Raw genomic sequence first — 48,221 nt, 5'->3', positions numbered from 1 at the left:
CTAATGAGGTGCGTATTATAGACACTTAAATTAGTAAGTCAAGAAGTAAATTATTTTATTTTAAACTAGGTTAATCTAAAATGAATTCGCTGGGCTGGATGATTAAGTAGTAGTTTGGTTAAAACCCGCTATTAATAATAAGTGGTAAACCACTTCTCCAATCCGCCCTCCCTTTCGACTGGGTGGCATTATACGCGGTTTTAGTAGGGGGTCAAGGGGGTTTAAGAATTTAAATTGATATATCTTCTAACCCCTTGATTGCTTAGGATTTAAATCTGAGATTTTGGCTTTAGTCTTACATTTTACTCTTTAAGGTGGTTACGATACCTGATAATGCATAGATGATACCGATGGCTAAGATGCCCACAGGGATATCATATAAGATGATACTCATCACCAGTACGCCAATGATAAGCACCACAAATGGCACTTTCTTTTTATCGAACTCTTTAAAGCTATAGTATTTGACGTTACTGACCATCAATAAGCCGCAGATAACCACCCACGCGGCAAATAACAACATGATGCCAGTATCGTATTGCCCGACCCATTCGTTATGATCGACCGCCACCATGACAGCGGCGGTAACTAAGATAGCCGCGAGCGGACTTGCCAAACCGACGAAGTATTTTTTATCGACAATGCCGACCTGAACGTTAAAACGTGCCAGACGAAATGCGGCGCAAGCGGTAAAGACAAACGCGCAGCCAAGACCGATACGACCTAACGGCTCTAAAGCAAAGCTATAAATTAAAATCGCTGGTGCCACGCCAAAAGCCAGCATATCGGCAAGCGAATCATACTGCTCGCCAAAAGGGCTTTGCGCATTAAGCATACGCGCGACGCGCCCATCGGCGCCATCAAGAATGGCGGATAAGAAAATCGCCAGTGAGGCTTTATAAAACTCGCCTTGAGTACTGGCTAAAATAGAATAAAAACCCGATAGTAAGGATAAAGTGGTAATCAGATTAGGCGCTAAATACACACCGCGACTGACCACGCGTTTGCCTTCGGCGACCTCTGCTTCAATCACCTCAAAGGTTAAGCCATCATAATTGTCATTATCCGCTAGGCGAATATTGAACTCATGCTCATCGACAAAAGGCGGCTGAGTGGCAGCACTATCTTGTAAGAGTGGCTCTTTTACCAAGCCGTCATTCATAACCTTGTCGGTTGCCAGACTGTCTTTTGCAAGGCTATCTTTGCCCATGCTACTTGATGATTGATCCGTCGTCATAACGATATCCTTATTCGCCGACCAGCCAGCGCACATTGGTGGCACTATCAGGAGACATGTCTGGAGCATCTGCAACTTTTAATATTGGCTGCAAGAAACGTAAAATCTCACGCGCGTGATTGTCAAATTGCCAAGGCGGATTGATAACGAGTAACCCTGTACCGTTGAGGCCGACAGCGATATCGTTAGGATAGATATTGAGCTCACAGACCAATTGACGTCTCATCTCTGTACGTTTTAGCTTTTTGTAGAATAGCTCAACCGCTTCCATGTTTTTAATTGGATACCATAACGCGTAAGTACCTTGCGGCCACTTATTATAAGAATGCACCAATAGGTCAATCAGGCGGGTAAAGTCTTTATGCTCTTGCTCGTAAGGCGGGTCAAGGAAAATCAGACCACGCTTCTCTTTTGGTGGAATCACGGCAGCGATACCTTCAAAAGAATTGCGATGATGAATACCAATCGGCAATTTATGCAGCTGATAATTCAGTGCATCATATTCACTGGCTTTGGCCTCAAACGCTTCACCGCGCACGCCGGCATCGGGATTTTTTTCAACATGATGGGCAATCCACCACGGTGACCCGGGATAGACTTTTTTATCATACGTGAAACGCGCTTGCTTAATGCCTTCCATATAGTCTTTGACGGCCGCCGGTGCTTTTTCGACGTCAGCTTTTACCAAAGCTTGGATACCGCCTTTGGCTTCGCCCGTTTTGCGCGCCTCTTCACTGCCGAGCGAATACAGTCCACGACCGCCGTAAGCATCCAGCACATAAAAAGGTTTGTTTTTTTGCCCCAATTGATTCAGCAGTTGTACCAATAAAATGTGTTTAACGACATCGGCAAAGTTACCAGCATGATAGGCGTGTTTATAATTCATAAGATCAAAAGTTTAAATAAGAAAAATTGCATCTATGGTAGCATAGACAGGGTAAAAGATAACGATGGTTTTGGTAAAAAGGCATGGATTGGCTGTGTATTGACAGTCATTGGCATGTTTATCGATAACGGCGAGGCAAAATGACGCAGATTATTAGCAATCTTGAAGTGACGCAATTAGTCGTCGATCATCCAATTGGAGCGGATAACCCGCCACTACTATACCCACCTAGCGATGACGAAAGTCAAACGCCGCTCACTCAGCATGAATTACAATTCTCCGACTTCGATATTGGTTGGCAAAAGAAGCTGACCGATCAACAACTAGATACGTTTGTAGATGATGGCTGGATGATTATTGATGAAGTGTTTGAGAATAAAGCACTATTAGCCCTGCAATCTGAGAGCGGTTTTATTGACTATCGTGACGCCGAGCTGACGGCCGGTATTCGGGTCAGTGATATTCGCGGCGACCGTATTCGCTGGATTACCGAAAATTTCTTTGCCGGGTTTTATTATTTGCAAAGCATCAATGCGCTTGCTGCTTTATTCAATCAAAGCTTGTTTGCCGGCATTCGCCATAGTGAAGCACATTATGCCTGCTATCCAGTGGGCTTTGGCTATCAATGGCATAGCGATAATCCAGCTGGGCGTAATGAGCGCGTTATCTCAGCAGTGTTTTATCTTAATGATGATTGGAGCGATAGTGACGGCGGCGCTTTAGAAATTGTCGATAAATATGGCGTCCACCATGATGTTATGCCTGTTGCCAATCGACTGGTCATATTTGATAGTGACCTACAACATCAGGTGCAAATTGCTCATCGTCAGCGTTATTCTATCGCGACTTGGATGCGCCGTGATGGTCTGGTGCCTTTTGTTGAAGACAATATTTAACATTCATCAGCTATTACTTTAAATAAGCCTTGTTAATTAAGGATAATGACAATGCATAAAACCTCATTTAAAAGCTTACTCTTAATTGTTATGCTCCCTCTAATTGTAAGCTGCGAGACACTTAATCATCAAACGTCTACTCAACAACACAATGAGTTATTTTTTAGCTATTATTTGCCAAAATCCACTCCTGAAGAACCTCTAATAATTAATCCGACCGCTATTACTACTGAATTCAAATATGAGAATGGGTGTCTACTTGCATTTGATGGAAGCAGATGGATGACACCTGTATTTCCCGAAGGACACGCAACTTTTGATAGCCATAATAAGACTTTAAAACTATTAGAAACAAGTTATAAAATGGGTGAAGTCATTTCTGCAGCTGGCTATGTGCATCCTTACAACAGTGACAAAGTTAAAAATTATAGTAATACCCCAGCCAAAAATTGCATTACAGAGTATCTAGCAATATATTACGGCGATTATGAAAAAATTGACTTGGATAAAAACTAAATTTTTTCAGACCTCAAATTATAAACATCAAAACAACATATCTAGGACTGTCATGAGTTCAGAAAATAATAGTAAAACCCATCAACAGCAAACGCTAGAGCTAAGCATCGCCCTACTTGAACGCCCATCCGTCACCCCCGATGATGATGGCTGCCAAGATATATTATCAGAGCGTCTGACGCAGGCTGGATTTAATTGCGAATTTATGTATTACGGTGATAGACAGGTAAAAGGCGAACAAGCGGAAGTCAAAAACCTTTGGGCGCGCCGTGGCACCACTGAGCCGGTTATTTGTTTTGCTGGTCATACCGACGTCGTGCCTACGGGTGATAAAAACAATTGGACATATCCACCATTTACCCCAACCATCGCTGATGGTTATTTATGGGCACGCGGTGCCGCTGATATGAAAACTGGCATTGCTGCTTTTACCGTTGCCGCCGAGCGTTTTGTCGCCAATCATCCTAAGCACAATGGCTCTATTGCTTTTTTAATCACCTCAGATGAAGAAGGTCCGTCCATCAATGGCACGGTTAAAGTCATTGAAACGCTTGAAGCACGCAATGAGAAAATTACCTATTGCCTCGTTGGTGAGCCATCAAGTACCGACACCCTTGGCGATATCATTAAAAATGGTCGCCGCGGCTCATTGGGCGCAGAGCTTACCGTCACTGGCAAACAAGGTCATGTTGCCTACCCGCATCTGGCTTGCAATCCGATTCATGCGGCAATGGCGGCGTTAGCAGAATTAACCAATGCCACTTGGGATAACGGCAATGACTACTTCCCTGCAACTTCCCTGCAAATCTCTAATATCAATGGCGGTACGGGCGCGACCAACGTCATCCCTGAAAAGCTAACCGTTATCTTTAATTTCCGCTTTTCTACAGAAACGACGCAAGAAGAATTAAAAGCAAAAACTCATGCTATCTTTGATAAATATTTTGAAAACAATAAAGCCAGTTATGATATTAACTGGAAATTATCCGGTCAGCCATTTTTAACCCCTGAAGGCAAATTGGTCTCAGCCTGCCAGCAAGCGATTAAATCTGTGACCGATGTTGATACCACATTATCTACATCAGGGGGTACTTCAGACGGACGCTTTATCGCGCCAACGGGTGCGCAAGTGGTTGAGCTTGGCGTACGTAATGCCACCATTCATCAGGTTGATGAAAAGGTGGAAATAGATGACTTGGGGAAATTGGTGCAGATATATGAAGGGATTTTAGAAAACTTATTGCTGGATTAGTTATAAATGATAAAAAAGCGCCATGTATACAGATTTGGCGCTTTTTTATCATTATTTTTTATCGATAATGACTTGAACAACCCAAGTCAATTAAGCTATTTGCTAGCTTCACTCAATCCCAATATAAACATCAACTTGCCCATACTCTAAATTACCATCAATATAGTGCTCAAAATCGACATTATAACTACGAGTATGCTCACAGCTTGGGTCGTTAAAGTACTCCCACGCCTTCTCCCACGCATTCATGACTGTATTAGGCATATTGCCTGTTTCAGAAAAGACTAAGTATTTTCCTGCAGGAATGGTTATCGTTACATGGTTGCTCTTATCGGCGACCGCCCCATTATCCGGCTGCGCCTGCCCATTGTCCACTTCCCAACCAGCGACAACATCAAACGCCCCTACTAAATCAGCACTTTCATAATTGTGGTAGATACCATAAATATCCTGATCTTCAGGCAAATCACCCATGTAGTTTTGATAAAACTTTTGCCATAACCGGCCTAATTTTGCCGTTTCGTGGCTGATTTCAGCTTGATTAGTAGTGCGTACGCTAATACCCTTGCAAGCTATCGCTTCGGGTAGCTCTTTAATTTGTGATGTCATGATGCTGCCTGCCCTGTTGTGCTATGTGATTTTTATTTTATGTGCGATTAAATGAGCAAAACTGCCTTAATCCGCTTCATCAATCCAATTCATTTGAATGGCTTCTAAGATACCCTCGTTTGATTTTTGCGGATCATCATCAAAACCTTCTAATTCCGTTACCCAGCGATGCAAATCAGTAAAGCGAATGTACTGTGGATCGGTCTCGGGGAATTTTTCATAAAGCTCAATAGCGATATCTAAGCTGTCTGTCCATTTTAGTTTTTGCGGGGTCATGGTAGCTCCTTAACTGTTATTTATTTTATAGCTTGTATCGAACTGCTGGTCAGTTTGACTGGTTACGCGTCTAACGATTTACTTGGTAACTTACTAACCCCTATCCTATCAAACTTCGCTAACCGTTTATAGACAAGTTCGTTATGCGGCCTTTGTTGCGTTAGCTTTTTGTCTTGTTTCTGCAGACTTAATCGCTACTTGATGCTGATTCCAAGAATCAATAACCTCATTTGTTTGCTCACCTGTCATATCCAATATCTCTGGTGCACATTTGCCTTTTTTATCGGTTAAGACAAACTTGGTCATACCAACACCCATTAACTGATTTTTTACAAAAAAGCGGCTTTCAAAATAGACGTATTTTTTATCCCAGCCGACAAGCGTACTATTTACCGTCATTTTATTCAGGAATTTAATTTCTTTGAGATAGACCATTTCTTGCATGGCAATAATCCAGCCGAGATTTTTAATCCCCTTTTGATGACAGCAGGCCATCAGCCATTTAGTGATGTTTAACTCAATAAAAGACAAGTAGCGATAGTTGGGCAAATGGTCGCGAAAACCCATGTCGTGTGGCAATACGCGATAGTGGCGCACAATTGGTTTGGTTAATGTCTCGACACTTAGGTGTTCATTAGCCGTTTGCTGTTTCAGCTGCTGCTTTAATAAGCTGACCATAATAAAAAAACGTATCAACATGTTCATAAAGGAAGTCTCTGCACGGTTATTCTGTATTAATGATGAGTAAATATAGCTTCGATAAAGGCTGCCTACCTTAACGCAAAAAAAGCCACCTCAGTGACTTTTTCGTGAAAATATTATTAGTAGATGATTAGCAATTAATGACCGCCGCCATTGATACTACGTACCATCTCTTCAACCATTTTCTTGGCATCACCAAAGATCATCATGGTTTTGTCCATGTAGAACAAGCTGTTATCTAGACCTGCATAGCCCGTGCTCATTGAACGCTTGATAACCATGACCGTCTGCGCTTTGCTGACTTCTAAGATTGGCATACCAAAGATTGGGGATGATGGATCATCTTTTGCCGATGGGTTGACAACGTCATTGGCACCAATGACTAAGACCACATCGGTACTGGCAAAGTCGGAGTTAATCTCATCCATCTCAAGAATGTCATCGTAAGGCACGTCAGCTTCCGCCAATAGTACGTTCATATGGCCTGGCATACGACCAGCAACCGGATGAATCGCAAAGCGAACATTGACGCCTTCCTCTTTTAATAGCTCATACAATTCTTTGACCGCGTTTTGAGCACGGCCCTGCGCCATACCGTAGCCCGGTACAATCACCACACTGCTGGCATTAGACATGAGGAAACCTGCGTCTTCTGCCGAACCGGCTTTGTAGTTTTTAGGTGCGCCATCATCTGCGCCTGTAGTGGCAGCTGTCGTACCCATACCACCAAACAAAACGTTTAGTAGAGAGCGGTTCATGGCTTTACACATGATGTAAGATAAAATCGCGCCTGACGAACCAACGAGCGAACCTGCGATAATCAGCATCGAGTTGCCAAGGGTAAAACCGATACCCGCTGCTGCCCAACCTGAAAATGAGTTCAATAGCGACACAACCACTGGCATATCACCGCCACCGATTGGCGCAATCCACATCCAACCAAATATTACGGCCAATACGGCCATCGCATAAAAAGCTGGTAATGAATCGGTCATAAAGTAGACGATACCAAAACCAATCATCGCGATAAATAAGATTGCTTGTACTGGCTTTACCCAGCTGCCTACTAGGGTTTTTGCCCAACTTTTTGCGGCCAATTTACCAAAGGCGAAAACAGACGCTGAGAAGGTGATCGCACCAATAAAGCAACCGATAAACAGTTCAGCACGGGCGACAGCGCCATGCTGTTGTTCAGTATGCAGTACGGTCGCTAAGGCAATCGCCACCGCCGCCAAACCAACAAAGGAGTGCATCAAAGCGACAGTTTCTGGCATTTGGGTCATGGCGACCGTTTTTGCTTTCCACATACCAACGAGTGCACCCAATACCATGGCGCCAATGATTAACCACAGCACAGGGCCTTCGGCTAAGAAAAAGGTCGTTGCGACCGCAATAGCCATTGCTACCATACCAAAACGGTTACCACGAATGGCGGTTTTTGGACTAGAAAGACCACGCAAGGTTAAGACAAAAAGGATAGCACCGATTAAATAAAACCAATCTGCATTTGCTGCAATCATATTTGTTAAATCGCTCATGCATCGCCTCCACTTTCAGTCGTCGCAGTTTCAAGTACTGGCGCTTTTTTTACTTTTGGTTTAAACATCGCCAGCATACGCTCCGTCACCGCAAAACCACCAAAAATATTGATACTGGCTAAAAATACTGCAAAGGCACCGAGCAAGCTGGTCGGGGTAAACATCGCGCCGTCAATGGTGACGGTTTGTAGCATCGCGCCGACGATAACGATACTTGATAAGGCATTGGTTACTGCCATCAATGGCGTGTGCAGTGCTGGCGTGACGCCCCAAACGACGTAATATCCGACGAAAATAGCGAGCACGAATACCGTGAAAATCGCTACAAACGGTGTGCTACTCATGGCCGCACCCGCTGGCGCTGCCGCTAAAATAGTGGCAATCATCTAATCCTCCTAAAAATTTGTTCGTGTCTGGCAAATGTAAGGTAATGAAATTCGAGACTGGATGTTTAAGGCTTAGCGTTTAGCAAGACGTACTTGGTTGTCATGCGTCACCGCTAACGCGCCTTGAATCTCATCATTCATGTCTAAATTCAGTGCCAGTGTTTTCGCTGAAGCGTCGTCTTTAGCTGCAGGAGCCATTAAAGTAGTGATAAAATTAACAAGGTTATTGGCATATAAATCTGAAGACTGCGCCGCCAGTTGTGATGGGATATTGGCTGCCCCGACGATACGCACACCGTTTGGCGTGGTAATGGTTTCATCAGGCACACTGCCTTCGACGTTGCCACCAGTGCCAGCGGCCATATCAATCAGTACTGAACCAGCTTTCATTTTGGCAAGCGTTGCCCCGTGCACTAAGCGCGGCGCGTTACGTCCAGGAATCTGCGCGGTGGTAATGACGATATCGGCGTTGCTCAAGGCTTTATCCACCACAGCAGCCTGATCTTTGATATATTGCTCAGAGGGCGTCCATGCATAACCGCCCGTGGCTTTGGCTTTTTGCGCTTCGTCTTCGCTCATTGGCACGTCAAGCCACTTACCACCAAGTGATTCTACCTGTTCTTTGGCGGCAGGGCGCAAATCACTGGCTTCAACGACGGCGCCTAAACGCTTCGCCGTCGCAATCGCCTGCAAACCTGCAACGCCAACGCCTAAGATGACGACTTTGGCAGGTTTCACCGTACCCGCTGAGGTCATAAACATCGGGAATGGACGCGAGTATTCATTAGCAGCAAGCAATACCGCTTTATAACCGGCAAGGTTGGCTTGTGACGATAAGACGTCCATATTTTGCGCACGTGACAAAGTACGTGGCAATAACTCCATAGCAAAGACGGTTGCACCTTTGGCCGCATAAGTATCTAGCTGGCTATTGCGATATGGGTCAAGCATACCAATGACCACTTGACCGGCTGTTAAATGCTCAGTCACCGCTGCTGGCAAATCATTGACGGTAGTAATAATTTGCGCTTGGTTGACGACCTCGGTACTACTATTGGCAATATCAGCACCCGCTGCCTGATACAACTCATCAGCGTAATATGCCGCTTGACCTGCACCTGACTGAATGACGACTTCAAACCCTAGTTTACGTAATTTTTTTACCGCGTCTGGGGTTAGCGCTACCCGTTTTTCACTCGCGCTATCTGCACTAATAACACCAATCTTCATACCGTCTCCTTACTTACGTCAAATGACTATACTCACGTTTAATGACTATCTTTTAACACCCGCAACGCATCTTTAAAAAGCACAGGGGACAAAAAAATCTTTGGTCACGGTTGGTTAAGAACTTAAGACCAAAGATTATCAATTTAATAAATGATAGCTTCTTTGCCATCATGCCTTTTTATTATAGAGATAACATCTGCAAACTTTCATTGTCTAATGATGACCCACAAGTAAAATAAAAAGTTAGGCATTTACACCATCATCATAACTTTTATTGTTATATTAAAAACTTTTATTTTTTCCAAAAGCGCGCAAAGCCTGTAAGCTATTAGCTCACGATAAATATAAAAATTGGCTTAAGGTTTGACATATGTCTACGATGACGCTTAAAAATACAAAACCGCTAAGACTAAGTCAAGATAAAATACTGCCTAACGTATAATAAGAAAACTTGACCGCTCAATAGAACACCCATTGACCTACTATAAATAAGGAATAACCATGTATTTTTTACTCTCCCCTGCCAAATCGCTTAATGAAAAAGACACTGTGCCAGTCAATCTCGGCAATTACTATAGTCAGCCCGAGCTGATTGAGCATGCGCAGGTGCTCATGAAAAACTTAAAAGCCAAAGAGCCGATTGATTTACAAGAGCTGATGAGCATCTCTGACGATTTGGCGCAACTCAATGCTAAGCGTAATAAAGACTGGGCTTGGAGTACAAATACTCCCTTTACGGACGACAACGCCAAACCGGCAGGCTATTTATTTGACGGGGATGTTTATAGCGGGCTTGATATGTATCATATGGACAAAGAAACCGCCATCTATATCAATGAACATTTGGGTATTTTGTCAGGGCTTTATGGTGTGCTGAAACCACTCGATTTGACTCAGCCATATCGCTTAGAGATGGGCACCAAGCTAAAAAATGAGCGCGGGGATAATCTTTACGAGTTTTGGGGCGAAGAAGTGACTAAAACAATCAATGCGCGCATGGCGGATAGTGAAGACAAAGTGTTGGTTAACCTTGCTTCTAATGAGTATTTTAAGGTAATAAAAAAGAAAGCGCTCAATGCTGAAATTATCACACCACGATTTGAAGACGAGAAAAATGGTCAATATAAAGTGATTAGTTTTTATGCCAAAAAAGCACGCGGATTGATGGTGAAATATGCTGCTGATAATAAACTAACCAATGCTGAGCAGTTAAAGCAGTTTGATTTGGCAGGCTATTATTATGTCGATGAGCTGTCTGATGATAAAACGTGGACTTTTCGTCGGGATGAAGCAAGTCAGTAGCCTTTAAACAAACATCTAGTACGCATAAAAAACCCCGATAAGCTTAGCCTACCGGGGTTTTGTTTTACCAATTACTATAAAGTGAAAATTATAGTATTAAGCATTACAGGTTAAGAGGCTGATTACATCATACCGCCCATGCCACCCATACCGCCCATTCCACCAGCAGCGCCCATGCCAGCCATACCATCATCACCTTGCGGTAAATCAGTAATCATGACTTCAGTTGTAAGCATGAGGCCTGCTACAGAAGCGGCGTTTTCTAGTGCTGAACGTGATACTTTTGCTGGATCAAGGATACCCATCTCTAGCATATCGCCGTATTCGCCAGAAGCTGCGTTGTAACCGTAGTTACCGCTGCCGCTTTTCACTTCGTTAACCACCACTGACGCTTCTTCACCTGAGTTGGTCACGATTTGACGTAATGGCGCTTCCATCGCACGGCGAAGGATTCTAATACCCGCGTTTTGGTCATCGTTATCGCCACGTAGCTCAGACAATGCATTCATTGCACGAACTAGGGCAACGCCGCCACCAGGGACAACGCCTTCTTCAACCGCTGCACGAGTCGCATGTAGCGCATCATCAACACGGTCTTTTTTCTCTTTCATTTCAGTTTCAGTCGCAGCACCAACTTTGATAACGGCAACGCCGCCAGCAAGTTTTGCCATACGCTCTTGCAGCTTCTCTTTATCGTAGTCAGACGTTGATTCTTCAACTTGACGTTTGATAGATTCAACACGGTTTTCGATGTCCGCTTTGTTACCAGCGCCATCAACAATCACAGTATTTTCTTTACCGACAGTGACTTTCTTGGCTGTACCAAGTTGCTCTAGAGTAGCAGTCTCTAAACTTAGACCAATCTCTTCAGAGATAACCGTACCGCCAGTTAGCGTTGCGATATCTTCTAGCATGGCTTTACGGCGATCGCCGAAACCTGGTGCTTTAACGGCACAAGTTTTTAAGCCGCCACGCATGTTGTTTACAACTAAAGTAGCCAATGCTTCGTTTTCAACGTCTTCAGCAATGATTAACAACGGTTTGCTTTGCTGCATGACTTGCTCAAGTAATGGCACGATTTCACGGATATTGCTGATTTTTTTATCAACAAGCAAGATATATGGGTTTTCAAATTCTGCGGTTAAGCTGTCTTGCTTATTGGCAAAGTATGGGCTGATATAACCACGGTCAAACTGCATACCTTCAACCACTTCCAAGGTATCTTCAAAGCTTGAACCTTCTTCAACGGTGATAACGCCTTGCTTACCGACTCTTTCCATCGCTTGGGCAATCAGCTCACCGATTTTAGTGTCTGAGTTAGCAGAGATAGAACCTACTTGCGCAATCGCTTTTGAATCGTCAGCAGGGGTTGATAACTCATGGATTTGCTCAACCGCTGCACGTACCGCTTTATCGATACCGCGCTTAAGATCCATTGGGTTCATGCCCGCAGCAACTGACTTCATGCCCTCAACCAAGATTGATTGCGCCAATACGGTTGCAGTCGTTGTACCATCACCGGCAACATCGTTGGTACGGCTCGCCACTTCACGCACCAATTGTGCGCCCATGTTTTCAAATTTGTTTTCAAGTTCGATTTCTTTGGCAACCGAAACCCCATCTTTAGTGATGGTCGGGGCGCCAAATGATTTATCGATAACCACGTTACGACCTTTCGGGCCAAGCGTGACTTTTACCGCATTTGCTAGAACGTTTACGCCGTCCATCATTTGTTTACGGGCATCAATGCCGAATTTTACGTCTTTTGCCATGTTAAATTACTCCACTATTATAAGTATGAGAATGCAATTAAATGTTTCAATGATATTTTTTTATAAATGCTCTTGGGTATAACAGGTATTGGCTAAAAGTTGTTAGCCAAAAAAATGTTAGCCAACATTGCCTTATCAGCAATTAGCCTTCTAGCACACCCAAGACGTCAGATTCTTTCATAATCAATAGCTCTTCGCCGTCAACTTTTACCGTTTGACCCGCATATTGACCGAACAAGACTTTATCGCCAACTTTTACATCTAACGCACGAGTTTCACCGTTGTCACGAATCTGACCGTTACCGGTTGCTAGCACTTCACCTTGAGACGGTTTTTCTTGAGCTGAACCAGGAAGCAAGATACCACCAGCCGTTTTTGTTTCTTCTTCGATACGGCGGACGACAATACGGTCATGTAAAGGACGAATATTCATCGATACGACTCCAAAATTTGGTTAGTTAACATAAAGGTTTATTTGAATAAATGATCTCAATACCAAGATCTAGCAGAATGTCTGCTTAAAAACAGCATTCTTTAGATAAGCTTTGAGCTTGTATCAGAAAGTGGGGGCAAGGCAAGTTTGCTTCAAGTGTAAAGTCCAAAAATTTACAAGAATTTTGCACATCATTGCCTATGCAAGCAGTAGTGAGAGTGATAAATAGTCCATTGATTAAATTGCACGCTATTAAAGGCTTAGGCATTGTTATAAAACAATAAGCCTTCCATCAAATAATAAGGCAGAAAATGAGCGATTATAAATGAAGCTTTTAGCGGTATCAGCCAATTAACCTCCCTATTTCTTACCAAGTTTACAGCAAGTTACGGCCTGTGCCTGCTTTAGCAAAGCCAGCAACATTAACTACAATAGCCAAACGCTTCACTTTGCCCCCGCCCTTGAAAATGTAACAGAGTATGACAATATATAAGGGTGAGCACATAATAAACCCTATAAATAAAAGCCAACAGTCAAACAAAAGACAATATTTATAAGTAAAAGCTGATAACACAGCCTGAAACCAGATTAAGGAATATCCATGAGTTTTTTATCACAAAATAAACAATCCCTATCAATCAATTCTAATAACCCGAAACGCAGCCCCTCTAAGTTTTTAAGTGCCTTAACCACTGGGGCAAGCATTGCTGCGATTGGAGCTTTAAGTATGACCGCACCTACCCTTGCCAGCGCCAAGAGTGTTGAACCTTCAAGCGCGAACTATAGTTTCACCATTGAAGATAAATATAAAGGCACAGCGACTCGTACGTTGAATAAAGCTGGTAATACCTGGAAATACAATGTCAATGCTCGCGTTGCTGGTGTCGCCACCGCCGCGCAAAATAGTACCTTTACTATTAACGGTAATAATGTAGTACCGACCCAAGCCAGCACCACTTATAAACTATTGGGCGTTGGTCGTACCCATAAGTTGGATTTTAATCCAAGCAGTAAAAAGGTGGTGAGTAACTATCGCGGCAAATCGACGACCTTAAATATGGCGCAGCAAGCCTTTGATGATTTGAGCCTTGAGGTGCAAATTCGCCAAGATTTATTAAATGGTAAATTCTCTGGCAACTATTACATGGCGAAAAAAGACAAAATTGAGAAAACGCCCTTTAAAAAATCAGGCAATACTAAAATCACCGTGCCAGCTGGAACATTTGATACCGTGCGTGTCGACCGCGTGCACGATGATAATAGCCGTTCGACCAGTTTTTGGTTGGCGCCAAGCTTAGATTATCTACCAGTTAAGGTTAGTCAGATTAACGATGGTAAAAAGATGGACTTAGAATTAACCAAAGTAAATTAAGCCATTATCTTTGTATAAATGGTTAACGTAAAAAAGCGGCGCTCCAATTAGAGCGCCGCTTTTTTGCTATCAATATAGGTTGCAACAATACAAGATGCCAAGACTCATCTAGCGAGAACGTGGCTGCTTAACGACATTATTCATTGACGGTAGACGTTTTAGCAAGATAAATAACCAGACGTTGATGGTAAGTAATAACACAAAATCAAGCAGATATACCATTATCTCAGCCCAACTGCTGCCATAAACACGGGTCAACAACACCACCCCACTCGCGCCAAGATAAACCAAGGTAAACATACTGTCTATCAATAGCGCATAAGGCGAACGCCCGCGTAATATCGATGGCGTTAAAACCAGCGCCGGTAGCAACCATAATGCTTGCCAAGCAATACCGCCGATAACATCTGGATTACTTGGATTAAAGACGCTGATTAAAATCGGCAACGCCAATAATCTAAACGCCAGCCAAATCAACCACGTCACCATCAAACGCTGACGTATGGGCGCTATCGGCTTTTGCGCATTAACCGTCTCAGTCGTTTTTGCTGCGGGCGTGTCGATATTACGGTCCTGATTGGAGTGATTAATAGCCATGAGAGATATGTATTTCCTAATTGATAACAGCAAGCGGCAACCTATAAAGGTTAATTAACGCTTCCAATTGGCTTGCGCTAAGGCAGACGCAGTTATTGCCAAACGCCGACCTTGGGCAATCGCCAGCTCGCGCTCATCTGCCGATACCGGTTGGTCGTGTAACGCGCCACTGACATGACTTGCGCCATAAGGCGAGCCGCCACGCTGCGTTCTATTTAACGCAGGCTCAGCATAAGGGACGCCCACAATCATCATGCCGTGGTGCAATAGCGGCATCATCATGGTCAACAAGGTCGTTTCTTGCCCGCCGTGCATCGAACCGGTAGCCGTAAATACCGCAGCTGGCTTGTTTTGCAGATTGCCAGCCAGCCATAGGGTGACGGTATTGTCCCAAAAATACTTCATCGGTGCGGCCATATTGCCAAAGTGCGTCGGACTACCAAGCGCAAGCCCGCTACAGTCTTTTAAATCGTCCATGGTGCAATAAAGGTCGCCCTCATCAGGAATGGCAGGCTTAGTTGCAGTGGTTTCAGGCGCGACGGTCGGTACCGTACGAATACGCGCCGTCATGCCAGCGTCTTCAATACCTTGAGCAATGGCATATGCTAATGTCTTAGTCGTACCATAATTTGAATAATAAAGCACCAAAACATAAGGGGCGGTCTGACTCATTAGCAAAACATCCTTACAAAATTGTTAAAATAAAATGTCAAAGGCGCGTCAACCACACTATGAATGACCCGCATGAATAATAGATGTGCACATTATGCCCGAGTCATGCACTGACAGCAAACAAAGCCCATTTAGCAATAGCGTTTTGTAGATGCTATAGACAACCATGTAAACCAACACTGACTCAGTGCATTTTGACACAATTCAATGGCAGATTCTGCACGCTTACTTTTGTTACACTATTCGCACTCTTATTGCCGTTAAATGGTCGTCATGGAAAATTTATTAAAAAAAATCCCTTTTTTACACCAACGTTGGTTTCAGTTTCTACGTTTTTTGACGCGGCACTTTTTTGAAGACAACTGCCAACAAAAAGCCGCCTCGCTAACTTATACGACGCTATTATCGATTGTACCGATCCTAACGGTACTCTTGATGATTTTGTCGTCAGTGCCAGCGCTTGCGTCGGTTAGAGCGCAGATTTATGAAGTGATATATAGCAACTTGTTGCCGCAATCTAGCTTGCAGGTCAGCAAATATATCAATAACTTCGCTGAAAAGTCATCTAATCTGACCATCATCGGTTCGATGGTGTTGTTTTTTACCACCATCATGACTTTGACCACCATTGAGCGCGCTTTTAACCAAATCTGGCGGGTAGAAAACCGTTCTGGCGGTATGAAAAGTATTCTGCGCTATTGGACGATTGTGACATTAGGTCCGCTGATTTTAGGCACGGCATTTATTGTCTCAAGTACGGTGCAAAGCTTAAGTTTCTTAAACCGACAAATCGCCGGCTACGGTATCGACTGGTCGTTTTGGATTCAAGTCGTCTCTATTGCGGTCACGGTGGCTGGTTTTATCAGTATGTACTGGTTTATACCTAAAGCGCGTGTCCCTGCAAAAAATGCGGCGATAGCGGGTGTCTTTGTGGCGATTATTTTTGAGTTAATGAAGAACCTTTTTGGTACGGTCATGGCGAATTTTACCAGCTACGAGGCCATTTATGGGGCGTTTGCCGCGCTGCCAATCTTTTTATTATGGATCTATCTGTCGTGGAATTTGATTTTGCTCGGCGTTGAGATTAGTTATACCTTGACCATTTTTGAGACCGAAGAGGTTTATCCGCGCCACCCGCTCCTAAGTTTGCTTGATATGTTAAATCTCGTTTATACCCATCATTTAAAAGGCGAAGCAGTGAGCGAGCAAGCGCTGCGTAATGTCCTAGGGCGCAAAGAGCTGCCGAAATGGTATACCTATATTAACTATCTACAAGACAGCAATCTTATCACCATGACCGAAGAAGAAGATTATGTGCTGAAAAAAGATTTGAGCAAAATGACCTTGTGGGATTTTTATCGCACCCTGCCTTATCCTCTGCCTATCAAAGATGAGCTTGATGAGATGAGCATTGAGGACCAAAAACCTTGGCTGAGCTTATTGGTTGATCGTTTTGAGAACACTGAAGCCTATGCCAAACAGCAATTGAACATGCCATTAAATGCTATTTTCGCTCATAGTGAACCCCGTAAAAAGTCAGCGGAAAATGCAGAGGGTTCAACTAAAAAAAATCGCTCTAAACTCTTTAGAAAATCGAGCGCTGCAACTTCTAGTCCCTTATCTGAGGAAGATAAAGAAAGTAACGTCACGCCAGCCTTTGATCCTATCGCTTATGATAAAGACAGCGACGTGGAGTGTGATGAGAATAACAATGAAATCATCATTCCTAAAGATATTGATGAGAATAAACCTTCTACGCTTGACCACAGAATTGGGAGGAGAGACGATATTATTACGGAGGCGGATAAGCCTATAGTGAGATAAGGTTACTATAATTTTTTTATTCACTGTAACCTCTAAATAAGCTCCTATCATAGGGGCTTATTTTTACTAAATTTTTAAACGATCCTATTTATATGGTAAGGTAATTCTCTTCAAGTCTCTTTAAGTCTCTTTAAGTCTCTTTAAGTCTCTTTATTCAGTGGTGCAACAGCACAGCTTCTATCAATAGCACTTGCTTGGTTTTTAGGTCATTTTTGGAGCGCATTATATTGGATAAACACCCTAAAAGTGGCTGGCTTAAGTCGCTATTACTCTCCCTGATGCACAGGTTAAAGCAATTTGCCCAGCTCTGGTCGCTACAGACGCTATTGGATTTACCCGATCGCCTAAAAAATCTGTGGCAGCAGCTGATTGGTTCTTATTGGTTTATTCCTAGCGCTTGTGTGTTAGCGGGTATTCTACTCGCGCCCATATTGGTCACGATTGATGAACATTTTGACCGCGAGACGGTTAGAGAGCTAAGTTTTGCTTTTACCGGCGATGATGAAGCTGCCCGCGCTATCATGACCACCATTGCCGGTGCCGTACTCGGTGTCGCGGGGACTACTTTTTCGATTACCATTGCCGTGTTATCAATGGCGTCTTCGCAATTTGGTCCTCGACTGCTGCGTAATTTTTTAACCGATACGCCCAATCAGTTTGTTTTAGGCGCGTTTATTGGCACCTTTAGCTATAGTTTATTGGTGTTAAAAGCGATTCATAAATACGATGTTGCCTTTGGTGTACCGCAATTGGCGGTGACCTTTGGCATTATCATGGCGATTATTTGCGCGTTATTATTGGTGTATTTTGTGCAGCATATGGTGCATGCGATTCAGGCATCGCATGTGATCGAAGGCGCCAGTAATGAGGCGATTAAAAATATTCACTACTGGTATAAAGACCGCTGTGATATCAAGCATCAACGTGACGTTGTGCATCAGGATGTCGAACAGTTTCACACTTGGTCTGCAACGCCAATTTATGCGCCAAGCTCAGGCTATTTGCAGCAAATCTACCTTAAATCATTGGTGACCTTGAGCCAAGATTATGCAGGCGTGGTGCAAATCAATGCCAATCTTGGTGATTTTGTCACTGATAGAAATATTATTGGCTATTTTTATCAGCGTCCAGCCAATCATTCAGACAATCGCCAGCAGACCAACACGCCAAAACTTGCTATCGTGCCGCGCAGGCCGGATAGCTTGTTTTGGCAACGCTTTGCTGGCTGTATCCGTATTGAGCAGCGCTTAAGCCATTCTAACGATATCGCTTATAGTTTGGGACAAATGACCGAAATTGCGGTACGCGCCCTCTCGCCGGGTATTAACGACCCAAAAACAGCGGTGAACTGCGTACAGTCTTTGACCAGCTGTCTTAGCATTATGATGCGTCGTCAGCCGCCAAGTCCCTATCATTTCCATATACCCAGTCCAGATAAGTCGACTTTCAATCAATCAACCTCAAAGCAACCTGCGCCAGATAAAGCGAACTCAGACAGCTACACTGTTGAAAATGTAAAAAATAAACCACGCGACGCCATATTAGCCGTCGTGACTCATACCCCTAAAATATCCGACTTTATCGATATATCGCTTGGCGAGATACGGCGTTACGCGACCGCAGACTTGATGGTGTTAAAGGCGCTTTGTCAGGCAATGGTAGACCTTAATTATGCCAAAGTTAATAATGCTCAGCAGCAAACGTTATTACATGAGCTGACATTGGTTGAACGTGCGGGACAAGACAATCTCAGCTATCAAGCCTTGGTCGATGACTTAAGCGCCATGTGTGAGCAAGCCAAGCAGTTTATTCTCAGCGACAATGCCCAGCATCAATACTTTGCTTATGTCTCTAAGTTTGATGCTCATATTCATCGAGCCCTACAAACGCAATCAAGATAATATCTAAAGTAGCTTTATTGCTAAAAATAAGTTTGTTATTCATAACTGGTAAGCCAGCACAAAAATAACTAAAATAAAACCCCATTACCCCTCCTAAGCCCTAAAATTGGGACGACTTTTTATCATTATTTGAGACCTTTTTATGGCTCCTACCAGCAGCTTGACCGTACTAGAAATCAGCGCTATTTTTTTATCGATTACTGCCTTACTGACTTATGTCAATCATCGATTTATTGGCCTGCCAACGACTATTGGCGTGATGGTCATCTCCATTTTATTATCTATCGGCGCGATATTTTTGGGCTTTTTAGGGTTTGATGAGCTGATTGATTATGAAGTGAGCTTATTGGAGCAACTTGATTTTACCGAGGTCTTATTGGACGGCATGCTGTCTATGTTGCTCTTTGCGGGCGCGCTCCACGTCAATATTGGCGATTTAAAACGTTATAAATTGCCGATTGGTATCCTTGCTTGTGTTGGTACTCTTGTATCGGCGCTACTGATTGCCGCTGCCCTTTATTTTATGCTGCCACTATTTGGTTTTGGGCTGCCTTTTTTATGGTGTTTATTATTTGGCGCTTTGATATCACCGACCGATCCAATCGCCGTGATGGGTATTTTGGCCTCGGCTGGCGCGCCAAAAAGTATTGAAACCGTCATTGCAGGTGAGTCATTATTTAATGATGGTATCGGCGTGGTTATTTTTGTCCTGCTGCTCGGCATTTTATCGAGCGGCGACATCCCAACGGCCAACTATGTTGCTCATACCTTAGCCGTTGAAGCTGGTGGCGGGATTATCTTTGGCTTAGTGCTCGGCGCAATTTTGTATTATATGCTCAAAAGCATCGACAGCTACCAAGAAGAGGTGTTATTAACGCTGGCGGGCGTCATAGGCGGCTATGCACTCGCCAGCCATTGGCATTTATCAGGGCCACTTGCGATGGTGATGATGGGCTTAATGGTAGGTAATCGTGGACGGGCACTGGCGATGAGTGATAAAACGCGCCATTATATTGATTTATTTTGGGAATTGATTGATGAGATTCTCAACGCCATTTTATTTGTCTTGATTGGTTTAGAGGTGGTGATGATTGCTTATTCGGGCAATTTATTTATCGCCGCTGGTTTGACCATTGTTATTGCCCTAGTTGCACGCTTTATCGTGGTTGGCATGACCACCAAAACCTTTCATCGTCAGCTTGATTTGCCAAAAGGGGCGTGGAAAGTACTGACATGGGGCGGATTACGTGGCGGGATTTCGGTTGCTCTGGTCTTGCAGCTGCCAGCAGGCAGCGAGCGCGATATTTTATTGGCGCTGACTTATGCGGTGGTGATATTCTCTATCTTGGTGCAAGGTTTGAGCGTCGGTAAAGTCGCCAAAAGTATTCGTACTGATGAAAAAGTCTCAGAAATATAGGCTTTAAAGAGTATTGATTTAGTCGTTTTAATAAAATAAAAGCCAGTATAAGTATCATCGCTTATACTGGCTTTTTTAGGTCTATTGAATCCGTTTATTGGTTTGTATAACAGCCTAGCTATATCAAACCTTTGCGCTTCATATTGCGATAAACCACGATCACAATAATAATGTTTGATAGCAAGATGGCAAGTTTAAACCAGTCAAATGGGCTAGCAAACAAATAATAAAGCTCAATAGGAATAAATATCCCATAGCCCAATACTCCAAACCAATATGCCCAAGTTTTATCTTGCCACAAACCATAAGCTTCAAGAAAGCGCAAACTGGCATAAGCAAAAATGAGCAATAAAAATACTGGCCAATTTTTGCTTGCCTGCTGCGCTATGCGTACCGCACTATCAACTTGTGGTGCTAGTAGTTGCCCAAAGACTTGCTGCCAAGACGCAGTCGCTGTCGTTAGCCAATGCTCAAGGTCACTATGCCAGGACCATAAAGCCCCCGCCCCTAATAGCGCACCAACGCCTTTGACCACCTCATAGATTGCCACCGCTTTGATCGATTCGCTAGAGGTACTAGCGCCACTGCGCGGTGTATGCGGCTGACTGGTTAAATCTTGGTTATTATCCTTCGAGGATGGTAGCAGACTGTCATCCTGTCTGGGCAAATTAGGCAAAGAAAGTCTCCACCACACGGCCTTGCAACTGCTCATTAAAGAATGGTGTGTTTTTCCCATTTGATAGCATGGATTCTGTGGTTACTTGCCATTCTAGATTAGGATCGACCAATACCGCGCCGCCGATACTTTCATACTGCTCACTAATACCCGCAATTTTTGCTGGGTTCAGACAGATTTTATCGACCAACTGTTCTAAAGTTAATACTTCATCACGTACCAACTGACACGCCAGCGCCATAAAGGTATCAAAGTTTGAGATACCGGGCGTACTCTCAGCAAATGGTGCTTTTTTAGCGGTACTATTTAATGGCTCATGATGGCTGCAAATCGCATCAATGGTGCCATCTTTTAGCCCGCGGCGAATGGCTTGCTGATCGGTATTACTACGCAGCGGTGGTAGCACATAAGCTTGGGCATTAAAGCCTTTTAGATTATCATCGGTTAAGTACAGCTGATGCATCGCTACATCACAAGTCACCGGCAGACCTTTGTCTTTCGCCCAGCGCATCAGCTCAATCGAAGACTTACAAGATAACTGGCTAAAATGTGCTGCAATACCCGTTTCTTCCACCATCAATAACTGTGTTGATAAGGCGACGGTTTCAGCAATCCAAGGAATCCCTTGCAGACCATGATATGAGGCAATATAACCTTCATGTGCCACGCCATCACCAGACAAACTTGGCTCATCAGGATAAAAGAATACTTTCATGCCAAAAGTCGCCGCATACTCCAAAGTACGTAGTAACACCAAGTCATTACGAAAAGGTCGACGCGCATTAGAGACTGCGATACAGCCGCCTTTTTTCAGACCGGCAATATTTGATGGTCGCTCGCCTTCTAAGCCTGCGGTCAACGCCCCTAAAACATGCAAATAAATACCACCATCACTCAGCGCCCGCTCACGCAAACCTTTTAATAGCGAGCCATTTTCTAAAATGGGGTTGGTATCGGGTGGAATCACCACATGCAAAAAGCCATTGCCACGGGCCGCACGCCCTTCTGACTCTAACGTACCGTGTTGTTGTTGCCCCGGTTCGCGTAAGCGGGCGCATAAATCAACCAAGGGCGGCAGTAGCCACATTTCGCGCTCTGACTCAAGAGAAGCCAGCTTATCGGTTACTGTGTTTGGTAGCCCGTCTTTAAATGCTTTTGGAAGTAAGTCGTGCATATGAATATCTGAATTCGTAATGTGAACCATGAGCGTTATTACCGTATCAATAAAATGGGATAAATAAATATAAAACAGTGCAGCAGAGGATTATTGACTCGCCGCTTGATGCGCGCGCTGACCTTCCATTGCCAGTGACAATACTGCCATGCGAATCGCAATGCCATTATTTACCTGCTTTAAAATAACAGACTGGTCACCATCGGCAACGCTTGAGGCAATCTCAACCCCGCGATTCATCGGCCCAGGATGCATCACCAACGCATCGGGTTTAGCCAGTGCTAGGCGTTCAGGCGTAATACCATAGTGTTTATAATACTCACTCGACGACGCCAGCAGCGGCGAGCCGATACGCTCATTTTGTATTCTTAATCCTATAATGACATCACAGCCGGTGACGCATTCGTTCATATCTTCATAAACTTGCACGCCAAAACGCTCAATACCTTTGGGTAACAAAGTGCGCGGCGCACAGACACGAATATCTTTAACACCCAAGGTTTGCAGCGCACTGATATCAGAGCGTGCGACCCGCGAATGCTTAATATCACCGACGATAGCTACAGACAACTCTTCAAACGGCCTCGGTGCTTCACGGTGAATGGTCAGCATATCTAGCATGCCTTGCGTCGGATGAGCATGCCAGCCATCACCGCCGTTGATAATAGCAATATCAGGCGTCACTTCGGTTGCCATAAAATGCGCCGCGCCTGACGCTGAATGCCGTACCACAAAAATATCCGCTGTCATCGCTTGTAGATTCCACAGGGTATCGCGTAAGCTCTCGCCTTTTTTGGTACTAGAGCGCTCAATATCGATATTGAGCACATTGGCACCGAGACGCTTTTCAGCGACTTCAAAAGTGGTGCGCGTGCGCGTTGACGGTTCAAAAAACAAATTCATCACCGTATAGCCTTCAAGCTCAGGGCGATTAATCAGTTGCCCATTATCATCAAAAAATGTCTCGGCTTTGGCAATAATCGCCTGCAATTGCACTTTACTTAAACCCTCTACCCCTAAAAAATGGCGAATACTGCCATCGTTATTAAGCTGCGGACGACTGAGCGAGGCGTTGAGCTTTTGATGGATGGTCTCAGGATCAAACTTGGCATAATCAGTCGGCGAAACGGTTGGTGTTGAGCGACTATCGATAGAATTTGACATAATGGCACATCTTTATTGTTAGGTTATATGAGGTGATTATCATTATTTAGGCGTTTTACGCTCGTTAAGCACACAGACAAGGACATTTTGGCGCTTATTTGCTACAATTTAGCGCAATGACAAACAACCTTAAAAGATAGCTTTTGGCGTCTTAGTGAGCAATGGCTCTAGACATATAGCAAACCTTATCAAAAGCCACTTATTAACACCATAAATAAATAATCATAGCGCTAGTGTAGCTGATTTTGTGGTCAGGACAAAGACGCCTTGCTGGGTATTTAAAAATTTGCCAAATTTAGGCAAATTAAAGGTGACCTAACCGTCTCTCAAACCTCTATTTAATTTTTATTCTCATTGGTCTTATTTTTAAAAGTATTTATTTTAATACTATCTATTTTAACCGCCTTTATCAGGAAACCTTATGACAACCTTAGCAAATTATCTAAACGCTCACGCCAGTAACCCGGCACTTAATGACGTAATTACCACTGTGACTGATGTTGGTAAAACCATCTCGCAGTTATTAAGAAAAGGGGCGTTAGCAGATATCTTAGGCGAAGCAGGTAATCAAAATGTCCAAGGTGAAGAGCAGAAAAAACTCGACGTCTTAGCTAACGATTTATTATTAGAGGCGTTGGCAAACAACGCGCATTGTGCAGGTGTTGCCTCAGAAGAGCTCGACGATGCTACCCCTGCCAACGCTGATGGTAGTTTATTGGTATTGTTCGATCCGCTTGATGGCTCATCAAATATCGATATTAATATGGCCGTCGGTACCATCTTCTCTATCCTACCGTACCAACGCCAAGGTCAAATCAGTGCAAATAGCGATTTTTTACAAGCGGGTAATCAACAGCTAGCCGCCGGTTATTTGCTATATGGCACCTCTACGGTACTGGCATTAACCATCGCTGATAATGTCGTGATGTTTAGCCTAGACCCTGATAGCAATGACTATGTACTGATAGAAGAGGATGTTCAGATTGATGCGGATACTAGTGAATACGCTATCAACGCTTCAAACTATCGCTACTGGCAAGCGCCTATGCAGCATTATATCGACGAGCTCATCGCTGGCAAGACTGGCGTACGCGGCCGTGACTTTAACACGCGTTGGGTGGCGGCGATGGTCGGCGATGTGCATCGAATTTTATGTCGTGGCGGTTTATTCACCTATCCATTTGACACTAAAGATGCCAATAAAGCCGGCAAGTTACGCTTGATGTATGAAGCCAATCCGATGAGCTTATTGATTGAGCGCGCAGGCGGTGCTGCTACTGACGCGGTGCAGCGTATCTTGGATATAGAACCAACGGATATTCATCAACGTGTTCCTGTGGTACTTGGTAGTAAAAACGAAGTCGCTTACGTTAAAAATTTACATTTAAAACATGCTGATAAATAAATCATTTGTACCCAATTTGATAATCATCAGCGTACAGCGATATGAAAAATCGACTTTACGCTGATGATTCAAACTCTTTATATTTTAAGCGATCCATTATGGTAGCAAATCCCACCGAGCTGATTACCTCAGATAAAAATACGACTGTTAAACTTATCAAAGGGCTATTGACGCAAGCGCGCCAGCGTAAGAAACAAGGGCAAACCGTCATTGAAGGCGTGCACCTTATCGATGCCGCTCTGCGTAGCGATTACCCATTTGTGCAGATATTACTGTCTGAATCGGCGCACCAGCATCCTGAAGTTCAGCAGCTTTTGACGCGCCTGTCGACTTATACGCCTATTTTGACTTTAGCAGATAGCCTGTACGAAGGTATTCGTAGCTTAGGGACTGGCATTGATATCATGGCGCTGATTAACATTCCAGCGCCTAGCCTTAAACCCATCAATGATGACTGCTTGATTCTTAATGACGTCCAAGACAGCGGCAATGTCGGTACGCTACTGCGCACGGCGGCGGCGGTTGGCATTAAAAATATACTTTGTACCAGTGCAACAGCGCAAGCATGGTCACCCAAGACGCTTAGAGCAGGTATGGGCGCGCAGTTTGCCCTCAGCATTTATGAAGGGTTAAGTGTGCAAGATATTTTGGATTTTGTACAAACGCCGCTATTTGCCACCAGCTCACATACCGATACGGTCATTTATCAACATGATTTAAGAAAGCCAATCGCTTGGATTATGGGGCATGAAGGCCAAGGTGTGTGCGACGAGCTAATGCAATGCGCTACCCCTATCGCCCTGCCGCAACCTAACGGACAAGAAAGTCTGAATGTCGCCATTGCAGGCTCATTGTGCTTGTATGAGACGTTGCGTCAGAGAAGTTATGTTTAGAATCTAAAGTTTTAAAAGGATTGAGTGGAAAAATAACTGAATATAAATGAAACCTACTCAGTTATTTTTCATTTTAAAACTTCTAGAGATAGTTATCGTAGAGTTCATTTAAAACTGATATATAGCGACTGGGATGGATTTTTCGCAGCCTCTATGTTAGCAGCAAGCAAGGAAAATTATACCAGTCGCACGTCATCCTGAAGATATCGATTTCATTTTGAACTGACGATATAATATCTGTAGGATTATATATAATAACGTTCGATATCTCTTCAGTATATAAATCTATTTTTAGAAAAACTTTTTAAATTTTCATTGTTATCTTATCGCAGCTAACTAACATAAGCGTTAGTCCTCAACCATTTAGTTGCCAAATACTTAGTTCCTTTAATAACAGGCATACCAGCATGTAGACTCAAAGGTTCTACACTTCCATCAAACTTAGTATTACTAAAGTAGAGTGCTGTGCCTTTTTTAGGACGCACTTCCAGATTAATTTTAGGGAAACATGTACCACCCCCTGACTCGACATCTGATAGGTACATTAATAAAGTACCCACACGTTGACCGCCTTTTCCCGTAATTTCCTTATGATTAGGATGATTAGGATCGAAAAAATCAAAGTGCGGACGATACTCTGCCCCTTTCTCATAATGTAGCACCTGTAGACCTTCACCACGAATTACTGGCCAATGTAACAAGGCTTCTATTCTTTTCTCAATTTTCGTTATTAAATCTGTCGCACCTCTTTGAAAACCACAACTCGTACTAGTTCGTGCATCATGGTCTGCAAAACTACCATCAATAGGGCTAACAACTCTAGAATTTTTTAGCTTCCCCTCGCTACTTTTTATTAATTGATCACATTCTTTATTACTCAAGAAGCTATCTATAACTGCTACGAAAGGTGGGTAGAAAGTTGATGTCAACTTCACAGTTCTGTCTGGTAGTTCTATTGAGTTATTACTGACATCGATATAAGGTATATTTATAACTTCAGAATGCTGAGACATAAGCTCATATGCTGCGTTATAGAAACCTCTTTCAAAAAGCGTGTTTATTATATTGTTGAAAGGTACACCACGATTAATATTCTCTACAATCCATTTTTGCCAACTCGGTTCTAGCTGTAATATCGCGTTCATACTCACTCCTTTTCATTTTGCCTATAAAGAAATCGCACACCTAATATAACAGTATCTCATAATCATCTATTTAATCAAACATTCATGAAACAACTGAATTAAAAAATTTGGTGTTGAACCGTCCCGACTATATCGGAGAGTGTTTTACTTGAATGAGGCAGCAATGCCTGACAGGATTAAATTATCATAATACCGCTTTTCAAAATCAAAAGGTGACACATAACCAATGGTGCTATGCAGTCGTGTTTTATTGAACCGATCTACCCACTCAAGGGTTGCCAGTTCAACATCTTTAATGCCATTCCAGCTCTCTTTCAAATAATGAATCACCTCAGACTTATATAGGCCATTGACCTTTTCAGCCAATGCGTTGTCATAAAAGTAGCCTGTTGTACCAACACAAGCAATCACGCCAGAGTCCTTCATCTTATCGGTATAGCGAATGGATAAGTACCGAACCCCTCGATCACTGTGATGAATCACATTTTGGGATTGTCTCTATCTGCTATTGCTTGATTCAATGCCGCCATCACTATATCAGTGTTCATACGATCGGATACTTTCCAGTCCACAATAGCGCAAGCAAACCATCAATAATAAAAGCGGTATATACCCAGCCACCCAGTGTCTTAATATAGATAAAGTCCGCCACCCAGAGCTGGTTAGGGCGATGAGCGCTAAAGTTACGATTAACCAAGTCATCAGCACGCTTTTGATCATCACGGCTGTGAGTTGTTATTTTACCTTTACCGCACCAAACGCCTTGTAGGCCATGCTGGCTCATTAAACGCTCTATGGTGCAACGAGCAACCTTTAACCCATCAGCTTTTATCTGTTGCCAGACTTTACGAACACCGTAACGGCACTTGCTGCCTTGCCAGATGCGTTTAATCTCACTGATATAATAATCGTCATGCTGACTGCGTAGTGAACGCTTGTGTGGATCGTCGCTTAAGACTTGAGCACGATAATAGGTTGACGGGGCAATCGGTAGTACTCTAAAAATTGGCTCGACCCCATCATCGTTTTTATGGTCATCAATGAAATGAACCATCACTTGGGTGGACGGTCGAGCTCCGCCTGGGCGAAAAAAGCCGCTGCCTTGCGTATAATTTCATTGGCTTGCTTGAGCTCTTTATTCTCGCGTTCAAGCGCTTTGATGCGTTCTTTGTCAATTTGCGCTTGCACTGAGACAGGAATAGGTTGATCGATGTGTTTTTTATGCCAAGATCGCAAGGTTTCAGGCGTACAGCCAATCTTAGGGACAATAGCTTGGATGTGGATGGCTGACCATGTGGAGGGATAGTCGCTCGATGCTTCAATCAGCATGCGAACGGCGCGTTATTTAATCTCAGGAGTATAGTTTCGTGTTTTCATTGTCGTATTCTCTCAGAATATTAAGTCTCCGACAATCACGGGGCGGTTCACCCTTAGTTTAAAGTCGATGTCATACTTCATAAAATAACCCCCATAAGTTGTGTCCAACTTATGGGGGTCAGTTCAAATAGCGGGTCTTTTTTGCTTCATTACTTATGCAAGAGGTAACAATTAAATCTTGCTAGTCAGCTCAGGCAATGCTTCAAATAAATCGGCTTCTAAGAAGTAATCAGCAACGCTAGCGATTGGTGATTCTGGGTCATTGTTGATAGCAACGATCACTTTAGAGTCTTTCATACCCGCTAAATGCTGAATCGCGCCTGAAATACCCGCTGCGATATAGAGGTCTGGTGCAACGATTTTACCTGTTTGACCAACTTGCATATCGTTTGGTACGTAGCCTGCGTCAACCGCAGCACGTGATGCGCCAACCGCCGCGCCAAGCTTATCAGCTAGTGGCTCGATATATTTAGTGAAGTTCTCACCATTTGCTAATGCACGACCACCAGAAACCACGATGCTTGCAGAAGTCAATTCAGGACGGTCAGATTTTGCCATCTCTTCATTGACGAAGCTTGCTTTACCAGTCTCTTGTACGTTATCGAGTGTCTCAACAGACGCTGAGCCGCCTTCGCTTGCAACAGGATCAAAAGCCGTTGTACGGACAGTCAGTACCACTTTGTCTTCTGAAGTTTTAACCGTTGCCGTGGCGTTACCTGCATAGATAGGACGCTCAAAGGTGTTTGCGTCTACGACCGCAGAGATTTCTGACAACATGCTCACGTCAAGTAAAGCGGCGACACGTGGCATAAAGTTTTTACCAGTAGTAGTAGCAGCAGCGACGATATGGCTATAATCACCAGCGATGTCAGCAACCAATAGAGCAATGTTGCCTGCCAATTGATGCTCATAAGCGGCGTTATCGGCTAGTAGTACTTTAGTGACGCCTTCAGCTTTAGCGGCTGCATCAGCGGCTGCTTGCGCACCGCTACCAGCGACCAATACATGGACGTCATCGCCTATTTGCTTAGCAGCAGCGATGGTGTTCAAAGTTGCCTTTTTTAGACTGGCATTGTCATGTTCTGCATATACCAAAATTGCCATTGTTTTTATCCTTTATTTATTCGTATCATCTATTCATGCGGTTGTTTGTGTACAAAATAATTTATCAAATCAGCTTAAATATGAAACCTTTTAGATAGCATATTTTGCACAAGATATGCCGTAGCAAAATATTGAAAGACTTACGTCTTAGATAACTTTTGCTTCATTTTTTAGCTTATCGACCAACTCGTCAACTGAACCTACCTTGATACCCGCTTTACGCTCAGAAGGTGGCACGACTTTGATAATTTCTTGCTTAGAAGTCATGTCGACACCGAAATCAGCAGGCGTCTTTTCATCAAGTGGCTTTTTCTTCGCTTTCATGATGTTAGGCAATTTCGCATAACGTGGCTCATTTAAGCGTAAGTCAGTGGTGATGACCGCTGGTAGATCAAGTGCTAGGGTTTGCAAACCACCGTCGATTTCACGCGTGACGTTTACTTTGCTCCCTTCAACTTTTACTTCTGACGCAAAAGTACCCTGACCGATACCCATCAATGCTGCTAGCATCTGACCAGTTTGGTTATTGTCGTCATCAATGGCTTGTTTGCCCAATAAGATAATATCCGTAGACTCAGATTCAGCGATACTCTTAAGTATTTTAGCAACTTGTAATGGATAAGGTTTTTCATCAGATACGACCAAAATCCCACGGTCAGCACCCAAGGCTAAAGCTGCACGAATCTGTTCTTGTGATTCTTTTGGACCAATTGAGGCGACGATGACTTCATCAATCACGCCCGCTTCTTTTAGACGAACAGCTTCTTCAACGGCGATCTCATCAAAAGGGTTGATTGACATTTTGGTGTTAGATAAATCTACGCCCGAATTATCAGCTTTTACACGAACTTTTACGTTGTAATCAATGACACGCTTGACCGCTACTAATGCTTTCATACGTTCCTCGTTTATTAATGTTATGAATTAAAAATTACCAATTAAGAACCAAAGGTTCATTTTCTTCAAACTGTAGTACAAATTGTCGTTCAAAATACTACTAAAGGTTTTTACCACATTAACATAGATTTAAAAATAAATATGTATAAGCCGCCCACCCAAGATATCGCGGCATCATATTTATTATTCGCTAGTCGTGATTTATTATTGGTATTTACTCGTCTAAGTATTTACCAATAATAAAAGTATACCAGTAAACGCTTAAATCCTGCTAAAGCTAAGCCAACCGTTATTATCAGACCCGTCTATCTTGCGTGAGCACAGGACTAAGGTCAAGACAACGCCGTGAATAATGCGTCATAAATTTGTCACCATTGTTGCAAAAACGGTCTATAAGTGCCTAAATAGAAAGTTATTTGACGTAAAAACGCTCACGCTCTCGATATTTACGACATTAACAAGCTTCTAATGAGTGATTATTTTTTATGACTTGCTCTTCTGACTTGTTATTGTCTAAGTGGGTTATCAGATTTGTTAGAATTAGTCAACAAATGGCTGTCGCGAATGTCGTCAAACAGCGACCAGTCGGGCGCGGTATTATCCTGCTTAATGACACTCATATCGCCGGTCGTTTCCATAATAACGGCGAATACTTCGCTCTTTGATTTCAATCCATTCTTACGCAATACTTCTTGCACGTCACTTTTGGTCAGGTTGGCCTCTTTTAAATTATCGCAAAAATACTCTCCATGCGCCATTAGGGTGTGTTGAACATTCATAATTTGAGCCAGATATAAGCACAAGCAAGAGCGACTGTATTTTCATAACTCTGCTTGAGCTTATCAAATCTGGTGGCAACCGCCCTATACTGTTTTAGTTTGGCGAAAGTATTTTCTACTAAGTGTCGAGCTTTATACAAGTCCCAGTCCATATGGTCGTTAGAAGACTTAGTGTTTCGTTTTCGAGGGATGTTATCCCGTGTCCCGGCTTGTTCAATATGCGCTCGTAGTGCATCAGAATCATAGCCTTTATCCGCACATAAAACCTCTGTATTGCTCAAATTAACTTTGTCTACTAAGTCAGGTGCGACTTTAACATCATGGGTCGTGCCATCTGACAAGATAAAGGTAATCGGATTGCCATGTGCATCTACTGCCAAGTGAACCTTGGTCGCGCGTCCTGCCACACTTTTACTAATAAATTGTAGGTTCTCATTGCCACCACTGCTGTGCTGATGCGCCTTGATATGAGTACCATCAATGAAGACCCACTCAAGATCTGCGTCTTTGATTAATAAAGCAAACAGCGTAATCAGCTTGTTACTCTTAAACCAGCGCTGGTAAGCTTTATAGATGGTATTAGGCTTGCCAAAATACTCGGGTAAGTCGCGCCAAGGACAGCCAACACGCATGCGATAAAGCACGCCTTCAACCGTTTGTCTAAGATTTCCTTTGTCATAGATATTAAGTTCTAGTAATATAGGTTTCAGTCTTGTCCAGTGTTCATCTTTGAGCATAGTGCGAGGCATAGCGAACGATATCTTTTTTGTGTGAGAACTTAAAGATTAAACGTTCGCTATTTTTTTTGCCATTAATTTGTCGCCAATGTTCAACACGCCCTAATATGATTGCTTAATTATCAATGATCGATTTTAGAGGCTTAAATTTACGCCTAATAAGAGATATAGACCCTTGAATAAGAAACAACACCGCAACCGCGACTAAGCCTTGCGACAAAGACGGGCTGTCAGATAAGATGGTTGACGCCAGTATGCTACCGATAGCGACGGTCATGGCAAAATCATAGCTCGAAAGCTTGGAAAAACTGCGTAGCCCCATCAACCGCGTAAACACAATGAGTCCCAAGTATAATCCAAGCGCCGATAGTGAAATACCGAGCACTTGCTGCCATTCAATCGCAAACCATTTTTCCCACTGCATACCCTTGCCTTTTTTTATTGGTTTAATGCATGAAAATCTTCTTAAAATAATAGCGCATCAAAATAACAGCATTATTATCTAATAATGCATAATAGTTGTGGGTCTAATTGTACCCACTTAAGCTATTTTCTTAGAAAAATATCATAAAAAAAGCAACCTGATGAATGGTTGCTTTTTTTTAAAGTCTAAACAGTATTTTTATTGTTTTAACAAACAAAGGAATCAATACCTATCGATCATCTTTATGGTATCAAGCTGGCTGATAAATCAGTTTACTCAATAATCACTAAGATTAGATAGCTTCGATTTGCTCAGCTTGTGGGCCTTTTTTGCCATCACCTAAGATGAAAGACACTTTTTGGCCTTCGGCTAGAGTTTTGAAACCGTTACCTTGGATAGCGCTGTAGTGAGCGAATACGTCTTGTCCGCCATTGTCTTGAGCGATAAAACCAAAACCTTTAGCTTCATTAAACCACTTTACAGTGCCTTCAACTTTCTCTGACATAAATTTTCCTAACTCTTTAACTGTTGGCGAGACGTGTGTCATCACCGATTAATTGATATATACTCAAGTATTTTTTGCTAAGCGCATCGGCTTAAACCCTTGATTTATCTAGAAGATAATCCTCAAGCTCTTGCCTAAAACCCTATGAGTACAAGCTGATTATAGCAGCTTTTCTAAACTGCAACAGGTTAAATTATTTTTTTTTGTAAAAAATCGCGGCCTTCTGTCAGCTTTATCATTAAATAAAGATTTATTATTTAAATCTTTGATTTTAATGAGGTTTTAGATAACGTAACTTAATATGACCGATTAACCCTGCTGTTAATAACAGCCTACCCAAAAACATAATCATAGCGCTAAAACATGGTTATGCAGGTAGCGGTAACCAAGGCGATAATAAAACCAGCAGACATAAGGCAAAAAATATCAAAGAAAACGACTGACTATAGGCAATATATTTAGCTGGCACCACCAAATCCTTTGGCGAATCTGGTATGCCTTTGCGTTTGAGCAGACGCGTGCCATATATCCAGCCGTAGATAGTATAGATGCTATAAGCGACTGGCACGGCAATGGCCAACGGCGCCAAATCAATGACGTACAACGCCAGAGTAGACACAAAGAACCAAGCGGTATCCAGCAAAGAGCTGATGCGAAAGAACTTGGATTGCGGCAGCTTACCTTGGTTGCGCTTGAGCATCTCGCCTTCTATCCAAATCAATACTGCTACCACAGCACTCAGAGTAATGTAGATAAATTGCGGCGTTAGCCAGTTAGGACTTGGTATTTGCACAACAGACAACCTGTAATCAAGAAAGAATAAGAATAAAAAATCAAGCGCTCAGATCATTCTTTAGCGTTTGGTTTTAGTATTTTTTAAATAAAATAAGCAAGTCTGCTTATATGAGGCAATAATAATGAGTTTTCAACCAGTAGCAAGCGATTACGGTGGCAACTTTCTCTAGATTATTGAATTGCTAGCCATTAAAAAACCCATGCTATCAAGTGATAACACGGGTTTTGATTTCTAAATGAGCGATTAATTATCTAATCGCTCACTAGCCAATTAGTTTTTGTCTTTATCGATGATTTTGTTGCCACCGATCCAAGGCATCATGCCACGCAATTTCGCACCAGTCACTTCGATTTGGTGCTCAGCGTTGTTACGACGACGGGCAGTCATTGAAGGATAGTTGGTTGCGCCTTCACTGATGAACATTTTTGCGTATTCGCCAGATTGGATGCGTTTTAGCGCATTGCGCATGGCTTCACGTGATTGCTCATTGATAACTTCAGGACCAGTCACATATTCGCCGTATTCAGCGTTGTTACTGATTGAGTAGTTCATATCAGCGATACCGCCTTCATACATGAGGTCAACGATAAGCTTTAGCTCATGTAAGCACTCAAAGTAAGCCATTTCAGGAGCGTAGCCTGCTTCTGTTAGGGTTTCAAAGCCCATTTTTACTAGCTCAACCGCGCCGCCACAAAGTACCGCTTGCTCACCAAATAAGTCAGTTTCAGTTTCATCTTTAAAGGTCGTTTCAATAATACCTGAACGACCACCACCAACACCTGCAGCATAAGACAAGGCTAACTGTTTAGCTTGACCTGATGCATCTTGATAGATAGCGATTAAATCTGGGATACCGCCGCCTTTGGTAAATTCTGAGCGTACAGTATGGCCTGGTGCTTTAGGCGCAACCATAATAACGTCAAGGTCGCTACGTGGCTCAACTTGGTTGTAATGAATGGCAAAACCATGAGCGAAAGCAAGCGTTGCACCTTCTTTGATGTTTGGCTCAATCACATCGCTATAAAGCTGTTTTTGGAACTCATCAGGGGTCAAAATCATCACGACGTCAGCCGCTTTTACCGCTTCTTCTACTTCTGCAACTTTTAAACCCGCGTTTTCCGCTTTTTTCCATGAGCTAGAGTTGGCGCGTAGACCAACGGTTACATCGACGTCTGAGTCTTGTAAATTCAACGCGTGTGCATGGCCTTGTGAACCGTAACCAATAATAGCAACTTTTTTGCCTTGGATGATTGATAGATCACAGTCTTTGTCATAATAAACGTTCATAAATAGAGTCCTTTTCCTAAAACATGGCTGGCCATGGATAATAAGCGCTCCTGCTCTAACCGAAACTCTAAAGTGTTGGCTAAAATGAGCGCGCTGTTGATAATAAATTAAGGTTTTTAATAACGATTATAAAATTATAAGCTTAGGGTTTTTTCGCCGCGTGCAATGCCAATCACACCCGAACGCACCACTTCCATAATACGCTCGCGACCAATCACATCGATAAAACCGTCAAGCTTGGCTTTATCACCAACGATTTGAATGGTGTATAGGTTAGAATTGACATCAACGATTTGAGCGCGGAAAATATCAGCACTGCGTTTAATCTCTTCACGTACGCCGCCCGACGCTCGTACTTTAATAAGCATCAGCTCGCGCTCAACGTGCACGTTGTCTGTTAGATTGAGCACTTTAACCACTTCAATCAATTTATGCAATTGCTTGGTGATTTGCTCGATTCTTTCAGGCGAAGTAATGGTGGTAACCGTCAGACGCGAGATACTTGGATCATCAGTAGGGGCGACGTTTAGCGTCTCGATGTTATAGCCGCGTTGGGAGAACAAGCCGACTAACCGCGACAACGAACCCGCTTCGTTTTCCATCAATACCGAAATCAGATGTTGTTGTTGCATTAGGTACGCTCCCCTTTTGTTAACCACATATCACGCATCGCTTGCCCAGCGACTTGCATCGGATAAACATGCTCATTACGATCGACATAAACGTCGATAAATACCAATTTATCGGTCATGGCCATGGCTTCAGCCAATTGTGCCTCCATGGTCGCAGGATCGGTAATCTTAATACCCACATGACCATAGCTTTCGGCCAATTTGACAAAGTCTGGTAGTGAGTTCATATAAGACTGCGCATGTCGACCTTCATACAGCATGTCTTGCCACTGCTTTACCATGCCCAGCTGCGCATTGTTTAGGTTCAAAATCTTGACTGGCAAATTATATTGTAAGCAGGTTGATAGCTCTTGAATATTCATCTGAATAGAGCCTTCACCGGTAATGCACACCACGTCACGCTCAGGATTGGCAAGTTTTGCCGCCATAGCATAAGGCAAGCCCACACCCATGGTGCCCAAACCGCCGGAGTTCAACCATTGACCAGGCTCATTATAAGTATAGTAAAGGGCCGCAAACATCTGATGCTGACCGACGTCACTGGTGATAATGGCGTTACTATTGGTCACTTTATCTAAAGCCTGCACCACCGCTTGGGGCTTAATGCCATTATCAGTATTGGTGTCATAACGTAGCCCATGACGCTTACGCCATTCATTAATCTGTGACCACCAATCTAACAAGGCATGCTGCTCAAGCTCTTTATCATCACCAATGATTTCTAACATATCGGTCAAGACTGCTTTAACATCGCCGACGATTGGAATATGGGCATTAATAGTTTTTGAAATGGATGCCGGATCGATATCGATATGAATAATCGTCGCATTCGGACAGAATTTTTTGACATTGTTGGTCACCCGGTCATCAAAACGTGCACCGATTGCCAAGATGACATCAGCGTGATGCATACTCATATTGGCTTCATAGGTGCCATGCATCCCAAGCATGCCTAGGAACTGACTATCAGAACCTGGGAAAGTACCCAAACCCATTAAGGTATTGGTAACTGGTAAGTTTAAGCGATGCGCAAGCTCCCTCAGCTCTTTGCTCGCTTTACTCCAAATGACCCCGCCGCCTGCATAAATAACAGGACGCTGCGCCGACAATAAAGTTTCAACGGCCTTTTTAATTTGACCGCTATGACCTTTTAGTGAGGGCTGATACGAGCGTATAAACACGTCTTTTGGATAAGCGTAAGCAAATTTTTCACTTGGCGCTGTCATATCTTTTGGTACGTCAATAACTACCGGACCCGGGCGTCCAGACTGAGCGATATGAAAGGCTTTTTTGACAATCATAGGGATTTCGCTAGCGTGGCGCACTTGGAAGCTATGCTTGACGATAGGACGTGATACACCGACCATATCGGTTTCTTGGAAGGCATCTTCACCGATTAGGCTACTAGGTACCTGACCTGAAATAACCACCATCGGCACCGAATCCATAAAGGCGGTGGCGATTGCCGTCACGGTATTGGTCGCACCTGGACCTGAGGTCGCGAGCACCACACCTGTCTGACCGGTCACGCGTGAATAAGCATCTGCCATGTGGCCGGCTGCTTGTTCATGACGCACTAAAATGTGCTCAATATTTTCTTGTTGAAACAAGGCATCATAGATATGTAGAACGGCGCCGCCTGGATAGCCAAAAATATATTTGACCCCTTCATCGGTCAATGCTTGCACCAACATCTCAGCGCCAGATAGCATCACGGGCTGCTCGCTACCCTCTGCAAGGCGTTGTTGCTTTTCTTCAAAATTTTTGGCGGCATTACCCGTTTGGGTATGTCCAGTCATATTCGGACTTTGCGTGGTTTGCGTCACTGTCATCACCTTTTTTTGTGGTAAGAATGGTCGCTCATTTATAAAAGAAAACACCGTTTTTACAAGGTTATTGGTCTTATAAAGAAGACTTGGGATTCTTATCCATATCAAGAATGTGTGCCTACTATATTCAAGTAACACTGTTATATAGAACAGCATGGCCCTCAAACACAGCAATATATGTAGGGTCAGCTTTGTGGCAGGATTTTATCGACAGACAGTGACAAGATGCGAATGCACCTATAAAAGAGGCTTATTATTTTGAGAATACCAAGTTACGACAGTGATAAATAAAGGGAGGCAGGATATAAAACGACTCTCAATAATATTGACACGCTATAGGATCGCTAAATCTTATAACTTATTTAATGAGTTGTTGTTAAAACTATCCATTGCGCCCTATTGTTTATTACAGCCAAATCTTACGAACCACAGTAATAATAAGTTTATCTTAGTCATTGTAGACAGATAAGTCCGCAGACAATAAATATAGCTTTGAATACGCATTAGGATAATGGCATTTTATTCCATATCATTGTCACAAAGAAAATAAAACTGAGCAAGCTACTGATAAGCAACCCGTAGTCCTTATTTTCAAGTGCCACGGCAATTTTATAAAAGCCGCTCACTGACCAATCAACTGCTATTATATTCGATGGTTTGGGCACCTTTGTCAAGAAAAACTTCTAAACCCTATCCCTAACTATTAGTTATTAAATAATGTACATTTATAAGTATTATTTGCTAAAATCAAACGCTAGTGTATTTATATTGTTATCAAGACGGTTAAATATTATCCTTAGCTGATAAATACGTCCGTTTCTTACCTATTAAGAGGATTGTCACTATGGCAATTGTTACCATGGCATCTGCGTCTCGTGTGAACACCGCTACCAAACTGCTTCTAAGTATCAGCACGGCGTGTATGCTCATGCTGCCAATCAATGCCAGTCATGCCATTCAGGTTTATAAATCTATCGGCGCGCATGGCGAGGTGAAGTACAGCCAACACGCCCCGCAAAATGGTAGAAATATTGAAGTGATAGAGTTTCGTAGTGATGGCAGACAAAGTAACGCCGGACAATTGGCAGGGAAAACTGAAGCCAATCAGGCGGCTCCGCAAAGCGCTGAAGAACAGCGCGTGGCTCAGCTAGAGGCGCGCATTAAAGAACAAGAAGCACAAGCCAATGCTCAGCGTTGCCAATCATTGCGTAATAATCTGACCAATCTAAATGTTGGTGGACGTATCTATGAGATGGATGCCAATGGTAAACGTCAATATTTAGATGGCCGTGAAATTGAGCTAAAACGCGAGCGTGTACAGCAAGCCATCAATCAATATTGTAATGGTACCTAAACTCGGTCTTCATATACCTTTGAATAATACCATCACTGCTCTATTCAACGTTAGTCATTGATACTGATAACTGATGATTCAGTTAGTTATCAGGTGCATAATATGGCGGATAGCAACGGGCATATCCTGTGCTTGCAAGCCTCGTTGGCCGATCAATAATGAGCAACAATTATAAGTAGGGCTAAGACTTTCTAAATTTTCTGCCTGCCCCGCTAAGCAGTCACCTGCCATTCCATGAAGCAGAACCGCTTGGTGCAAACTACGCGCTTCTTCGGTTAAATCCTTTTGCGCTAGCAGACCTGCAATGACGCCTGATAACACATCGCCCATGCCAGCGCTTGCCATCCCGGCATTACCGACGCCACAAACGTAAATCTGTCTTTCCTCAGCCTTTTGCTCTAGCACTAACGACCCTGCACCTTTTAGCACCCAATCGCCGCCATAGATTTTGGCGCACCGTTTTATCATGGCTAGCCTATCCTCTTCTACTTCATTGACCTCTTTATTCAACAATCTTGCCGCTTCACCACTATGCGGTGTTAGGCAAACTCGATGTTCGCTACTATACGCTTTTAGCTGTGTAACCAGTTTATGCTGCTCTGCCTGCAATGTTGCTAAATGATATAAACCATCCGCATCAATCACTATTGGTTTGCTATTTTCTATCGCCGTTTGGATATAATTTATAAACAACGCTTTTGCTTTGTCATCACGGCCAAGTCCCATGCCGATAGCAATAACACTGGCTTCTTGGATGAGGTTTTTTACGCCATCTGTATCGTGTAAATTGGTGGTCATCGCATCAGGCAATGAAGTTAATAGGGCGCCGTGAAATGCTTCATGACAAGCGACGGTGATTTTACCCGCACCTGTCGCCATTGTACTTGAAGCCGAGAGGATAGCGGCACCGCCCATGCCCTGCGAGCCATCAACGCGATTACCGCCAATCACCAATACATGCCCGTAACTGCCTTTATAGCTGTTTTGTCGGCGTGGATTCAGTGCATGCGCGGTTGTCAGGAGTTTGGCCTCCGGCTTAAACTCTTTACTAGCCATTTGATAAGGTATGAGCGGGATATCAATTACCTCACCGCTATAATCCATACCATCGTTGGTATGCAAACCAAATTTGCGCGCAATCAAACATAATGTCGCATCAGCGTTTACCGCTACTTGGTCGAATACTTGCCCGGTAGAGGCAACTAAGCCACTGGCCAAATCAACCGCAACCACTAAAGCGCCATCATGCTGCGCGGCATCGTTAAGGGTACAAATTGCTTGCTTATAAATACCATCAGGCGCGCGATCTAAACCTATACCAAATAACGCATCGATATACACGTCTGCTTGTAGCGGCTTACCTGCGTTTTCCTTGTCATTAGAGCTGCTCATATCTTCAAAGCGTAGATAATCACAGTTAGCAGATAGCGCTACTTGTAGGGCTTGGCTGGCATCAGATAAAGAAGCTTCTTTGTTAGATGGCTGCGTTGTCTCAACTATCGCAAAATCTTGTTTATCAAAACCAACCGTGATGATTTGTACTTGCCAGCTCATTTGCTGCAAATAATAAGCAATCAGCCAACCATCACCGCCGTTATTACCCTTCCCGACCCAAATATTCGCTCGAGGCGAACACTTAATGCGATTATGAGTGTTAGTAAGCACTGAGGAATAAGAATTAAGCATTTTTTGCTCATAAAGCACCACAATATAATGTGCCATCTGCCATGCAGCCTGCTGCATTAATCCAAAACTATCATGACCTGCGCCAAACCATGCCTGCTCCATAGCATAAATCTGCTGACTACTATACAAAGCTACTGGTATGGTCGTTTTTGTGGATACATCGTTTGCTACTGGCATGGTTCATCCTCGCTTATTTTTATTTACTGGTTTTATTATTTTAATCATAAGGTAATGTATGGGTGGTATCAGCTCTATCAAATTTTACGAGAGCTTACAGCTTGGTATAAATACAGATTTATTGGTTTTGCTACTTGCGCTCGTCGCTCACTGGCTTATCATACTGCTATTCACATTATCATTTATCGCGCATTATGAATAGCAAAGCTCAACCTAAACAATTTCAATCAACACAGCCAGACGCACAGACCTCAGATGCTCACAATTTGGCAGCGCAGGCGTCTGCGCCTATTCATGCAGGGCAAGCAAGAATTGCCGTTCATAATGCCTCAAGCTTTGCTACACCAGCAGAGGTTAAACTATGGATTAAAGCCCAAGCGCAAGCCCTAGGATTTGCTGACTGTGGCTTTTTATCGGTGCATCATCCTTTATTTATCGAGCAAACAGAACATTTAAAACAATGGCTGGCAAAAGGGTATGAGGGGCAATTGCAGTTTATGCATCATAACCATCATCTGCGGGCGCAACCTGCGCTATTGGTAGAAGGCGCAAAAACCATCATCAGCGTGCGTATGGATTATTTAACCCAAACTCCCACGCCGCGCGCAGTCACTGATAACGCTTATCCCAATCAAGGTATCATCGCCCGTTATGCTAGGGGCCGCGATTATCATAAAACGATGCGCAGTCGCTTAAAGCAATTGGCATTAAAAATCGAAAACATGCTACCTGAATGGCAGCATCTTAATATTGGCTCAGAGCAGGACTTTATTTTTCGCCCCTTTAGCGATTCTGCGCCTATCTTTGAACGTCCTATTGCCGATGCGGCGGGTCTTGGTTGGACGGGCAAACATACCCTGCTCATAAACAAGCAAGCTGGTTCATTTTTTGTCCTCGGCGAGCTATTTATGAGCCTTGAGCTACCCGATGACGAACCTGTCAAGGAGCATTGCGGCAGTTGCAGCGCTTGTATCGACGTCTGCCCTACTCAGGCGATTATCGCGCCCTATGAGCTTAACGCTTCTGCTTGTATTTCTTACCTTACCATCGAGCACGACGGCATTATAGATAGCAAATATCGCCGCGCTATTGGTAATCGCATCTTTGGTTGTGACGACTGTCAGCTCATTTGCCCGTGGAATCGCTACGCAAATATCACGCCAGTAGAAGATTTTGCCCCAAGACACAATCTTGATAACAGCAGTTTGCTTGAGCTATGGCAATGGCAAGAAGCAGAGTTTATGAAAAAGACCGAAGGCAGTCCGCTTAGACGCACCGGTTACGTGAATTTTTTACGCAATATTGCCATTGGCCTTGGTAATGCAGAGGGTAATGCACAAATAATCACCCAACTGCAAGCAAAATTGGGTGTTCATAATGCAATGCTGGACGAACATATTAATTGGGCCATCAAAGAACAACAGGAAAAACTAGAAAGCTTAAAGCCATAAATTCTATGGCAAATAATAAACCAAAAAAATGCCTCTAATGTTAGTGAGAGGCATTTTTATTAGCGTATAACTTTAAATATCTGTGTTTAAATGTTTAGCTTTAAACATTTAATAGCCTATTATGGCTTAGGAATACGTAGTACTTGACCTGGATAAATCTTATCGGGATCAGACAACATTGGCTTATTGGCTTCAAATATTTTCATATAATCACCCGTTGACCCATATACTTCTTTGGCGATTTTAGACAGACTATCGCCAGATTTTACCGTATACATGGTAGATTCAGGCGCATCTTCTTCAATGTCAATATTATCAATAACTTTGGCGACGTTTTGCACGTTACCGATAGCGATAATGGCTTTTTCGCGATCTGCTTGTGTCTTAGCTTTACCACTGATTTCGGCTGTATCTGTAGAACCATTATATTTTACTTTTAGATTACTGATATTCAGATTTTGCTGCTGAATACGGCGTAGTAGAATATTGGCAACTGACTGAGCAGAAGGCTCTGTGCTTTGAACTGGGGTATTAGCATCCGCTTTGGTTTCCGCTTTAGCGTCATGCTTGGCATCGTCACGGTTAAAAATCTTTTCACCAATGTCTTTTGCAAAACTGAACATACCCATAAAATTGCTCCTTAAAATTTTGTTATTCGTTATTTATCATTATTGTTTTAATAGGCGATATGTTTAACTGCTTTCCTCTGCCTATTAACGTGATTTGTAATTAACATGAAGGTTACTTAGTGGTTAAACAGCCATTAAAGTTTAATCGGTTTTGACAGACATTACTTTTCTACTGTTTACCTTTCTTAGTTTTCAGTTCTTACCATTTCTAGTATAGACAAAGCTGGATAATCCCTCTAGTAATAGTATGTTGAGTAATGTTGATTTGGCGTAGCTTATGTAACTTTATCATTAATAGCTATGATTTAAATAGGCCAGCGAATTTGAGTCATTGTAAAAGGTAAAACAGAGAGTTAATCATTCCATCTAAAAAACAGTGTTAAAAAAACCGCTTATCAATAAAGATAAACGGTCCTATCACACTTACTTACTAAGCAAATGATTATTTACAGTTGCGCTTGTACGTAATCAATGGCTTTTTGAACAGTCGTTAATTCTGCTGAATCTTCATCAGGAATAGTGATGCCAAAATCGCTTTCGAATGACATAACCAATTCAACTAGGTCTAATGAATCAGCGCCTAAGTCTTCCATGAATGAAGCATCATTGTTGATGTCTTCAACGTTCATACCTAATTGTTCCGCTACCGCAGATTTAACTCTTAGCTCGGTATCATTACTCATGTAGATTTCTCCTTTTTGATCTATTATTTTGACAAATTGCCATAGTCTTATAGTAAAGCGCTATGGCAGTATATATAAAATGGGCTGGTCAAATTATCACGGCTGTCTGAGGGCCAGATAACCAATTATACGTTTTGACTAATGTCTGCTAAAACCTAGCTATCATACAGGGCTTTGACAAAAAAGTATCCGTCATTATAGCACCCTTTATTATAGTTTACACTCGTTCACAGAGTTTTTTATTATAACTATGTAACGCCAAATTAGAATGAGAGTTCTAACGCTACATGTACATACCACCATTAACAGGAATAACCGCACCAGTGATATAGCTGGCTTCATCGCCTGCTAAGAATGAGACGGCAGCGGCGATATCTTCTGGCTGACCCAAACGGCTAATTGGTACGGCATCGAGCATTGAGTTAAGTAGGCGCTCATCAAGCTCATCGGTCATATCGGTTTCGATAAGGCCGGGTGCCACACAGTTAATCGTCACTTGACGTGAACCAATTTCTCGCGCCAGCGTCCGGCTAAAGCCTTCGACGCCGGCTTTAGTGGCTGCGTAGTTAGATTGACCCGCATTGCCCATTTGCGCGACCACAGAGGTGATATTGATGATACGCCCACGACGTGCTTTCATCATACCGCGTACCGCTCGCTTACTCATGCGATAAACTGAAGTCAGATTGGTATCGACAACATTGTCCCAATCTTCATCTTTCATACGCATCAATAAGCCATCTTGAGTAATACCGGCATTATTGACCAGTACTTGAACGGCACCGTAAACGCTTTCGATTTCTTCAAACAGCTTATCAATCTGCGCCGTATCGCGCACGTCTAGTACTCGTCCAATACCACCACTATCGTTTAGGTATTCTTCAATAAGTGCTGCGCCTTTCTCGGTAGTTGCGGTGCCAATGACAAAGTGTCCTTCTTTGGCAAAACGTTTGGCAACGGCTTTACCGATACCGCGGCTTGCGCCCGTCACTAATGTAATCGTACGGCTCATGATAATACCTCCATCAACTTATCTAAACGGGCAGGCTTGTCGGTAGGATAACTTACGATAGGATGCGCTTGACGCTTGGCCAAATTACTTAAGACGTTACCGCTGCCACATTCGATTAAAATATTAATTTGTTTGTCGGCCAATTCTTGCATGGTTTTCGACCATAGGACAGGCTCACTGAGCTGCTCGGTCAATGCTTGTTTGATAGCGACTGCATTGGTTTCAACGCGCGCATGACGGTTTTGAATCACTGGAATGGCCGCTTGGTCAAATTGAATGGCTGCCAACTCTTGCGCCAAAGCGCTAGTCGCAGGCTCCATGAGCGCACAATGCGACGGCACACTAACCTTTAATGGAATGGCTTTTTTACCAGTATTTTGAACTTTATCGATCACGGCGTTGACGCCAGCGGCGTTACCTGAAACCACCACTTGACCTGGACTATTAAAGTTTGCAGCGCCAACAATGGCATCATCGACGTGCTCGGTCGCTTGTTCGCATAAGTTTTCGACGCGGTGGTCTTCAAGACCCAGCACCGCTGCCATCGCTGTATCGACCCCTGACACTGCCTCTTGCATCAATTGACCGCGTTTATGTACCAACTTAACCGCATCAGCTAGAGATATCACCCCAGCGGCACACAAGGCGCTATATTCACCCAAGGAATGACCCGCTAAGTAACAAGGTTTATCCTCTATTTTTTGTTGTAAGATGCGCCAAATTGCTATGCTAGCGGCTAATAAGGCTGGCTGAGTATATTGGGTTTGATTCAGCTTATCTTCGTCCTGACAAATTGCCCATAAATCTTCATCAAGCGCCGTACTCGCTTCCGTAAAAGTATCCCGAATCTCAGGATAGGTTTCGGCAAGCTCGCTCAGCATACCAACCACTTGCGAGCCTTGTCCAGGGAATAGGACGGCTATACGGGTGGGTTGTTTTTTTACCGTATCGGGTACAGAGGCCATAACCAATATTCCTTATTTAATTGGAAATACCCCTAAATGAATGGGGTTTATAATAAAATTAGAGACTAATAAAAAGATTTGCTGTACAAAGCGCCGCTATCATTATTCCTTTAAGACAGCTGACTGCTATTAAACTATACACTGACGCAGACAATTAGCATAGCTATCAAAAACTGAAAGCTAAAAAGGCGATATTTTTATCGCCATTAGCTGCTAAAAAATACATAACAAAAAGCCAAGATATCTGACTTCATAATATATGATAGCGAGATAACTTGGCTCTTGTTTGCTTAAACTGCTTGCACCATAACAACTGTGTAAAATCATCGATAGTCATTAGAACTACCAGCATTTTGCATCAACCATCAGCGCGCAAATAAATTAAGCGTCTTGACTAACTTTGAAAAGCTGGCGACCACGATAGAAACCATCTTTAGTCATGTGATGACGACGATGTTTTTCACCAGTAGTAGCGTCGATGCTTAATTCAGCCACTTCCATACGATGATGTGAACGGCGCATGTCACGACGAGAACGACTTTTACGACTTTTTTGAACAGCCATGATATAGCTCCTATACTTAAAAGGGTTAAGCTTGAAATTCAGCTTTAATCGATACCGACAGAGGCTATATAATCACAACAACCTAAGTCTTACGCATCATTAGTTAAATAGATTGCCACACGTATTAAAGTGCTGACTACGTCTAAAATCTATAGTTCGTTTGCGAAGCCAGCTTCTCTCTGCCATTGGCAGGTTGCTAGAATGCAATAAACGGGACATTATACGCATGTTTCGCCAATTAATAAAGCCCTGCTTTTCACTCTTCTCAATAAAGCTGATAAAAGGTGAAAAGTAATGATTTATCGACGTTATGCTGCCAGTTATGCGGTTATAACTTACCTTTTAGCGACGCTAATGCCGCAAAAGGATTCTCATTTTCCTCTTCTTCTGGAATGTCACCAAACTGCTCAACGCTCATCTCACAGTCATCATGCTTTGGTGCCATAGGCGCTTTTAGCAAAATTTCATCTTCGATCAATTTTTTAAACGGCAATAAACGCTCAGGCGCAGGCTCAGTGATAATTTCATCGAGCAGCAAGTAATCCTGCTCTTCACCGACCAAACGCACTTGGCTTTCGTTATCTAACAATGCAATATCATAGTCATCAGTCAAATCAATGGCAATCGGTTGCAAACAACGCTGGCAGGTCAACCATATCTCACCTGTGAGAGTAAAAGACAAATGCAACACATTATTATGGCGATATAGGTTGGCTTTAAGCTCAAGGTTTGATTGCTCGTGCTCAGTCGATAGTATGGCATTTAGGCGCTCAAAAGAAGGCGGCGCAACTTGCCCTGACCATTCAAAGCCACTGTCCTCCCATTTACTTAAAGAAATATGTTCTGGCAGGTTGGTCGACATTGCAGCTGCTGTTTTGTCAGCCTGAAGCGCTGACGGCTTGTTTATTGGAGTGCTTGACATGCGCGGCCTCATTCATCAAAAACGGTGTATAATATTGCCTGCCATACTAACGGAAAGCGTCGATAAGCGCTAGGGCTAGTATGTTAAGATTCTTGGTATGTATTTTCCTATTAAGTTTGCATTTACCTTAGCTTGCTCGCGTTGCAAATCACGCGCTCTACCTTTTTATTTGGTTAATATATTCATATGATATCGCCTGCTGTTGATCCTGACTTCTCCATTTTGCTTTCTGGCTCTGACGCAAAACGTTTGCTACATCGTTTAAATACTTTAGAAACCAAAGAGCCACCTGAGTTTTTGAGCTCTATTTCAGAGATGCAGTTAAACGCACTGTCAAAACAATGGCAGAAAATCATCCATGCTGAAAATATCAACACGCTTGGTGAGAATGAAAAAGCAGCGACCGATTGGCTGATAAGTCTCTTTAATACGCTATTTGCCCATCAGCACGTTATCCTAGTACGGGGCGCCGGCGAACCAGAGTATTTTCCTGCCAAAGCCAATCAGCCAGCACGTATTGAATTTGCCCATGGTTTCTTTCAAAGCGGATTGCATGAGTGTAGCCATTTTTTTATTGCAGGTGAACGCCGTAGACAGCTCTCTGACTTTGGCTACTGGTATGCACCTGATGGGCGCACCGAGGCTCAACAACAAGCATTTGAGCGTGTAGAAATCAAACCACAAGCGTTAGAGTGTTTATTTACTTTAGCGTGCGGGCGTTCTTTTCAAGTCTCGCAAGACAATTTGTTTGCCACCTTTGATACCAGTACCAGCACCTTTGCGCAGGACGTTTATCGGCAGGCCAAAGCATATATAGCCGCACCTCACACCATACCACATGATGCCAAAATATTATTGCAGGCATTATTAACGATTTGTACTGCTAATTAGCGATGAAAAACTGCTCTCTAGATATGTATTTCCTATCGAAAGCGGTCCACAACTATAGCGTTAACGTTTCCCTACTCACCGTAACGCCTTGCTAATAAACTTATATTTACTTTGCGTTATACTGATTAAGTAGTAGCGTAATCTTTTGAGGCAGTCAGAGAGATACGCCAAAAAACAAAACATTCTATTTTTTAAAAAATGCGTATGAAGCACTCTATAATTATAAAATAAGGAAAAATCATGCA

47 protein-coding genes, 1 pseudogene and 1 other annotated feature (1 of these 49 running past the window's edge) are annotated in these 48,221 nt (G+C 43.1%); of the genes and pseudogenes, 14 read left to right on the top strand and 34 right to left on the bottom strand.

Annotated features, from left to right (window positions below):
• Nucleotides 1-295: 295 nt before the first annotated feature.
• Nucleotides 296-1,237, bottom strand: coding sequence for a CDP-diacylglycerol--serine O-phosphatidyltransferase (gene pssA, locus B2866_RS07725; RefSeq protein WP_296192373.1), 942 nt, complete (start codon nt 1,235-1,237; stop codon nt 296-298).
• A gap of 10 nt (nt 1,238-1,247) precedes the next feature.
• Entirely contained in the window at nt 1,248-2,123 is an 876-nt protein-coding gene (locus B2866_RS07720; RefSeq protein WP_296192369.1) for a 23S rRNA (adenine(2030)-N(6))-methyltransferase RlmJ, read from the bottom strand.
• A gap of 140 nt (nt 2,124-2,263) precedes the next feature.
• On the opposite strand from B2866_RS07720, the gene B2866_RS07715 reads away from it, so the two are divergent.
• From B2866_RS07715 to dapE, 3 genes are read left to right on the top strand one after another with little or no spacing between them, the layout of a single operon-like run.
• Nucleotides 2,264-3,019, top strand: coding sequence for a 2OG-Fe(II) oxygenase (locus B2866_RS07715; protein WP_296192367.1), 756 nt, complete (start codon nt 2,264-2,266; stop codon nt 3,017-3,019).
• A 51-nt stretch (nt 3,020-3,070) separates the two neighbouring features.
• On the top strand, nt 3,071-3,535 hold the full coding sequence (locus tag B2866_RS07710; protein WP_296192364.1) for a hypothetical protein: 465 nt from the start codon (nt 3,071-3,073) through the stop codon (nt 3,533-3,535).
• A 52-nt stretch (nt 3,536-3,587) separates the two neighbouring features.
• The gene (dapE, locus tag B2866_RS07705; protein ID WP_296192361.1) at nt 3,588-4,787 is read left to right on the top strand and encodes a succinyl-diaminopimelate desuccinylase; all 1,200 of its coding nucleotides are present in this window, start codon (nt 3,588-3,590) and stop codon (nt 4,785-4,787) included.
• A gap of 108 nt (nt 4,788-4,895) precedes the next feature.
• Here dapE and B2866_RS07700 read toward each other — a convergent pair whose 3' ends face one another.
• From B2866_RS07700 to B2866_RS07675, 6 genes are all read right to left on the bottom strand, one after another.
• A complete protein-coding gene (locus B2866_RS07700; RefSeq protein WP_296192358.1) occupies nt 4,896-5,396 on the bottom strand; it encodes a GyrI-like domain-containing protein in 501 nt (166 codons plus the stop codon).
• A 66-nt stretch (nt 5,397-5,462) separates the two neighbouring features.
• Nucleotides 5,463-5,672, bottom strand: coding sequence for a Fe-S cluster assembly protein IscX (gene iscX, locus B2866_RS07695; protein ID WP_021812734.1), 210 nt, complete (start codon nt 5,670-5,672; stop codon nt 5,463-5,465).
• Nucleotides 5,673-5,813: 141 nt separating this feature from the next.
• Entirely contained in the window at nt 5,814-6,377 is a 564-nt protein-coding gene (locus B2866_RS07690) for an acyl-CoA thioesterase (RefSeq protein ID WP_296192355.1), read from the bottom strand.
• A gap of 134 nt (nt 6,378-6,511) precedes the next feature.
• Nucleotides 6,512-7,912, bottom strand: coding sequence for an NAD(P)(+) transhydrogenase (Re/Si-specific) subunit beta (locus B2866_RS07685; protein WP_409520850.1), 1,401 nt, complete (start codon nt 7,910-7,912; stop codon nt 6,512-6,514).
• Complete coding sequence (locus B2866_RS07680) at nt 7,909-8,256, bottom strand: proton-translocating transhydrogenase family protein (RefSeq protein WP_200663874.1); 348 nt, start codon at nt 8,254-8,256, stop codon at nt 7,909-7,911. Before B2866_RS07680 ends, B2866_RS07685 begins: the two co-directional genes overlap by 4 nt.
• A gap of 114 nt (nt 8,257-8,370) precedes the next feature.
• Complete coding sequence (locus B2866_RS07675) at nt 8,371-9,528, bottom strand: Re/Si-specific NAD(P)(+) transhydrogenase subunit alpha (RefSeq protein ID WP_201541916.1); 1,158 nt, start codon at nt 9,526-9,528, stop codon at nt 8,371-8,373.
• Nucleotides 9,529-10,029: 501 nt separating this feature from the next.
• Between B2866_RS07675 and yaaA the strand changes: the two genes are divergently transcribed.
• Nucleotides 10,030-10,830: a peroxide stress protein YaaA gene (gene yaaA, locus B2866_RS07670; protein ID WP_296192352.1), complete on the top strand. Its 801-nt coding sequence runs from the start codon at nt 10,030-10,032 to the stop codon at nt 10,828-10,830.
• Between the two features lie 122 nt (nt 10,831-10,952).
• Here yaaA and groL read toward each other — a convergent pair whose 3' ends face one another.
• Both groL and B2866_RS07660 read right to left on the bottom strand, forming a co-directional pair.
• On the bottom strand, nt 10,953-12,602 hold the full coding sequence (groL, locus tag B2866_RS07665) for a chaperonin GroEL (RefSeq protein ID WP_296192349.1): 1,650 nt from the start codon (nt 12,600-12,602) through the stop codon (nt 10,953-10,955).
• 142 nt (nt 12,603-12,744) lie between these two features.
• Complete coding sequence (locus tag B2866_RS07660; protein WP_068406801.1) at nt 12,745-13,035, bottom strand: co-chaperone GroES; 291 nt, start codon at nt 13,033-13,035, stop codon at nt 12,745-12,747.
• Between the two features lie 601 nt (nt 13,036-13,636).
• Between B2866_RS07660 and B2866_RS07655 the strand changes: the two genes are divergently transcribed.
• Complete coding sequence (locus B2866_RS07655) at nt 13,637-14,407, top strand: DUF3108 domain-containing protein (RefSeq protein ID WP_296192342.1); 771 nt, start codon at nt 13,637-13,639, stop codon at nt 14,405-14,407.
• Nucleotides 14,408-14,515: 108 nt separating this feature from the next.
• Here the strand turns inward: B2866_RS07655 and B2866_RS07650 are convergent, their stop codons facing one another.
• Together B2866_RS07650 and wrbA are read right to left on the bottom strand one after the other, a co-directional pair.
• Entirely contained in the window at nt 14,516-15,004 is a 489-nt protein-coding gene (locus B2866_RS07650) for a hypothetical protein (protein ID WP_296192339.1), read from the bottom strand.
• 54 nt (nt 15,005-15,058) lie between these two features.
• Nucleotides 15,059-15,676: an NAD(P)H:quinone oxidoreductase gene (wrbA, locus tag B2866_RS07645; protein ID WP_201541921.1), complete on the bottom strand. Its 618-nt coding sequence runs from the start codon at nt 15,674-15,676 to the stop codon at nt 15,059-15,061.
• A 273-nt stretch (nt 15,677-15,949) separates the two neighbouring features.
• Here wrbA and B2866_RS07640 point away from each other — a divergent pair, with 273 nt between their 5' ends.
• From B2866_RS07640 to B2866_RS07630, 3 genes are all read left to right on the top strand, one after another.
• Nucleotides 15,950-17,500, top strand: a complete 1,551-nt coding sequence (locus tag B2866_RS07640) for a YihY family inner membrane protein (RefSeq protein ID WP_296192336.1) — start codon at nt 15,950-15,952, stop codon at nt 17,498-17,500.
• A 278-nt stretch (nt 17,501-17,778) separates the two neighbouring features.
• Nucleotides 17,779-19,401, top strand: coding sequence for a DUF2254 domain-containing protein (locus tag B2866_RS07635; RefSeq protein ID WP_409520852.1), 1,623 nt, complete (start codon nt 17,779-17,781; stop codon nt 19,399-19,401).
• Between the two features lie 142 nt (nt 19,402-19,543).
• Nucleotides 19,544-20,818, top strand: a complete 1,275-nt coding sequence (locus B2866_RS07630) for a cation:proton antiporter (protein WP_296192331.1) — start codon at nt 19,544-19,546, stop codon at nt 20,816-20,818.
• A gap of 118 nt (nt 20,819-20,936) precedes the next feature.
• On the opposite strand, the gene B2866_RS07625 is transcribed toward B2866_RS07630, so the two are convergent.
• The 3 genes from B2866_RS07625 to B2866_RS07615 all read right to left on the bottom strand — a co-directional run bounded on the left by B2866_RS07625 (nt 20,937) and on the right by B2866_RS07615 (nt 23,832).
• A complete protein-coding gene (locus B2866_RS07625) occupies nt 20,937-21,494 on the bottom strand; it encodes a DUF2127 domain-containing protein (protein WP_296192328.1) in 558 nt (185 codons plus the stop codon).
• On the bottom strand, nt 21,487-22,668 hold the full coding sequence (locus B2866_RS07620; RefSeq protein ID WP_296192325.1) for a dihydroorotase: 1,182 nt from the start codon (nt 22,666-22,668) through the stop codon (nt 21,487-21,489). Before B2866_RS07620 ends, B2866_RS07625 begins: the two co-directional genes overlap by 8 nt.
• A gap of 90 nt (nt 22,669-22,758) precedes the next feature.
• Complete coding sequence (locus tag B2866_RS07615; protein WP_296192322.1) at nt 22,759-23,832, bottom strand: aspartate carbamoyltransferase catalytic subunit; 1,074 nt, start codon at nt 23,830-23,832, stop codon at nt 22,759-22,761.
• 421 nt (nt 23,833-24,253) lie between these two features.
• Between B2866_RS07615 and B2866_RS07610 the strand changes: the two genes are divergently transcribed.
• On the top strand, nt 24,254-25,237 hold the full coding sequence (locus B2866_RS07610; RefSeq protein ID WP_296192319.1) for a class 1 fructose-bisphosphatase: 984 nt from the start codon (nt 24,254-24,256) through the stop codon (nt 25,235-25,237).
• Between the two features lie 98 nt (nt 25,238-25,335).
• Nucleotides 25,336-26,130, top strand: a complete 795-nt coding sequence (locus B2866_RS07605) for a TrmH family RNA methyltransferase (protein WP_296192316.1) — start codon at nt 25,336-25,338, stop codon at nt 26,128-26,130.
• 332 nt (nt 26,131-26,462) lie between these two features.
• On the opposite strand, the gene B2866_RS07600 is transcribed toward B2866_RS07605, so the two are convergent.
• From B2866_RS07600 to B2866_RS07545, 12 genes and pseudogenes are all read right to left on the bottom strand, one after another.
• Nucleotides 26,463-27,275, bottom strand: a complete 813-nt coding sequence (locus tag B2866_RS07600) for a 2OG-Fe(II) oxygenase (RefSeq protein WP_296192314.1) — start codon at nt 27,273-27,275, stop codon at nt 26,463-26,465.
• Nucleotides 27,276-27,419: 144 nt separating this feature from the next.
• A pseudogene (locus tag B2866_RS07595) lies at nt 27,420-28,604 on the bottom strand (IS3 family transposase).
• Nucleotides 28,255-28,371, bottom strand: a sequence feature (AL1L pseudoknot). (Overlaps the previous pseudogene by 117 nt.)
• Before the next feature lie 219 nt (nt 28,605-28,823).
• The gene (locus B2866_RS07590) at nt 28,824-29,756 is read right to left on the bottom strand and encodes an electron transfer flavoprotein subunit alpha/FixB family protein (protein WP_296192312.1); all 933 of its coding nucleotides are present in this window, start codon (nt 29,754-29,756) and stop codon (nt 28,824-28,826) included.
• A gap of 147 nt (nt 29,757-29,903) precedes the next feature.
• Nucleotides 29,904-30,653 (bottom strand): electron transfer flavoprotein subunit beta/FixA family protein, encoded by a 750-nt coding sequence (locus tag B2866_RS07585; RefSeq protein WP_296192309.1) that lies wholly within the window; start codon nt 30,651-30,653, stop codon nt 29,904-29,906.
• 506 nt (nt 30,654-31,159) lie between these two features.
• Complete coding sequence (locus B2866_RS07580; protein ID WP_296192306.1) at nt 31,160-31,432, bottom strand: YetF domain-containing protein; 273 nt, start codon at nt 31,430-31,432, stop codon at nt 31,160-31,162.
• Nucleotides 31,429-32,181, bottom strand: coding sequence for an IS5 family transposase (locus B2866_RS07575; RefSeq protein WP_296192304.1), 753 nt, complete (start codon nt 32,179-32,181; stop codon nt 31,429-31,431). Before B2866_RS07575 ends, B2866_RS07580 begins: the two co-directional genes overlap by 4 nt.
• A 103-nt stretch (nt 32,182-32,284) precedes the next feature.
• The gene (locus tag B2866_RS07570) at nt 32,285-32,593 is read right to left on the bottom strand and encodes a DUF421 domain-containing protein (protein WP_296192301.1); all 309 of its coding nucleotides are present in this window, start codon (nt 32,591-32,593) and stop codon (nt 32,285-32,287) included.
• Between the two features lie 292 nt (nt 32,594-32,885).
• Entirely contained in the window at nt 32,886-33,098 is a 213-nt protein-coding gene (locus B2866_RS07565) for a cold-shock protein (RefSeq protein WP_068408416.1), read from the bottom strand.
• A 367-nt stretch (nt 33,099-33,465) separates the two neighbouring features.
• A complete protein-coding gene (locus B2866_RS07560) occupies nt 33,466-33,891 on the bottom strand; it encodes a hypothetical protein (RefSeq protein WP_068408418.1) in 426 nt (141 codons plus the stop codon).
• Nucleotides 33,892-34,164: 273 nt separating this feature from the next.
• Entirely contained in the window at nt 34,165-35,181 is a 1,017-nt protein-coding gene (gene ilvC / locus B2866_RS07555) for a ketol-acid reductoisomerase (protein WP_068408420.1), read from the bottom strand.
• A 134-nt stretch (nt 35,182-35,315) separates the two neighbouring features.
• Nucleotides 35,316-35,813, bottom strand: coding sequence for an acetolactate synthase small subunit (ilvN, locus tag B2866_RS07550; protein WP_068408422.1), 498 nt, complete (start codon nt 35,811-35,813; stop codon nt 35,316-35,318).
• Complete coding sequence (locus tag B2866_RS07545; protein ID WP_296192380.1) at nt 35,813-37,525, bottom strand: acetolactate synthase 3 large subunit; 1,713 nt, start codon at nt 37,523-37,525, stop codon at nt 35,813-35,815. Before B2866_RS07545 ends, ilvN begins: the two co-directional genes overlap by 1 nt.
• A gap of 961 nt (nt 37,526-38,486) precedes the next feature.
• On the opposite strand from B2866_RS07545, the gene B2866_RS07540 reads away from it, so the two are divergent.
• On the top strand, nt 38,487-38,996 hold the full coding sequence (locus tag B2866_RS07540) for a DUF4124 domain-containing protein (RefSeq protein ID WP_296192293.1): 510 nt from the start codon (nt 38,487-38,489) through the stop codon (nt 38,994-38,996).
• 78 nt (nt 38,997-39,074) lie between these two features.
• On the opposite strand, the gene B2866_RS07535 is transcribed toward B2866_RS07540, so the two are convergent.
• Nucleotides 39,075-40,859, bottom strand: coding sequence for an NAD(P)H-hydrate dehydratase (locus B2866_RS07535; RefSeq protein ID WP_296192290.1), 1,785 nt, complete (start codon nt 40,857-40,859; stop codon nt 39,075-39,077).
• Between the two features lie 194 nt (nt 40,860-41,053).
• On the opposite strand from B2866_RS07535, the gene queG reads away from it, so the two are divergent.
• Nucleotides 41,054-42,310: a tRNA epoxyqueuosine(34) reductase QueG gene (gene queG, locus B2866_RS07530; RefSeq protein ID WP_296192287.1), complete on the top strand. Its 1,257-nt coding sequence runs from the start codon at nt 41,054-41,056 to the stop codon at nt 42,308-42,310.
• 119 nt (nt 42,311-42,429) lie between these two features.
• Here queG and lysM read toward each other — a convergent pair whose 3' ends face one another.
• From lysM to B2866_RS07500, 6 genes are all read right to left on the bottom strand, one after another.
• Entirely contained in the window at nt 42,430-42,939 is a 510-nt protein-coding gene (lysM, locus tag B2866_RS07525) for a peptidoglycan-binding protein LysM (RefSeq protein ID WP_144297874.1), read from the bottom strand.
• A gap of 446 nt (nt 42,940-43,385) precedes the next feature.
• On the bottom strand, nt 43,386-43,622 hold the full coding sequence (acpP, locus tag B2866_RS07520) for an acyl carrier protein (RefSeq protein WP_068034635.1): 237 nt from the start codon (nt 43,620-43,622) through the stop codon (nt 43,386-43,388).
• Nucleotides 43,623-43,905: 283 nt separating this feature from the next.
• Nucleotides 43,906-44,640, bottom strand: coding sequence for a 3-oxoacyl-ACP reductase FabG (gene fabG, locus B2866_RS07515; RefSeq protein ID WP_296192376.1), 735 nt, complete (start codon nt 44,638-44,640; stop codon nt 43,906-43,908).
• On the bottom strand, nt 44,631-45,599 hold the full coding sequence (fabD, locus tag B2866_RS07510) for an ACP S-malonyltransferase (protein WP_296192281.1): 969 nt from the start codon (nt 45,597-45,599) through the stop codon (nt 44,631-44,633). Before fabD ends, fabG begins: the two co-directional genes overlap by 10 nt.
• A gap of 381 nt (nt 45,600-45,980) precedes the next feature.
• Nucleotides 45,981-46,163: a 50S ribosomal protein L32 gene (gene rpmF, locus B2866_RS07505; RefSeq protein ID WP_068408434.1), complete on the bottom strand. Its 183-nt coding sequence runs from the start codon at nt 46,161-46,163 to the stop codon at nt 45,981-45,983.
• Between the two features lie 328 nt (nt 46,164-46,491).
• On the bottom strand, nt 46,492-47,085 hold the full coding sequence (locus tag B2866_RS07500; RefSeq protein WP_296192277.1) for a YceD family protein: 594 nt from the start codon (nt 47,083-47,085) through the stop codon (nt 46,492-46,494).
• Nucleotides 47,086-47,271: 186 nt separating this feature from the next.
• On the opposite strand from B2866_RS07500, the gene B2866_RS07495 reads away from it, so the two are divergent.
• Together B2866_RS07495 and B2866_RS07490 are read left to right on the top strand one after the other, a co-directional pair.
• A complete protein-coding gene (locus B2866_RS07495) occupies nt 47,272-47,976 on the top strand; it encodes an elongation factor P hydroxylase (RefSeq protein ID WP_296192275.1) in 705 nt (234 codons plus the stop codon).
• Between the two features lie 240 nt (nt 47,977-48,216).
• Nucleotides 48,217-48,221, top strand: the 5' end (the start) of a protein-coding gene (locus B2866_RS07490) for an L-threonylcarbamoyladenylate synthase (RefSeq protein ID WP_296192270.1). 616 nt of this gene lie beyond the right edge of the window; the window shows 5 of its 621 coding nt (coding positions 1-5); the start codon lies at nt 48,217-48,219; the stop codon falls past the right edge of the window.

Origin of the sequence: Psychrobacter sp. UBA3483 (assembly GCF_002377905.1) — a bacterium.
Classification (GTDB): Bacteria; Pseudomonadota; Gammaproteobacteria; order Pseudomonadales; family Moraxellaceae; genus Psychrobacter.
Note: the sequence above shows the minus strand (reverse complement) of the source record. Positions and strands in the feature narration are given on the sequence as shown.

Bases quoted from the DNA above. Each gene is read 5' to 3' on its own strand.
- fabD (WP_296192281.1), bottom strand. From the start codon at position 45,599: ATGGCCTCTGTACCCGATACGGTAAAAAAACAACCCACCCGTATAGCC.
- B2866_RS07600 (WP_296192314.1), bottom strand. From the start codon at position 27,275: ATGAACGCGATATTACAGCTAGAACCGAGTTGGCAAAAATGGATTGTA.
- B2866_RS07710 (WP_296192364.1), top strand. From the start codon at position 3,071: ATGCATAAAACCTCATTTAAAAGCTTACTCTTAATTGTTATGCTCCCT.
- ilvC (WP_068408420.1), bottom strand. From the start codon at position 35,181: ATGAACGTTTATTATGACAAAGACTGTGATCTATCAATCATCCAAGGC.
- rpmF (WP_068408434.1), bottom strand. From the start codon at position 46,163: ATGGCTGTTCAAAAAAGTCGTAAAAGTCGTTCTCGTCGTGACATGCGC.
- B2866_RS07605 (WP_296192316.1), top strand. From the start codon at position 25,336: ATGGTAGCAAATCCCACCGAGCTGATTACCTCAGATAAAAATACGACT.
- wrbA (WP_201541921.1), bottom strand. From the start codon at position 15,676: ATGAGTCAGACCGCCCCTTATGTTTTGGTGCTTTATTATTCAAATTAT.
- B2866_RS07655 (WP_296192342.1), top strand. From the start codon at position 13,637: ATGAGTTTTTTATCACAAAATAAACAATCCCTATCAATCAATTCTAAT.
- B2866_RS07715 (WP_296192367.1), top strand. From the start codon at position 2,264: ATGACGCAGATTATTAGCAATCTTGAAGTGACGCAATTAGTCGTCGAT.
- B2866_RS07495 (WP_296192275.1), top strand. From the start codon at position 47,272: ATGATATCGCCTGCTGTTGATCCTGACTTCTCCATTTTGCTTTCTGGC.
- B2866_RS07615 (WP_296192322.1), bottom strand. From the start codon at position 23,832: ATGTCAAATTCTATCGATAGTCGCTCAACACCAACCGTTTCGCCGACT.
- B2866_RS07575 (WP_296192304.1), bottom strand. From the start codon at position 32,181: ATGCCTCGCACTATGCTCAAAGATGAACACTGGACAAGACTGAAACCT.
- B2866_RS07500 (WP_296192277.1), bottom strand. From the start codon at position 47,085: ATGTCAAGCACTCCAATAAACAAGCCGTCAGCGCTTCAGGCTGACAAA.
- B2866_RS07680 (WP_200663874.1), bottom strand. From the start codon at position 8,256: ATGAGTAGCACACCGTTTGTAGCGATTTTCACGGTATTCGTGCTCGCT.
- B2866_RS07660 (WP_068406801.1), bottom strand. From the start codon at position 13,035: ATGAATATTCGTCCTTTACATGACCGTATTGTCGTCCGCCGTATCGAA.
- groL (WP_296192349.1), bottom strand. From the start codon at position 12,602: ATGGCAAAAGACGTAAAATTCGGCATTGATGCCCGTAAACAAATGATG.
- B2866_RS07690 (WP_296192355.1), bottom strand. From the start codon at position 6,377: ATGAACATGTTGATACGTTTTTTTATTATGGTCAGCTTATTAAAGCAG.
- B2866_RS07630 (WP_296192331.1), top strand. From the start codon at position 19,544: ATGGCTCCTACCAGCAGCTTGACCGTACTAGAAATCAGCGCTATTTTT.
- B2866_RS07585 (WP_296192309.1), bottom strand. From the start codon at position 30,653: ATGAAAGCATTAGTAGCGGTCAAGCGTGTCATTGATTACAACGTAAAA.
- queG (WP_296192287.1), top strand. From the start codon at position 41,054: ATGAATAGCAAAGCTCAACCTAAACAATTTCAATCAACACAGCCAGAC.
- ilvN (WP_068408422.1), bottom strand. From the start codon at position 35,813: ATGCAACAACAACATCTGATTTCGGTATTGATGGAAAACGAAGCGGGT.
- B2866_RS07545 (WP_296192380.1), bottom strand. From the start codon at position 37,525: ATGCTATCTGGCGCTGAGATGTTGGTGCAAGCATTGACCGATGAAGGG.
- dapE (WP_296192361.1), top strand. From the start codon at position 3,588: ATGAGTTCAGAAAATAATAGTAAAACCCATCAACAGCAAACGCTAGAG.
- B2866_RS07535 (WP_296192290.1), bottom strand. From the start codon at position 40,859: ATGCCAGTAGCAAACGATGTATCCACAAAAACGACCATACCAGTAGCT.
- iscX (WP_021812734.1), bottom strand. From the start codon at position 5,672: ATGACCCCGCAAAAACTAAAATGGACAGACAGCTTAGATATCGCTATT.
- B2866_RS07650 (WP_296192339.1), bottom strand. From the start codon at position 15,004: ATGGCTATTAATCACTCCAATCAGGACCGTAATATCGACACGCCCGCA.
- pssA (WP_296192373.1), bottom strand. From the start codon at position 1,237: ATGACGACGGATCAATCATCAAGTAGCATGGGCAAAGATAGCCTTGCA.
- lysM (WP_144297874.1), bottom strand. From the start codon at position 42,939: ATGGGTATGTTCAGTTTTGCAAAAGACATTGGTGAAAAGATTTTTAAC.
- B2866_RS07675 (WP_201541916.1), bottom strand. From the start codon at position 9,528: ATGAAGATTGGTGTTATTAGTGCAGATAGCGCGAGTGAAAAACGGGTA.
- yaaA (WP_296192352.1), top strand. From the start codon at position 10,030: ATGTATTTTTTACTCTCCCCTGCCAAATCGCTTAATGAAAAAGACACT.
- B2866_RS07720 (WP_296192369.1), bottom strand. From the start codon at position 2,123: ATGAATTATAAACACGCCTATCATGCTGGTAACTTTGCCGATGTCGTT.
- B2866_RS07620 (WP_296192325.1), bottom strand. From the start codon at position 22,668: ATGCACGACTTACTTCCAAAAGCATTTAAAGACGGGCTACCAAACACA.
- B2866_RS07565 (WP_068408416.1), bottom strand. From the start codon at position 33,098: ATGTCAGAGAAAGTTGAAGGCACTGTAAAGTGGTTTAATGAAGCTAAA.
- B2866_RS07590 (WP_296192312.1), bottom strand. From the start codon at position 29,756: ATGGCAATTTTGGTATATGCAGAACATGACAATGCCAGTCTAAAAAAG.
- acpP (WP_068034635.1), bottom strand. From the start codon at position 43,622: ATGAGTAATGATACCGAGCTAAGAGTTAAATCTGCGGTAGCGGAACAA.
- B2866_RS07635 (WP_409520852.1), top strand. From the start codon at position 17,779: ATGCACAGGTTAAAGCAATTTGCCCAGCTCTGGTCGCTACAGACGCTA.
- B2866_RS07640 (WP_296192336.1), top strand. From the start codon at position 15,950: ATGGAAAATTTATTAAAAAAAATCCCTTTTTTACACCAACGTTGGTTT.
- B2866_RS07700 (WP_296192358.1), bottom strand. From the start codon at position 5,396: ATGACATCACAAATTAAAGAGCTACCCGAAGCGATAGCTTGCAAGGGT.
- B2866_RS07570 (WP_296192301.1), bottom strand. From the start codon at position 32,593: ATGCAGTGGGAAAAATGGTTTGCGATTGAATGGCAGCAAGTGCTCGGT.
- B2866_RS07540 (WP_296192293.1), top strand. From the start codon at position 38,487: ATGGCAATTGTTACCATGGCATCTGCGTCTCGTGTGAACACCGCTACC.
- B2866_RS07580 (WP_296192306.1), bottom strand. From the start codon at position 31,432: ATGAATGTTCAACACACCCTAATGGCGCATGGAGAGTATTTTTGCGAT.
- B2866_RS07610 (WP_296192319.1), top strand. From the start codon at position 24,254: ATGACAACCTTAGCAAATTATCTAAACGCTCACGCCAGTAACCCGGCA.
- B2866_RS07685 (WP_409520850.1), bottom strand. From the start codon at position 7,912: ATGAGCGATTTAACAAATATGATTGCAGCAAATGCAGATTGGTTTTAT.